Annotated in this window: 57 protein-coding genes and 3 pseudogenes (1 of these 60 cut by a window edge); 32 read left to right on the top strand and 28 right to left on the bottom strand. The window is 60.0% G+C overall.

All coding sequences use genetic code 11. The features are described 5' to 3' along the window. The 6 genes and pseudogenes from C6Y53_RS19275 to C6Y53_RS21325 all read right to left on the bottom strand — a co-directional run. A pseudogene (locus tag C6Y53_RS19275) lies at positions 1 to 78 on the bottom strand (hypothetical protein) (it extends 423 nt beyond the left edge of the window). Positions 79 to 177: 99 nt separating this feature from the next. Further along, positions 178 to 2,346, bottom strand: coding sequence for a ParB/RepB/Spo0J family partition protein (locus C6Y53_RS19270; RefSeq protein ID WP_149615600.1), 2,169 nt, complete (start codon positions 2,344 to 2,346; stop codon positions 178 to 180). Between the two features lie 106 nt (positions 2,347 to 2,452). Beyond that, positions 2,453 to 3,508 carry a plasmid replication protein RepC gene (gene repC, locus C6Y53_RS19265; RefSeq protein WP_149615599.1) on the bottom strand — a complete coding sequence of 352 codons (1,056 nt, stop codon included), beginning with the start codon at positions 3,506 to 3,508 and terminating at the stop codon, positions 2,453 to 2,455. Positions 3,509 to 3,748: 240 nt separating this feature from the next. Beyond that, positions 3,749 to 4,717, bottom strand: a complete 969-nt coding sequence (gene repB, locus C6Y53_RS19260) for a plasmid partitioning protein RepB (protein WP_244615037.1) — start codon at positions 4,715 to 4,717, stop codon at positions 3,749 to 3,751. Then, positions 4,717 to 5,916 (bottom strand): plasmid partitioning protein RepA, encoded by a 1,200-nt coding sequence (repA, locus tag C6Y53_RS19255; protein WP_149615597.1) that lies wholly within the window; start codon positions 5,914 to 5,916, stop codon positions 4,717 to 4,719. The genes repB and repA overlap by 1 nt, the downstream gene beginning before the upstream one ends. Positions 5,917 to 6,282: 366 nt before the next feature. Next, a complete protein-coding gene (locus C6Y53_RS21325) occupies positions 6,283 to 6,819 on the bottom strand; it encodes a recombinase family protein (protein WP_149615687.1) in 537 nt (178 codons plus the stop codon). Positions 6,820 to 6,945: 126 nt separating this feature from the next. On the opposite strand from C6Y53_RS21325, the gene C6Y53_RS19245 reads away from it, so the two are divergent. Continuing rightward, the gene (locus tag C6Y53_RS19245; protein ID WP_149615686.1) at positions 6,946 to 7,203 is read left to right on the top strand and encodes a type II toxin-antitoxin system ParD family antitoxin; all 258 of its coding nucleotides are present in this window, start codon (positions 6,946 to 6,948) and stop codon (positions 7,201 to 7,203) included. Beyond that, positions 7,200 to 7,535, top strand: a complete 336-nt coding sequence (locus C6Y53_RS19240) for a type II toxin-antitoxin system RelE/ParE family toxin (RefSeq protein ID WP_149615596.1) — start codon at positions 7,200 to 7,202, stop codon at positions 7,533 to 7,535. The genes C6Y53_RS19245 and C6Y53_RS19240 overlap by 4 nt, the downstream gene beginning before the upstream one ends. Before the next feature lie 6 nt (positions 7,536 to 7,541). Here C6Y53_RS19240 and C6Y53_RS19235 read toward each other — a convergent pair whose 3' ends face one another. Further along, complete coding sequence (locus tag C6Y53_RS19235) at positions 7,542 to 8,639, bottom strand: tyrosine-type recombinase/integrase (RefSeq protein ID WP_149615595.1); 1,098 nt, start codon at positions 8,637 to 8,639, stop codon at positions 7,542 to 7,544. A gap of 157 nt (positions 8,640 to 8,796) precedes the next feature. Here C6Y53_RS19235 and C6Y53_RS19230 point away from each other — a divergent pair, with 157 nt between their 5' ends. Together C6Y53_RS19230 and scpB are read left to right on the top strand one after the other, a co-directional pair. Next, entirely contained in the window at positions 8,797 to 9,681 is an 885-nt protein-coding gene (locus C6Y53_RS19230; protein ID WP_078523244.1) for a DUF1403 family protein, read from the top strand. A gap of 47 nt (positions 9,682 to 9,728) precedes the next feature. Continuing rightward, positions 9,729 to 10,340 (top strand): SMC-Scp complex subunit ScpB, encoded by a 612-nt coding sequence (gene scpB, locus C6Y53_RS19225; RefSeq protein ID WP_078523268.1) that lies wholly within the window; start codon positions 9,729 to 9,731, stop codon positions 10,338 to 10,340. Between the two features lie 16 nt (positions 10,341 to 10,356). Here scpB and C6Y53_RS21495 read toward each other — a convergent pair whose 3' ends face one another. The 5 genes from C6Y53_RS21495 to C6Y53_RS19200 form a co-directional block, all read right to left on the bottom strand. Then, positions 10,357 to 11,283: a TniQ family protein gene (locus C6Y53_RS21495; protein WP_425300368.1), complete on the bottom strand. Its 927-nt coding sequence runs from the start codon at positions 11,281 to 11,283 to the stop codon at positions 10,357 to 10,359. Positions 11,284 to 11,363: 80 nt separating this feature from the next. Beyond that, a complete protein-coding gene (locus C6Y53_RS19215) occupies positions 11,364 to 12,230 on the bottom strand; it encodes a TniB family NTP-binding protein (RefSeq protein WP_149615593.1) in 867 nt (288 codons plus the stop codon). Positions 12,231 to 12,246: 16 nt separating this feature from the next. Then, positions 12,247 to 12,624 carry a hypothetical protein gene (locus C6Y53_RS19210; protein WP_168175248.1) on the bottom strand — a complete coding sequence of 126 codons (378 nt, stop codon included), beginning with the start codon at positions 12,622 to 12,624 and terminating at the stop codon, positions 12,247 to 12,249. A gap of 12 nt (positions 12,625 to 12,636) precedes the next feature. Continuing rightward, positions 12,637 to 13,988, bottom strand: a protein-coding gene (locus C6Y53_RS19205; protein WP_146681743.1) for an IS3 family transposase whose coding sequence is annotated in 2 segments (ribosomal slippage) — positions 12,637 to 13,652 and positions 13,652 to 13,988 — 1,353 coding nt in all. Because the reading frame shifts where the segments join, the coding sequence is not laid out codon by codon here. Between the two features lie 51 nt (positions 13,989 to 14,039). Beyond that, a complete protein-coding gene (locus C6Y53_RS19200) occupies positions 14,040 to 14,309 on the bottom strand; it encodes a hypothetical protein (protein WP_244615036.1) in 270 nt (89 codons plus the stop codon). 188 nt (positions 14,310 to 14,497) lie between these two features. On the opposite strand from C6Y53_RS19200, the gene C6Y53_RS19195 reads away from it, so the two are divergent. The 7 genes from C6Y53_RS19195 (at position 14,498) to ccmI (ending at position 21,186) form a co-directional block, all read left to right on the top strand. Further along, positions 14,498 to 15,220 carry a response regulator gene (locus C6Y53_RS19195; RefSeq protein ID WP_078523120.1) on the top strand — a complete coding sequence of 241 codons (723 nt, stop codon included), beginning with the start codon at positions 14,498 to 14,500 and terminating at the stop codon, positions 15,218 to 15,220. Then, positions 15,220 to 16,686, top strand: a complete 1,467-nt coding sequence (locus C6Y53_RS19190; RefSeq protein ID WP_149615592.1) for an ATP-binding protein — start codon at positions 15,220 to 15,222, stop codon at positions 16,684 to 16,686. Before C6Y53_RS19195 ends, C6Y53_RS19190 begins: the two co-directional genes overlap by 1 nt. Continuing rightward, on the top strand, positions 16,622 to 16,927 hold the full coding sequence (locus C6Y53_RS21320) for an SHOCT domain-containing protein (RefSeq protein ID WP_222481198.1): 306 nt from the start codon (positions 16,622 to 16,624) through the stop codon (positions 16,925 to 16,927). Before C6Y53_RS19190 ends, C6Y53_RS21320 begins: the two co-directional genes overlap by 65 nt. Before the next feature lie 65 nt (positions 16,928 to 16,992). After that, the gene (locus tag C6Y53_RS19180) at positions 16,993 to 18,993 is read left to right on the top strand and encodes a heme lyase CcmF/NrfE family subunit (RefSeq protein WP_149615591.1); all 2,001 of its coding nucleotides are present in this window, start codon (positions 16,993 to 16,995) and stop codon (positions 18,991 to 18,993) included. Between the two features lie 8 nt (positions 18,994 to 19,001). Further along, complete coding sequence (locus C6Y53_RS19175) at positions 19,002 to 19,568, top strand: DsbE family thiol:disulfide interchange protein (RefSeq protein WP_009807483.1); 567 nt, start codon at positions 19,002 to 19,004, stop codon at positions 19,566 to 19,568. Then, positions 19,565 to 20,038, top strand: a complete 474-nt coding sequence (locus C6Y53_RS19170; RefSeq protein ID WP_009807484.1) for a cytochrome c-type biogenesis protein — start codon at positions 19,565 to 19,567, stop codon at positions 20,036 to 20,038. The genes C6Y53_RS19175 and C6Y53_RS19170 overlap by 4 nt, the downstream gene beginning before the upstream one ends. Further along, complete coding sequence (ccmI, locus tag C6Y53_RS19165; RefSeq protein ID WP_149615590.1) at positions 20,035 to 21,186, top strand: c-type cytochrome biogenesis protein CcmI; 1,152 nt, start codon at positions 20,035 to 20,037, stop codon at positions 21,184 to 21,186. The genes C6Y53_RS19170 and ccmI overlap by 4 nt, the downstream gene beginning before the upstream one ends. Positions 21,187 to 21,214: 28 nt before the next feature. On the opposite strand, the gene C6Y53_RS19160 is transcribed toward ccmI, so the two are convergent. Next, positions 21,215 to 23,344, bottom strand: a complete 2,130-nt coding sequence (locus C6Y53_RS19160; protein ID WP_009807485.1) for a protein-disulfide reductase DsbD family protein — start codon at positions 23,342 to 23,344, stop codon at positions 21,215 to 21,217. Between the two features lie 283 nt (positions 23,345 to 23,627). After that, positions 23,628 to 23,930 (bottom strand): DUF2933 domain-containing protein, encoded by a 303-nt coding sequence (locus C6Y53_RS19155; RefSeq protein ID WP_043754567.1) that lies wholly within the window; start codon positions 23,928 to 23,930, stop codon positions 23,628 to 23,630. Between the two features lie 155 nt (positions 23,931 to 24,085). On the opposite strand from C6Y53_RS19155, the gene C6Y53_RS19150 reads away from it, so the two are divergent. The 7 genes from C6Y53_RS19150 (at position 24,086) to C6Y53_RS19120 (ending at position 29,666) form a co-directional block, all read left to right on the top strand. After that, complete coding sequence (locus tag C6Y53_RS19150) at positions 24,086 to 24,646, top strand: L,D-transpeptidase (protein WP_149615589.1); 561 nt, start codon at positions 24,086 to 24,088, stop codon at positions 24,644 to 24,646. A 28-nt stretch (positions 24,647 to 24,674) separates the two neighbouring features. Beyond that, the gene (locus C6Y53_RS19145; RefSeq protein WP_007803401.1) at positions 24,675 to 25,133 is read left to right on the top strand and encodes a c-type cytochrome; all 459 of its coding nucleotides are present in this window, start codon (positions 24,675 to 24,677) and stop codon (positions 25,131 to 25,133) included. Positions 25,134 to 25,502: 369 nt separating this feature from the next. Beyond that, positions 25,503 to 26,096, top strand: a complete 594-nt coding sequence (locus C6Y53_RS19140) for a c-type cytochrome (RefSeq protein ID WP_007803403.1) — start codon at positions 25,503 to 25,505, stop codon at positions 26,094 to 26,096. Between the two features lie 2 nt (positions 26,097 to 26,098). Then, entirely contained in the window at positions 26,099 to 27,016 is a 918-nt protein-coding gene (locus C6Y53_RS19135; RefSeq protein WP_007803405.1) for a c-type cytochrome, read from the top strand. Positions 27,017 to 27,059: 43 nt separating this feature from the next. Continuing rightward, positions 27,060 to 28,454: a multicopper oxidase family protein gene (locus tag C6Y53_RS19130; RefSeq protein WP_007803406.1), complete on the top strand. Its 1,395-nt coding sequence runs from the start codon at positions 27,060 to 27,062 to the stop codon at positions 28,452 to 28,454. Next, positions 28,451 to 28,933 carry a c-type cytochrome gene (locus C6Y53_RS19125; RefSeq protein WP_149615588.1) on the top strand — a complete coding sequence of 161 codons (483 nt, stop codon included), beginning with the start codon at positions 28,451 to 28,453 and terminating at the stop codon, positions 28,931 to 28,933. The genes C6Y53_RS19130 and C6Y53_RS19125 overlap by 4 nt, the downstream gene beginning before the upstream one ends. A 1-nt stretch (position 28,934) precedes the next feature. Further along, positions 28,935 to 29,666: a DsbA family protein gene (locus tag C6Y53_RS19120; RefSeq protein ID WP_149615587.1), complete on the top strand. Its 732-nt coding sequence runs from the start codon at positions 28,935 to 28,937 to the stop codon at positions 29,664 to 29,666. 42 nt (positions 29,667 to 29,708) lie between these two features. On the opposite strand, the gene C6Y53_RS19115 is transcribed toward C6Y53_RS19120, so the two are convergent. Further along, entirely contained in the window at positions 29,709 to 29,909 is a 201-nt protein-coding gene (locus tag C6Y53_RS19115; RefSeq protein WP_149615586.1) for a heavy-metal-associated domain-containing protein, read from the bottom strand. Between the two features lie 152 nt (positions 29,910 to 30,061). On the opposite strand from C6Y53_RS19115, the pseudogene C6Y53_RS19110 reads away from it, so the two are divergent. The 5 genes and pseudogenes from C6Y53_RS19110 to C6Y53_RS21315 form a co-directional block, all read left to right on the top strand. Further along, a pseudogene (locus C6Y53_RS19110) lies at positions 30,062 to 30,982 on the top strand (heavy-metal-associated domain-containing protein); the annotation flags it as partial. Between the two features lie 247 nt (positions 30,983 to 31,229). After that, positions 31,230 to 32,747: a Mu transposase C-terminal domain-containing protein gene (locus C6Y53_RS19105; RefSeq protein WP_149615585.1), complete on the top strand. Its 1,518-nt coding sequence runs from the start codon at positions 31,230 to 31,232 to the stop codon at positions 32,745 to 32,747. Continuing rightward, positions 32,725 to 33,579, top strand: coding sequence for a TniB family NTP-binding protein (locus C6Y53_RS19100; RefSeq protein ID WP_244615033.1), 855 nt, complete (start codon positions 32,725 to 32,727; stop codon positions 33,577 to 33,579). The genes C6Y53_RS19105 and C6Y53_RS19100 overlap by 23 nt, the downstream gene beginning before the upstream one ends. Further along, positions 33,543 to 34,538, top strand: a complete 996-nt coding sequence (locus C6Y53_RS19095) for a TniQ family protein (RefSeq protein WP_149615583.1) — start codon at positions 33,543 to 33,545, stop codon at positions 34,536 to 34,538. The genes C6Y53_RS19100 and C6Y53_RS19095 overlap by 37 nt, the downstream gene beginning before the upstream one ends. Next, complete coding sequence (locus tag C6Y53_RS21315; protein ID WP_244615035.1) at positions 34,535 to 34,858, top strand: hypothetical protein; 324 nt, start codon at positions 34,535 to 34,537, stop codon at positions 34,856 to 34,858. Before C6Y53_RS19095 ends, C6Y53_RS21315 begins: the two co-directional genes overlap by 4 nt. A gap of 3 nt (positions 34,859 to 34,861) precedes the next feature. On the opposite strand, the pseudogene C6Y53_RS21490 reads toward C6Y53_RS21315, so the two are convergent. The 3 genes and pseudogenes from C6Y53_RS21490 to C6Y53_RS19080 form a co-directional block, all read right to left on the bottom strand. Then, positions 34,862 to 35,260 (bottom strand): annotated as a pseudogene (locus tag C6Y53_RS21490) (E2/UBC family protein); the annotation flags it as partial. Next, a complete protein-coding gene (locus C6Y53_RS19085; protein WP_149615581.1) occupies positions 35,253 to 36,293 on the bottom strand; it encodes a cyclic GMP-AMP synthase DncV-like nucleotidyltransferase in 1,041 nt (346 codons plus the stop codon). The gene C6Y53_RS19085 and the pseudogene C6Y53_RS21490, both read right to left, overlap by 8 nt. Next, positions 36,286 to 37,440 carry a patatin-like phospholipase family protein gene (locus C6Y53_RS19080; RefSeq protein WP_149615580.1) on the bottom strand — a complete coding sequence of 385 codons (1,155 nt, stop codon included), beginning with the start codon at positions 37,438 to 37,440 and terminating at the stop codon, positions 36,286 to 36,288. Before C6Y53_RS19080 ends, C6Y53_RS19085 begins: the two co-directional genes overlap by 8 nt. A 139-nt stretch (positions 37,441 to 37,579) precedes the next feature. Here C6Y53_RS19080 and C6Y53_RS19075 point away from each other — a divergent pair, with 139 nt between their 5' ends. From C6Y53_RS19075 to C6Y53_RS19050, 6 genes are all read left to right on the top strand, one after another. Then, the gene (locus C6Y53_RS19075) at positions 37,580 to 37,891 is read left to right on the top strand and encodes a helix-turn-helix domain-containing protein (RefSeq protein ID WP_211299562.1); all 312 of its coding nucleotides are present in this window, start codon (positions 37,580 to 37,582) and stop codon (positions 37,889 to 37,891) included. After that, positions 37,888 to 38,421: an ImmA/IrrE family metallo-endopeptidase gene (locus C6Y53_RS19070; protein WP_149615578.1), complete on the top strand. Its 534-nt coding sequence runs from the start codon at positions 37,888 to 37,890 to the stop codon at positions 38,419 to 38,421. The genes C6Y53_RS19075 and C6Y53_RS19070 overlap by 4 nt, the downstream gene beginning before the upstream one ends. 117 nt (positions 38,422 to 38,538) lie before the next feature. After that, the gene (locus C6Y53_RS19065) at positions 38,539 to 39,204 is read left to right on the top strand and encodes a DUF6088 family protein (protein ID WP_149615577.1); all 666 of its coding nucleotides are present in this window, start codon (positions 38,539 to 38,541) and stop codon (positions 39,202 to 39,204) included. Continuing rightward, complete coding sequence (locus tag C6Y53_RS19060; RefSeq protein WP_149615576.1) at positions 39,201 to 40,238, top strand: nucleotidyl transferase AbiEii/AbiGii toxin family protein; 1,038 nt, start codon at positions 39,201 to 39,203, stop codon at positions 40,236 to 40,238. Before C6Y53_RS19065 ends, C6Y53_RS19060 begins: the two co-directional genes overlap by 4 nt. 291 nt (positions 40,239 to 40,529) lie before the next feature. Further along, the gene (locus tag C6Y53_RS19055) at positions 40,530 to 41,459 is read left to right on the top strand and encodes an anti-phage phospholipase (protein ID WP_342212784.1); all 930 of its coding nucleotides are present in this window, start codon (positions 40,530 to 40,532) and stop codon (positions 41,457 to 41,459) included. 2 nt (positions 41,460 to 41,461) lie between these two features. Further along, entirely contained in the window at positions 41,462 to 42,361 is a 900-nt protein-coding gene (locus C6Y53_RS19050) for an anti-phage nucleotidyltransferase (protein ID WP_149615574.1), read from the top strand. Positions 42,362 to 42,473: 112 nt separating this feature from the next. On the opposite strand, the gene C6Y53_RS19045 is transcribed toward C6Y53_RS19050, so the two are convergent. Then, positions 42,474 to 42,983, bottom strand: coding sequence for a hypothetical protein (locus C6Y53_RS19045; RefSeq protein WP_149615573.1), 510 nt, complete (start codon positions 42,981 to 42,983; stop codon positions 42,474 to 42,476). Between C6Y53_RS19045 and C6Y53_RS21485 the strand changes: the two genes are divergently transcribed. Together C6Y53_RS21485 and C6Y53_RS19040 are read left to right on the top strand one after the other, a co-directional pair. Beyond that, positions 42,928 to 43,566, top strand: a complete 639-nt coding sequence (locus C6Y53_RS21485) for a Cap15 family cyclic dinucleotide receptor domain-containing protein (protein ID WP_211299561.1) — start codon at positions 42,928 to 42,930, stop codon at positions 43,564 to 43,566. The two genes, C6Y53_RS19045 and C6Y53_RS21485, sit on opposite strands and share 56 nt — an antisense overlap. A gap of 70 nt (positions 43,567 to 43,636) precedes the next feature. After that, complete coding sequence (locus C6Y53_RS19040) at positions 43,637 to 44,314, top strand: IS6 family transposase (RefSeq protein WP_149615572.1); 678 nt, start codon at positions 43,637 to 43,639, stop codon at positions 44,312 to 44,314. Positions 44,315 to 44,446: 132 nt separating this feature from the next. On the opposite strand, the gene C6Y53_RS19035 is transcribed toward C6Y53_RS19040, so the two are convergent. The 9 genes from C6Y53_RS19035 to C6Y53_RS18995 all read right to left on the bottom strand — a co-directional run bounded on the left by C6Y53_RS19035 (position 44,447) and on the right by C6Y53_RS18995 (position 53,743). After that, a complete protein-coding gene (locus C6Y53_RS19035) occupies positions 44,447 to 45,298 on the bottom strand; it encodes a PfkB family carbohydrate kinase (protein WP_244615040.1) in 852 nt (283 codons plus the stop codon). A 2-nt stretch (positions 45,299 to 45,300) separates the two neighbouring features. Next, positions 45,301 to 46,287 (bottom strand): SIS domain-containing protein, encoded by a 987-nt coding sequence (locus tag C6Y53_RS19030; RefSeq protein ID WP_149615570.1) that lies wholly within the window; start codon positions 46,285 to 46,287, stop codon positions 45,301 to 45,303. Between the two features lie 83 nt (positions 46,288 to 46,370). After that, a complete protein-coding gene (locus C6Y53_RS19025) occupies positions 46,371 to 47,183 on the bottom strand; it encodes a PfkB family carbohydrate kinase (RefSeq protein WP_149615569.1) in 813 nt (270 codons plus the stop codon). Then, positions 47,180 to 48,490 carry an NAD(P)/FAD-dependent oxidoreductase gene (locus C6Y53_RS19020; protein WP_149615568.1) on the bottom strand — a complete coding sequence of 437 codons (1,311 nt, stop codon included), beginning with the start codon at positions 48,488 to 48,490 and terminating at the stop codon, positions 47,180 to 47,182. Before C6Y53_RS19020 ends, C6Y53_RS19025 begins: the two co-directional genes overlap by 4 nt. A gap of 8 nt (positions 48,491 to 48,498) precedes the next feature. Continuing rightward, on the bottom strand, positions 48,499 to 49,512 hold the full coding sequence (locus C6Y53_RS19015; RefSeq protein ID WP_149615567.1) for an SIS domain-containing protein: 1,014 nt from the start codon (positions 49,510 to 49,512) through the stop codon (positions 48,499 to 48,501). Between the two features lie 22 nt (positions 49,513 to 49,534). After that, complete coding sequence (locus C6Y53_RS19010; RefSeq protein WP_149615685.1) at positions 49,535 to 50,614, bottom strand: ABC transporter ATP-binding protein; 1,080 nt, start codon at positions 50,612 to 50,614, stop codon at positions 49,535 to 49,537. Between the two features lie 11 nt (positions 50,615 to 50,625). Next, positions 50,626 to 51,501 carry a carbohydrate ABC transporter permease gene (locus C6Y53_RS19005; RefSeq protein WP_149615566.1) on the bottom strand — a complete coding sequence of 292 codons (876 nt, stop codon included), beginning with the start codon at positions 51,499 to 51,501 and terminating at the stop codon, positions 50,626 to 50,628. Position 51,502: 1 nt separating this feature from the next. Further along, entirely contained in the window at positions 51,503 to 52,396 is an 894-nt protein-coding gene (locus C6Y53_RS19000; RefSeq protein ID WP_149615565.1) for a carbohydrate ABC transporter permease, read from the bottom strand. A gap of 81 nt (positions 52,397 to 52,477) precedes the next feature. Continuing rightward, complete coding sequence (locus tag C6Y53_RS18995) at positions 52,478 to 53,743, bottom strand: ABC transporter substrate-binding protein (protein ID WP_211299559.1); 1,266 nt, start codon at positions 53,741 to 53,743, stop codon at positions 52,478 to 52,480. Positions 53,744 to 54,029: 286 nt separating this feature from the next. Here C6Y53_RS18995 and C6Y53_RS18990 point away from each other — a divergent pair, with 286 nt between their 5' ends. After that, the gene (locus C6Y53_RS18990; RefSeq protein ID WP_149615563.1) at positions 54,030 to 54,851 is read left to right on the top strand and encodes a GntR family transcriptional regulator; all 822 of its coding nucleotides are present in this window, start codon (positions 54,030 to 54,032) and stop codon (positions 54,849 to 54,851) included. The last annotated feature ends 14 nt before the right edge of the window (positions 54,852 to 54,865 follow it).

Raw genomic sequence — 54,865 nt, 5'->3', positions numbered from 1 at the left:
GGGCGGTTTCGGACTGTCGTCCGTATAGCGGATGAGCGCCCCCAAGGGCGCAGTGTCAAGAATGGTGGTTGCAGACATGATTCCTCATCCTGAATGCGTCATCTTGCATTCATCTTATTGATATTATTATATTTTATGTGATTTAGGGCGGGTTTCCCCGCCCTCGGATGGCGCGGATCACTCCGCAGCCATCATCGACGCCTCATCACCCGGCAGGTCAGCGGTGAGGAAGGCGGGAAGGTCGATATCTTCGGCCGGCTCGGCGTCGGAAACGGGCGCAGACGCCACCTGCCCTTCCGCACCTTCGAGTGCTGCCAGATCGTGACGGCGAAGAACCTCCGGCAACCAGCCGCTGCCTTTCAGCAGTCGCTCGGCTTCGGTCGCCATCTCGCCCTTCTTCAGGTGATCGAGGAGTTGCGCCGTCCCCTCCCCTTTCGCCTCACGCACGGCCTCGAGGATCCGGGCCTTGGGCACGCGGTTCAGGTAGGTATCGGCCGTCGGCTCCCAGCCCGCCTCGACCATGTCGAGATCGACCGCCTGTGCGACCAGGTCGGACTGGGTCATCCGCGTGGTCAAACCGCTGGCGGAGATACCGGCACCATAGGGGTTCACCTTCTCATGGAGCGCGTTGATCCCGAAGCTGAGGCAATGCGCGAGCAGGGCCAGCCGGCTCGCCTGATCGAGGGAAGCCAGGTAATCCCAGAGAGCGGCATCGTCGCCGAGCGGCAAGTCGGCCTCCCACTCCGCATGACGATCGTCTACCAGCTTGGCCACCACGCTGTCCTTCAAATCGCTCGCCTGCGCGGACATGTAGACGTGACGGACCGAAGCCTCGAGGCAGCTGCCGGCCGAACTGGACGTCCGGAAAGTGTCGTTGACGAGCTTCAGGAGCAGCAACGTCAGGGCGACGTCAGGAGAACGACCGACAGCTTCCCGCAACGCCAGGGTGCGGTGAGCCGTCAGTTCCATGACCAGCCGCTCGGGCAAGGGCTTCAACGCACCATAGGCCTCGTCGTCGGGCACGTTTGCACCAACCGCCTGATCAGCAGAAGTGATCACCGTGCAGTGGCCGATACCATCCACATTGCTCCCCGCTGAAAACTCAGCGCCCTGCCCGTCTGCCTCCTGTTCACCGCTGTGGACGTCAGTGTCTTCCCGAGACTCATCCTCCGGCCGGACAAAGCCGCGATAGACGGCAAGCTCGCCATAGCGATCAAGCGTCACAAAGGCCCCTGCCCGCGCGATCTCCTCCGCGTCGAAGATCAACGGCCGAGCCTCGAGCTTCTCCATCGCGACCTCCAATTCGCCAAGACGCGCGTCGATCTCTTCGGGGAATTCATCCTGGCCCTCGTATTCCTCCTCGAGCGCCCGGTGCTCGGCAAGCAGCTTGGCATGGGCCGCGCCTTCGTCATCCGTCATCGGCGCCGGATCGCCGCTAAGCCGTCGCAGGCCATGGCTGTAGCCATAGGGCAAGTCGAGCGAAACCTCGATCCATTTCCAGCCTTCGGTCGCGATGGCTTCGGCTTCAGCCTGAAGCTTGTCGCTGACCAGACGATCGAGCAAGGCAGGATCTTCCAGCCAGCCGCCATCGTCGCCCTGGAAAAGGTCGTGCAACATGGTGCCGCCAGCAGCCTCATAGGCTTTGAGTCCGACAAAGACGGCACGACGATCGGAGGCCCGCACCGAAGTTTCGGTCAGCATGCGCCGGATCTGATAGGGCTCCTTGTTCCAGGACGACCGGATCGCCTCCCAGACCTGAACCTGGCGCTCATGATCCGGATTGACCGTGAAGGCCATCAGCTGCTCCAGCGTCATTTCATCCTCGGCGTAGAGCTCGAGCAGGGCAGGGGCCACGGCGGCGAGTTTCAGGCGCTGTTTGACCACCTGCGGCGTGACGAAGAAGGCGGCTGCGGTCTCTTCATCGCCCTGACCCTTCTCCCGCAGCGCCACGAAGGCGCGGAACTGATCGAGCGGATGCAGGGCTGCGCGCTGCATGTTCTCAGCGAGCGAGTCATCTTCGGCGAGGATCGTGGACTTGGCATCTCGCACGATGCAGGGGATGGGTGTCGTTTTCGCCAGGCGTTTCTGCTTCACCAGCAGAGACAGGGCCTGGAAGCGCCGACCGCCAGCAGGGATTTCGAACTTACCGGTCTCGGACCCATCATCAGCCAGAACGGGCCGGATGCTCAGGCTCTGTAGCAACCCGCGGCGGGCGATGTCTTCGGCCAGTTCCTCGACCGAGATGCCTGCCTTGATGCGCCGAACGTTGGACTGGCTCAGTACGAGCTTGTCGAAGGGAATGTCCCGGGACGGGGACAGGGTGACTTTCTGGGCAGATTTCGCCATCAGATCTTCTCCACGACGGGCGCCGGAAGCCACTCTCCCGATCTCACTTCCCGTCACCCCTTTCACAACCCCTCTCTGCCTCTCAACATGTCCACCGCGGTGGACGTCATGTAGTAGCTTCTCCAGAACGAGAAAGCCTCTCCAACAAGAGTGATGGATTGAAGTCAGTTTCTTTGCGACCGAGCGTGATGCTGTGGAAGTACGCTCCAAAGTCTCGGATGCGGTTGCTCATTTGGAGAATTATGAAGATAGCGCACGATGCTTTTTGAGCGCCGATCTTTCTTGCAGCGCTTTCGAATGTGCTTTTGTGGATTCCCATCATTGGAGCGAGTGTTCTGGCATGGCTTTCGACATCGTGCCAGTTTCTAAGCGAAGTCGCGGCGAACGATGTGGCTTGGTCGCAAATGGATGTGAGTGTTTGCAGAGGAGGTGTTTCGCTGTCGCGCCCGCTTTCTTTATCTTTTTGTTCTTTTTTAGACTTAGAATGGTGCCGGACTGTTTGTCCGTCATTGGCGGGCAGTTTCATTGTATTCGGTGCGTCCACCGCGGTGGACATCTGCTCGCAATGAACTTCCAGTTTGCTTAGCAAAGCACGATATTCCGTGATCGAAAGCTTCCTTCGAAGAACTCGGCGCACCTGATGAGTGAGTTCGTTCTCGGGGTCAGCTTCGTCGAGATGCGCGAGTCTGGTCAGGATTTGCTTTCGCAAGAATATGCGATCCCGACGTGCGTTTTCCATCTCTTGGGCTGCCGCAAGTAGTTCGCCGGCACGCGCCAGCAACGGAGTTAGCGACAAGCCATAGCTAATGGATTGACCTTCGGACGACTTCACTCGGTATCTTTTGCGATTTGGGCTGTCGTGGCGCTTCATGAAGCCGAGTTCGACAAAGCGATCGATGTGCCTACGGAGGGTTCGTTCATCGATCCCGCCAATTCGGCGGCAGATTTCGTCGTTTGAAGCGAACACTGTATCTCCATGCCCAGGCTTGAGAAAGCTCAGCATCGCTTGGAGCGTTTGAACATGTCCTGGACGGAGACCGAACAGGCTGCGAGTGTCTCTGAGCGCGCGGAAGATTGCCCAGATGTCGGTTTCAGGTGTGGACGTGGCGGGGGAGCCCTTGCCGACGCCCAAGGATTGAACGGAAAGTTTTGTGAATGCCATGTTTGATAAACGATGACCATTGCGGCCCACAACTTCCCCGGCTCTTCACGCCGCTTTTGGCGAGAAAAGGCAACAAAAAGACGTCCACCAAATTGGTGACTCTTGACCGGTATGTCGGAGATTGCTACATCTCAGGTGCTAATCAGATGATGAGGGCTCTCCGGGGGAAACCTTGGGGGGCTCTTTTCTTTCTGGCCGTCGCCTTTCTCCTCTGCTCGTGTTTATAGTTCTGGCCGGGGATCAGGTTCCCGAGCCTCTCTCATTCTGCCATTGTTCAAAAAGCTGTCGCAGCGTGGTTTCCGCGCGCTCTTCGAGCCATTGGCCGAATTCCGGGTTATCCTTGCGGATGATCTTGATAGCGATCGACTTGCTATCGACCGAAAAGGTACCGACAGGGCTACCACTTTTGTCTTTTACCACGGTCGTATGGCCACGGGCGCTTGGGTTCGCCGGACCACGCGCTTTGCTGGAGCAAGCGACAAAGACAGCTTGAAACTTGTCTGAGCTTGGAGTGGTGTCAGGGAGAACGGCAAGCGTCTCACGCGCAATGTCGACAAGCGGTACCTTTTCTGAAAGTGTAGCCAGATCACCCCATTGGCGTCGACCTACGCCATGAGCCGGGCCGATAAGCCGGACAAGCTCGTCGGGCAGCTGTTCGATGACCACACGATGGTTCGACACGCCTTGCCGAGTGAGGCCCAGAGCGTCCTGAATGACGCTTGGCTTGTAGCCTTCCTCTTGCATCTCTTTGATAAAAAGAGATTTTTCAATGAAAGAAGGATCCAGCCGCAGGTTGTTTTCCTGACCTTGCGCGATCAGAGAAGCATCGTCATCGAGGGTTCGAACGATCGCTTTGACGGTTCCGCCAACTCTTCGAATGGCTGCAAGTCTGCGACGGCCGTAGATGATGCGGTATCGATCCGGTTGGTCAGAGGGACGAACCATGATCGGCACTTGCTGACCATGCTTGCGAATGCTTTCGGCGAGATCTTCAATGCTACTATCTTCCAGGATCAGGCGATCCCGGAGACCATCCATATCGATTCGGTCGGGCTCGATGTCTCGGATTGAGTTGGCAGTGATCTCCCGGAGAGAATCCCGTAATCCTCCAACCGAGCCAGGTAGCTTCGTGGACTTGACCGGGGCAGAGGAGGGGGCAGCCGACTCTTTCTCGTCTTTCGGAGGTTGGTTGAAGATATTTCGGGCCATCAGCGGCGCCCCCATGCCATTTGGATTGTCTGCTCCAGCTCATCGGCAACGCTGTTCACGCTGGTCAAAGCCCGATCAATGGTCTTCCGAATGAGCTGGCCCGGGTCTACCTCGTAGATGGTTTGCTGAGTCATGCCAGCGTCAGAAATCGCTGTCGACTTCAGCATCGGCTCAGTCATGACTTGGCCCGCGAGGATTGAACGCAGGTACCCAGCCATTTGCGTTTGTGGTCCGTCCGAGGGCTCGTAGCGTGTGATCAGGAACTTTACGAAGTCCCAGGTGACATGCCGTCCAATCGCCTCCTCGACGGCTTTGACCGTTTCTGAAGCAAGTTTGAGAAACTGGCTCATCGAAGCGATGTCGAGCATGCCAGGAACCACCGTCACGAGCAGGCCCGTGGACGCTGCCAATGCCGTCAATGTCAGGAAGCCTAACTGCGGAGGGCAGTCGATCAGTACGATGTCATAATCGGAATCGACTTCCTCTAACGCCAGAGCAAGACGCTCTGCGAAGATCGGCTGGACCCTGCGCGCAAGGGCATTCGCTGTTTCGGTCTCGTATTCGGACAACATCAAGCCAGCCGGGACCATGTCGAGTTTGTGGAAGTATGTTTTCTGGATGACCTCCGCGAGCGGCACCTGATCCTCGTACCTCAAGGCGTCATAGATCGTACCGCCTTCGGAGAATTCGAGCTCAGGCCGGAAGCCGAAAAAGGTTGTCAAACTGGCTTGCGGGTCGAGATCCAGTACGAGCACACGGTAGCCGCGCAGGGCATATCTGTGTGCCAAATGGATCGTCGTAGTTGTCTTCGAGCTGCCGCCTTTGAAATTTACGACCGAAATAACCTGAAGGCGGTCGCTATCTCGGCGGCCGGGTCGGTACGCGTCAGCGTTTTTGCCCGTCTGTGCCAAAATGTTGCGGAGGTCGTCAACTTCTTCGGCTGTGTAGAACCTATGACCGCGACCGTCAGTGTGAACTTCTGGGAAGCTCCCATCCTTGTGGCGGTTGCGCAGGTTCGAGGTACTAACGCGCAGGAGTTCGGCGACCTCGGTGGAGCTGAAGCGGCGCAAGGATTTGCGTTCTTCTGGCTCGAACGCAACTTTCATCTGCCGGTCAAGAGACTCAGCAAGACTGTCTGCGAATGCTCCGATGTCGGAAGAGCCTATGCCTTGCGCGTAGCCCGTATTTCGATCATCCATGTTCTGCCGCCTCTCATGGCCTTTGCTAAGGCTCTTTATCGTTCTGACGGTCGAAGCCACGTCTGACGCGTTTTGCCGTCAGAATGGAAATGCCACGAACATCTGAGTCCGGCAAGAAGAATCTAAATATAGTGGAAAAGTTATCCACAACACCAATAAGCGGACACGCCGCGTCTTTCTTCTAACTTGCTGATTATGAATGAAAAAGACTGAGATCGGCGAGGTTGGGTCTCTGGAGAGGTTTATCTGATCGCGTGAACTAACCCTCAGCCTGGATTGGATATTTCGGAGACTTTAGGCGCCTTTGGCGCGATGATTCTGGGAGCTGATGGTTGAGCAGTACGAAAGGGTTCTTGTCACGGGCTTCTACAAGAGTCCCATATGCTCGGCCCGCTCCAGCGGCATCTTTGCAGAGGACGGCTGCCAGCTGGTTCGCCCACGAGGGGTGCGCACTCGCATCGCCTCCAACCGTTCGCAGATTGCCTGCAGCGTGATATCTGGATCCTTGCACCTGATGGCAGCGACAATCACGGGCAGGCGGTCCTCAATTTCGCAACGTCCAGCGCGTCCAAGCGCTTCACGGGGCAGAAACCCGTCCCGCACATATGCCTTCACTGCACGCAAAAGGCGGGTTTGGGTCCAGCGCCGATCATGGGGCAGGGGGTTATGTATGATCTTCAGAACGTCTTCACAGACTATCTCAGGCCGAAGGCGGCGGAAATGTGGCTGCCAATCCTGCGCAGTCTCGTTCAGGCGCTCCACGTAGCCGTCCTGCCGTACACGATTGCCGCCAGAAGCGTGCTTTTCAAAGATATCAACGCATCCCGCACATCGCGGGGCTTCCGACTGGGGCAGGGGGGCCTGATCCTCTGTGGAGACGCGCGCATAGCCTATGAGGGGTATGGAAAAGGGCCGTTTGCAAATTCATATACCGCCAATAGACGACCCTTAAGAAACGGCGATGCGAGCCTCCACCACATTGACCGAAACTTTGCATTGGCATATATTGCCAATAAGGAGATTTGTTCCATGGTGACACGCAACGTTGTCCTGACTGAAACCCAAGACCAATTGGTTCAGGCATTGGTGGCATCCGGTCGATACCAGAATGTAAGCGAGGCCATGCGGGCGGGTTTGAGACTGCTTGAGCAGGAAGAGGCGCAGCTCGCCGGCATTCGGGGCAGCCTTTTGGAAGGTCTTCAGCAGGCGGAACGTGGCGATTTGGCCGAAGGAGGTGGGGCGGATGCGGTTCGTCGGGCTTTTGCGAGGGCGCGGACCACATCATGAGCCGATCTTTTCGGCTAACCCGCAGGGCAGAAGAAAGCCTCGTTGAGATCGCCCGCTGGACCATCGAAACCTTCGGACCGCGTCAGGCAGATATCTACGAGGCGGAACTTCTTTCGCGTTGTGACGCCATTGTGAGTGGCCAGGCACATAGCAGAAGTTGCTCCATATTGGTCGATGAGACCGCGGACCTGCGGTATCTCAGGGCAGGGGAGCATTTTGTGGTGTCTATTGATAGGCCTGAGGAAGTCATCATCGTCGACATCCTTCAGTCGCGCAGCGATCTGCCACGTCACATTGCAACACTAAAAGCACTCACGAGGAACGACGGCTAGACGGATTCAAAGACCAGCGGCCTTGGTCAGGTTCACGCGAAACCGGTCGCGGCGACGCTGGTAGCGGCGGGTCATTTCAGCTGAAGCATGTCCGAGTTGTTTCTGGACATAGCGTTCGTCGACCTCGGCCGAGCTGGCGAGACCGGCACGCAGACTATGCCCGGAAAACAAAGCCAGGCGTTCCTTCTCCGATAGGTTCGATCGAATGCCGCTCCTGAGCACGGTTTGTTTGACGAGCCGGGCGACGTGCTTGTCCGAGAGGCGAGCCTCAAGGGCGCGTGTTCCGTCCCGCGAGGTGCGCACAAAGACCGGTCCGAAGTCGATCCGTCCGAAGTGCAGCCATTGTTCCAATGCGTGCACCGGACAGGTTTGATCGCTGGAACCGCGCCCGATCTCGATTTCGCGCCAACCGGTCTTGGCATTCAGCGTCACCAGCGCGCCTTTGTCGAGGACCTCGATCCAACCGCCGCTATCCGGGGTGTCGTCCTTGTGTACGTCGAGGCTGACGATCTCGGAGCGGCGCAGACCGCCGGCGTAGCCCAGCAGCAGAATGGATCGATCCCTGAGCCCGCGCAGGTCGTGGGGCAGGGTGGCCACCATGGCGAGGATGTCCTCGGGAAGAATGGCCTCCTTCTGGACCGGTGGTCGCGCGTGCTGCCGTTTGATCCCGGCCAGCACGGTCGCGATGTGGCGGTCCTTGCGATCGAGCGTGTAACCGCGCTGCGCAAAGTTCCAGGCGAGGCCCGAGAGGCGACGATCAATCGTCGAAACCGATAGGGCAGGGGAGGGGTCTGAACCGGATGCCAGGTCCGCGAGATAGAGCCCGATCATTTCCGGTGACGGGGGGAGGGGATCCGTTCCTTTCAGCCGGCACCAGCGGCTGAAGTGCTTCCAATCTGCCGCGTATGCCTTGTTGGTGTTCTCGGCCGTCGCGGCTCTGGCGTAGTCCCGGGCCGTGTCGACCAACCGATCAAGGGTTCCGGAACCAGCAACATGGGCGGGCAGGGCGATCGACTCGGATTTCGCTTGATCTCTCTCGCGGATGGGAACATCATCAGACGTGCCAGAGGACGTTGATCTCGATTTCTCGCTGTCTGACGGCATCTATCCCCTGAAAATTCGCGTGTTTTGGAGCTGAATTCTAGCCTAGCCTTCAATGTCCGATAAGGCAAACTTATTGGACATTAGAGCAAGAGATAGTGTGAGGCGGTTTCTACGCTATTTGCTGGCAGAAAGCGCCGTCTTGGGATAGCGTCCCGGCATGACGTTTGCTCGCGACATCCGCACCAGCGACCCTGAAACGATACCCCGGATGCCAGCCTGGGTTATCGCCACACGGGTTGAAACCCTTGAAGATGTGGCGTTTTTGTCAGGTGCAGCGCTTACTCACCTGTATCATGTGTTTGCACGAGACGATGTCCCCCAAGCATTGTTGCGGGACCGGCTGGCCCTGCACGCCGCAGAGGCATGCGTGGCGCTTTCCGGTCGGATGGAGAGGGCGGGGGAATTGCGCGACGCGGTGCACCTCCTGCGTCCCGGCGACCTTCCCGGTCCGGCAGGCGAAACCTACCTTGCCTGGCGTCGCGCGGTGGAACGGTCGGTGTCGGTCAAGGCTTTGAGCCGAGCTTTACCGACCATCGAGTCTTGCCAGATCGCCACGTGGCTGGATGCGGGAAATGGGGCACCGCTGACCCGTACCGCGGTGGTGCTGGATGCTGTCCTGACGGAGGCACCCCGTGCCGAAGTCCCGGCCTTAATCCTCGCGGACGCCGCCCTCGCCCAGGCGCTTGGTTGGGATCATGTCGTGCCGCTGCTGGCCGCGGGTTTGAAACGCACAGACCTGCGCAAGCGGGGCCACGATTTGCGCCTAGCCTGTCATCGCGCTGTGACCGCATCCGCGGTCGAGGCCACGCGTCTGGCTGTCGACCTCTCGCGTCGGGCTGCGCTTTTGAAAGGGGTTGCGCCAAAGCTTCGAGCCAAAGGGGCCGGGGAGGCGGTTGAGATCTTCCTGACACAGGATGCGGTGGCCCCCGCGGCCTTGCCTTTGCCGGATCGCGCCGCGCGGCGACTCTGCGACCGGCTGGTCGATCTTGGCGCCATCCGCGAATTGACCGGCCGCGACACCTTCCGGCTGTACGGGGTGTAGGCATGAGCATGGATAGCGAAAATGGGAACCGGTTCCACGGGTCGGACATGCGACCAGAAAAGAAGTCGAAGGACCGCCCCGAACCCCAGATTGACCGCGAATTGGCCAACCTGCCGCCGGAATTGCGCTGGCGGGAATGGATGCGCCGGATCGAGGCGGTGCTGTTTGCCTCTGCCTCGCCTGTACCGCGCGAAGATCTGGCGCGCATAGTGGGGCAGGCGGCCTCGGTTGATCTGCTGGTCGAGGATCTGGCCGCCGATCTGGAGGGGCGGGCGTTTGAGATTGCCATGGTCGCAGGGGCGTGGATGTTCCGGACACGGACCGCTTACGCGCCTGCGATCCGCGCCGCTGCTGATGTGAGCGACCAACTGCTGGACCTGAACGAGTTCGACGTCGCGATTTTGGCGGCGATCGCCTACCACCAGCCGATCACCCGCGACGGGCTGAAGGATATCTTTGGCAAAGAGATCAGCCGGGATCTGATCGGGCGGCTGCATGCACACGGTCTGATTGGAACTGGGCCGCGCGCGCCGCGTCGTGGTGCCCCCTATACCTTCGTGACCACAGACGCGTTCCTCTCAGCTTTCGGGATGGAGAGCTTGCGCGACCTGCCAGACGCTGAACAGCTGAATGACGCTGGGCTGGCCGCGCGCCCTTGAAACCTGCTTCAGACCATCAGGGCACCTGCCGCTGCTGATGGAGCCGCGCGGCCGCCTGAACGAGATCCGCCAAATGCGGGCCAGCGGTGGTAGAGCAAGGCCCAGCTTTGGGCCGAGGCAGGACGGCATCGCTGAAGGATGTGACCAGTCCGCTCCAAGCTGGCGCAGCCTGAGCGACGCGTTTCCAATAAGAGATCGCGGGACTTCTTCGCGTTCCGAAAGGCGTCGACCGCCCTTCCGTCAATTGCCGAAGCAGATGATAGCGATCTCGATGAGGGAGGCGCGCGATGGACATGCGCTGATTACCAAATTGAAAGCAGGCTGATCCAAGAAGGTCCGGGAGTGATCGCCCCTCTGCCATTCGATGCCCTGCTGCATGCAAACGAAGCAGATCGTCGATCAGGCGCTCCAGACGCCGAACTCCGTTGGCGGCGGGACGGGTGCGTTTGCAGAGGGCCGTGCTGCACCAGGCGCAGATCTGATGCGGCACAAGACGCTTCTGGCTGAACGGAGCCAATCCTTGTCCGCAAGACGGGCACTTGTCTCGAAGCCGACAACCGTGACGAAAGCAAGAAACGCGTGTCGCCAGGCTCCAGCCTCGGCGAAAATAGGGCGTTTCGTCTTCCGCCAGACAGGCCGGGCAGAATTGCAGCCAGGTCGCCTGCGTCTTTGGTGCGCAACTCTGCTGAGGCGATGCCCGCAGGGGCAAACGCAACCGGGCCAAGGAGTCAGGAGCAATGGTCAGAGCCGCGATGTCTTCCAAGGGTATGTGGGTATGTTCTCCCAGAAACTGCAGAATGCGATCTGGCATCGCTCGATCAAGACGTGCCGACCAGTTCTGACCTGGCGCTCCGAGAAGCGCACCAAAATAGTGCGGAGGTATGCCGTTTGCGTAAGCGAGGCGGTGCAGCCAGCTCGACAGAAGTTCACCTGGTGCGGGCATAATGCTCATGGGCCAACGGTTTCCCGCCGCGCCTTCATACCGCTCTGCAGGCGTCACGGAGATCCCGGTCGGCCCAAACCTCATGTCATCTCGTGACGCAAAGCGGAATTGCGGCGCCTCGAGAGAGGCACATAGCCAAGGTCCGACAGGGTTGCGCCCGTGATCCGGTCCTCACCGCGCGAGATTGCCGCAACTGCCGCCCTGGTGACTATCTCGATAACCTCGCCGATCAGCCCCTCTGACAGATCGTGGATGATCTTTGCCAAGGGTTCGCGCGACAGATCGGAGGCATTGGCTAGCGGCAGACTTACCTCAAGACTGTCCAGAAGTGTCGCGAAATCCTCGTCATACGCCCAGCGTGGAATGAGGATCGTATCGAAGCGTGAGCCCATTTCGTCCGTGTCATGCACCGCATCGTAGATCGCGATTTCGCCGACAAGGACGGGTGAGATGTCATGCACTCGTGCGATCCGCCGCAAGAACGAGAAGATGGCCTTCACATCCTCGCGCCGCCCGCGCAACGCGCTGTGGAACTCGTCGAAGATCAAAAGGCGCGGCTTCAGGCGCTCCAGAAGATGATCGACCTGATCGCCGGCGCGGGCCAGGCTGCGCCAGCCAGCGGCTTGTGGCGCGCGCAATCCGGACAGGATGCTGGCATAGAAATGCGACAGCCCTGCACCTTCCCGGGTCTGAATCACCCACACCTTTTGCTGCTCGGCAACACGCAGATGTTCGACGGCGAAGCGTTCGGCGATCATGGTCTTGCCGTTATGGTAGGGACCGGCAAGCAGCAAACCGCGTGGGCGCAGGGATGGCGGTCGCTCAAGCAGCAGTCGCATCGCGTCATGCGCCGCGCCGGCCGCCGGATGGCTGACCCAGCGCGGCGCGCGCACATGGGCGATCCGCACTGCGTCATCGGCCTGCAAGAGTGGGACGGTGGCGGACATGAGGTGGTCCGGCACCTTACCAATCCTCGATTGGGAAGACCCGCCGCGGACGATCCGGGTCGAGCTTTGCCTGGGCCGAGGCGGAAGGCGTAGCGAAGTCGGCATAAGGCTTCTTTGCCTCGGTGGCATGCCGGGCGCGGGTCATCTCCTTCAAACGGCTTTTGGGGGTTTTGGCGGCGGCAACAGTTGCGGCGATTTCGCGTCGGATCGCTGATGCCTCCTGCACAGGGCGCCGCTGGATTTCGCGCCGCCGCTGTCGATCCGCCTGGTGCTGCCAGAGCGTGATCGGCTCGGCCAGTCCGTCCCGTCGCCTGACCGGCCGCCAAGCCTGGGTGTGCGTCGTCAGATAATTTGGGACATTTGAGCGGTTTTCCGTTTGGAGGCTCTGGCTCATCCTTGATTGAGTTTATGCGGTTTCAGTTTCGTGGCGCAAGCGCCGGGTGAGCATGGTTTTTCGTTTGATCTCCTCTCGCTGTTTCAGGATCTGCTCTGCGCGCCCGTAATAGACGTCAGCGGGCGTCAGGTTCCCAAGGCTCTCATGGTAGCGTTGGTTGTTGTAGTATTCGACGAAGGCCCCGATCTGGCGCTCGAGATCACCGGGCAGAAAGTAATGCTCCAGCAGGACACGGTTCTTCATGGTCTGGTGCCACCGTTCGATCTTGCCTTGGGTCTGTGGGTGGTAGGGTGCGCCGCGGATATGATCCATGCCCTTTTCGTCGAGGTAATCCGCCAAGTCCCCCGCGATGTAAGAGGCACCGTTGTCGCTGAGAAGTCTTGGCTTGGCGACCACGGTTGCGCAGTCACATCCCGAGGCCTCCAGCGCAAGGTCGAGCGTGTCGGTCACGTCTTCGGCTTTCATCGTGGTGCAGAGCTTCCAGGCGATGATGTGACGGCTGTAATCGTCCAGGATGGTGCTGAGATAGAACCAGCCCCAGCCCAAAACCTTCAGATAGGTGAAGTCAGTTTGCCACAGCTCGTTGGGGCGCGTGGTTTTATCCCGGAACTCATTGGCCGCCTTCATCACGATATGCGCCGGTGCCGTCACCAGATCTTCCGCCTTCAGGATGCGGTAAACTGACGATTCCGAGACAAAATACTGCTTCTCATCGGTGTACTTCACCGCCAGCTCAAGGGGCGTCAGATCCTCATGTTCGAGTGCAAACTCGATAATGTCCGCCCGGGTCTCATCCGGGAGGCGGTTCCACACAGACCCCGGATGGGACGGCGTGTCCTCAAGCGCGTCAAGCCCACCCTCGGACCAGCGGTCATACCAGCGGTAATAGGTCGTGCGTGGAATGCCGAGCATGGCCAGCGTCTGACGGGCGGGCAGATGCGAGGCTTCGACGGTGCGGATGATCTCCAGCTTTTCCGATGCAGGATACCTCATGCCTCGTACTCCCCATCCCCGATCATGCTTTTTTTGAGCAGACGGTTTTCCAGAGTCAGATCAGCAACGGCTTCCTTGAGCGCGGCCGATTCCGAGCGCAGCTCCTTGACCTCAGGCGATGTCGCCTGGCGGGCAGTATCCCCGGCCAGGCGTTGCTTGCCCGCTTCGAGGAATTCCTTCGACCAAGTGTAATACAGGCTCTCGCTGATGCCTTCCCGGCGACACAGCGCGGCGATACTCTCCTCGCCGCGCATACCCGCCAGCACGATCCTGATCTTCTCTTCAGCAGAATAATGCTTGCGCGTCTTGCGCTTGATCCCTTTGACCAGCTTGTCGGCCGCGTCCTTCGATGTTCCGGATTTCTTGTTCATCTTCGCCTCTTGATAGCTGCGATGAACCAGAAATCCTCCGTTACGAAAACCTCAAATCTGTCCCATAGGCGCTGACGTCAGACACGGAAAACCGGACGCGTGCATGCTTATCGGCCATACACCAGCACCTACGCCGGTTTCTTGCCACTCTTTGTGCGTTCTGACATCGATGATCCGCGCCGTATCCGATAGAAGCGCGTCAAAGGCATTCTCTGCCGACCAGACAGATCGGCTCTGCGCCAACAGCGGTGACGCCGCGACGGTCAGCACCGTCATATGAGCACCCAGAACGAAACGGCGCCGGTTCAAATCAAGAGCCATATTCGAAAACCTCATCCTTTGATCGGTTGCGATCCCAAAGGTCACATAACATACGCGCGACGCTACCCGGGAGCACGACACGGTGCAGGCACAGATTTGTATCCATCTGTAGCAAGGGACTGACCTGATACAAACGGCTACAATTCTGCCCATGAAACAGAATGCAACGATGATCTAGGAAGGACGCCATGGGACCGCCACCTCATATCCTTATCGTGGACGACCACGCTCAGATACGCGAAAGCGTCGCGCGCTTCCTGGAGAAGAACGGAATGCGCACGACCGTCGCCAGGGATGCCGTGGAGATGGATGCCAAGCTGGCCACTGGTCACTTCGACCTCCTCGTGCTCGATGTCATGATGCCGGGCGAGGACGGTTTGTCGGTTTGCCGCAGACTTGCGCCAGAGGGTGATCTTCCGATCATCATGCTGACGGCGCTTGGTGAGGAAACGGATCGGATCGTGGGTCTGGAAATCGGTGCGGACGATTATCTCGCCAAGCCGTTCAATCCACGAGAACTGCTCGCCCGCATCAAGTCGGTTCTTCGGAGAAGCAACCGCGACGAACCTGTGGCCGGAAGCCTCGCTGGGAGGAAAGTCTCTTTTGCGCACTGGATACTGGATACCGACCGGCAGGTGCTGATTGACGAGTCCACCACCGAGACCCCATTGACGACCTCCGAGTTCAAATTGCTGACGGTCCTGCTGGAACGCGCGAGGATGGTGCTCAGCCGTGACCAGTTGCTTGACCTGACCGCTGGTCGGACGGCAGGCCCGATGGATCGCACCATCGACAATCAGATCAGCCGTCTCCGCCGCAAAATCGAGCCGGATGTACTTAGGCCCAGTGTCATCAAAACGGTGCGGAACGGCGGATACTGTCTGGCTGCCGATGTCGAGGATGCGCCGTGATGCGCCGTGCGATGAGATCTCTGAGCGGCCAATTGATCCTGCTTGTGGTCGCGGCACTTGTCGTGGCCCAGGTGATCAGCCTGTTCCTGTTCGCCGACGAGCGCAGCCTTGCGATTCGTGCAGCTTTAGGATTCGAGGCCGCGGGTCGCGCAGCGAATGTCGCGCGGTTGATCGAAGAGGCCCCGCTGGATCTGCAGGACTCGATCCTTCGCGCGGCAAATTCGCCTCTGATCCGGTTCGATCTGTCGGACGCTCCGATCGTGGATCACACCGGTCATTCGGACGGCGGCATCGTGGAAGCGCGCATACGCGCCCTGATGGATGACAGCTACAGCCGGGATATTCGCGTTGAATTGCACGAGGTCGAGGGCGAGTTGCGGCCTCTTCCCAATCTCTCGGACGAGATGACAGAAATGCATCTCGCGATGATGCGCGGAGAGTTGACAGCGGTTGAAATGAACCTGTCCATCGCCATCAAGGGAGCGCGTTGGCTGAATGTCGGAACGCGGTTCGAGCGACCGCCGATCCAATGGCCTTTCTATTCGATGCTGACCTTCGGGATTTCCGCCGGACTGCTTCTGGTGGCGATCTTCTGGTTTGTAATGACGCGCCTGACGCGTCCTTTGCGGCACCTGTCGAAGGCCGCGGACCATCTTGGCCGGGGCGAAGATGTGGGCGAATTGGCGGTCACAGGGCCGACCGAGGTCAGAGATCTGACCGTCGCATTCAACCGCATGCAACGACGGCTGAGCCGGTTTGTCAGTGATCGTACACGTATGCTCGCAGCCCTTGGCCACGATTTACGCTCGCCGTTGACTGCCATGCGTGTCCGCGCGGAGCTGGTTGACGAAGAAGAGACGCGGGACAGCCTCATCGCATCGGTCGAAGAGATGCAGAGTATGGTCGAAGCGACGCTCACCTTTGCACGCGGCCTTACCGGATCCGAAGGTGCCGAAGTGGTCGATCTGCGCAATTTTCTGGACAGCTTGTGCAGCGATATGGCGGCACACTGCACCTTTGCCCCGAGTGATGATGTTGCCGTGCGGCTTCGACCCAACGCGTTCCGAAGGGCACTGAGGAACTTGCTTGAGAACGCCGTTCGCTACGGTGGTGCCGCAAAAGTCAGCTGGGCGACCCACGGTTCGAACCTCGTACTCAACATCGATGACAATGGGCCCGGCATTCCCGTCGACCAGTTGGAAAAGGTCTTCGATCCGTTCTATCGCCTCGAGCAATCGAGGTCTCTGGAAACGGGCGGTTATGGGCTTGGGCTCTCAATCGCGAGGACAATCGTCCAATCCCATGGCGGCGATATCCAGCTGGTCAATCAGAACAGCGCGGGTTTGCGCGCTGTTGTCACCATCCCGTTGGATGAAACCGAACTGATCGAAGGAGAAACAGATGAAACTGAACGCGTTGATCCTGCCGTTGCTGGCCAGCTTGCCCGCCAGCATGGCGCAGGCTGATGGACCAGGCTCCTGGACGGGGCACATGTGGGGCAGTGGCTATGGCTTTATGGGCGGCTTCATGATGCTCGCCTTCTGGGGTGCGCTGATCGCATTGGTGGTGTTTCTGGTGTTCAGGCTGCGGGACAATGGCACCCGTCCCCCGGACTCGGACGCGCAGGAAGCGCTCAGGCGCCGCTTTGCAAATGGGGAAATCGACGAAGAAGAGTTCCGTCGCCGCAAAGCAACGCTCGACGAATAGACCCCGCCGCGGACGCCAAAGCCGTCCGACGCGACGCCCACCGACGCTGAATAGGAAAGAACGCCATGGTCCCGGAAATTGGTCACTTCGCACTGGCCCTCGCACTGGCGCTTGCGCTTGTTCAGAGTGTTCTACCGATTGCAGGTGCGTCGCGTAGAAATGCCGTCTGGATGAAATCCGCCCAGGCGACGGCAATAGGACAAGTGCTGTTTGTGGCCATCGCCTTCGCAGCGCTGATGCAGGCTTTCATCGTCAGCGATTTTACCGTCAGGAACGTCGTCGAGAACTCCCATTCGCTCAAGCCAATGCTCTACAAGGTGGCCGGGACCTGGGGCAGCCATGAGGGTTCGCTGCTGCTCTGGATCCTGATACTCGCGGTGTTCGGCGCGGGCGTCGCCTGGTTCGGATCGAACATCCCCGCCGAGACCAAGGCGCGCACCTTGTCGGTGCAGGCGTGGATCAGCGTCGGCTTCCTGTCCTTCCTGCTGCTGACGTCGAACCCCTTCGAGCGGGTGTTTCCGCCGCCGCTCGACGGCAATGACCTCAACCCGTTGCTTCAGGACATGGGTCTCGCCATGCACCCGCCGCTCTTGTATTTCGGGTATGTCGGCTTCTCCATCGTGTTTTCCTTTGCCGTTGCGGCTCTTCTGGAAGGGCGCGTCGATCCGGCCTGGGCCAGATGGGTCCGCCCGTGGACATTGGCCGCGTGGGTCAGCCTTACGGCAGGTATCGCTCTTGGATCGTGGTGGGCCTATTATGAACTGGGCTGGGGCGGCTGGTGGTTCTGGGACCCGGTCGAGAACGTGAGCTTCATGCCCTGGCTTCTGGGCACGGCGCTGCTGCATTCCGCCATCGTCACCGAAAAGCGCGACGCGTTCAAAAGCTGGACCATCCTACTTGCCATCCTGACTTTCTCGCTTTCGCTGCTCGGGACGTTCATCGTCCGGTCAGGCCTGCTTACATCCGTGCATGCCTTCGCCGTCGATCCAGAGCGCGGGCTTTACATTCTGGGTCTGCTGGCCGTGTCCATCGGTGGGTCGCTGGCGCTCTACGCCTGGCGGGCGCCCGAAATGGAGCCGGGTGGTCTGTTTCGCCCGATCAGCCGCGAGGCCGGGCTGCTCGTGAACAACCTCATTCTGGCCGCCGCTACGGGAACGGTCCTGTTCGGGACGCTTTATCCACTGATCCTGGAGGCTGTCACCGGGGACAAGATCTCGGTCGGTCCACCTTTCTTCAACGCGGCCTTCATTCCGATGATGCTGGCACTGGTCGTGTTCATGGGTCTTGGTCCATTCCTGTCGTGGAAGCGGGCTGATATCGCCGGTTTGCTCGATCGCATCCAATTCGTGGCCGTGCTGGCGGTCATTGCAGCCTCGGCCGCATGGTATCTTCTGAACGGTGGGCCGATCATGGCCTATCTTGCCATCCTCGGCGCAGCGTGGCTGCTTTTTGCGACCCTGCGGGAATGGGCGCTACGCATCCGTCTGTTCGAGGTTTCCCTTGCAGAGAGCGCGAGACGCGTGCGCAACCTGCCACGCGCCTCTCACGGTATGACGCTTGCCCATGCCGGCGTCGCTGTGTTGATGATGGGGATGATCGGCTCGACCGGATGGAAGAGTGAGGAGATCGTCTTTGCCGCCCCCGGGACCGAAGTCACGATCGCCGGGTTCGACATCACCTTCGAAGGGGCCGCAAAGGTTCAAGGGCCGAACTACATCGCGGATCGCGGCACCCTTGTGGTGCGTCGGGATGGCGAATTGGTCACGACACTTTTCCCGGAACGGCGGTATTACCCGGTCGCGGAAAGCCAGACGACGGAGTCGGCCATCCGCTCCACATTGGCGGGTGATCTCTATACGTCGATTGCAACGCCAGCCTCCGATCAAGTGAACAACGCCGGAGCATGGACCCTTCGGATCCTCTATGAACCGCTCGTCAACCTGATCTGGATCGGCTCGATCCTGCTGGTGATCGGTGGCTGTTTGTCCTTGTCGGATCGCCGTTTGAGGGTCGGGGCGCCGCGCCGTGCCAAACAGCCAGCCACCGATGCCGTTCCTGCCGAGTAGGAGAGAAGATGAAACGTCTCATTGCCGGGCTGCCGTTTATTGCGGCGGTCATATTCGGTGGGTTTTTTCTCTGGGGGCTCAATCCCGACCGGGATCCCAACGAGATCCCTTCCGTCCTGATCTCGCAACCGGCCCCGGCGTTCGACCTCGATCCCGTGCCGGGGTTGGAGACACCCGGCCTGGCCCGAAGCGATCTTGTCGGCAACGAACGACCGGTCGTGGTCAATGTCTTTGCGTCCTGGTGCGTGCCCTGCCGCGCGGAACATGCCGTGTTGACAAGATTTGTCGAACGAGACGGCATGCGGTTGTTCGGAATAAACTACAAAGACAAACCTGAGGATGCCGTGAAGTGGCTCAATGACCTCGGCAATCCCTACGAGCGGATCGGGTCCGACCTGTCGGGCCGGACCGGGATCGAATGGGGCCTGTCGGGCGTGCCGGAAACCTTCATCGTCGATAGCGATGGCACCGTTTTGTTTCGCTATGTCGGGCCGGTCGTGGGTCCGGACGCCGTCGAACGGTTCACGCAAGCCCTGAAGCAGGCAGGCGCACTGCCAAATGGAGCAGGTTCATGAGACAGTTGATTTTCGCGTTTTGCATCGGGCTCCTTCCCTTTGCCGCCAATGCGGTGGAACCGGACGAAATGCTGACCGACCCGGTATTGGAACAGCGTGCGCGGGAGATTTCCAAGGATCTACGATGCGTCGTCTGTCAGAACCAGGACATCGACAGTTCGAACGCGGGTGTGGCGCGGGACTTGCGTCTGCTCGTACGCGAGCGCCTGGTCGTTGGAGACAGCGACGCGGAGGTGATCGAATACATACGGGCGCGGTACGGGGATTACGTGCTGCTGAAACCGCCTCTGGAGCCTGCGACCTACGCGCTTTGGTTCGCTCCGATCGCTTTCGTTCTGATCGGGGTTTTCGTTGGTGGCGGGCTACTGATGAGTCGGCGAAAGCAAGAGGCATTTGAAGACTTGGGCTCGGAGGATGAGAACACCGTGTCCGAAATTCTCAGGCAAAACGAAGCGGGGGATGCGTCATGATCTGGGGTATTTTCGTTCTTTTGACGCTGGTCGCAATCGGAATTGTCCTCTACCCGCTGCTGCTGTCCAAATCGAACACTCTCACCAGAGGGGATGCGGTACCGGCGATCCTCGCCGATCAGATGCGGGAAATCCAACGAGACATGGACCGCGGTTTGATTTCTGAACAGGAAGCTCAAGCGGCCAGACTCGAGATCAAGAAACGGATCCTCGCGACGACCCGCAATTCGGAAGAAAAAGCCGGATCATCCCGTAATGGTGGCAGAGTCACTCTCGTTGTCGCGGCGGTCCTCGCGCCGGTTATTGCCGCGGGCTACTATCTGACGATGGGATCGCCGGAGGTTCCTTCAATGGCCTTCTCTGCCCGTGCAGAGGAGCGGGCACAGACTGATGAAGTGACGGCGCTGGCAATACAACTTCGCGAAAGGCTTGTATCCGATCCGACCGGCGGCCCTAGCGAAGGGTGGATGCTGTTGGGCCAGACCTATCAGCGCATGGGCAGAGCAGCCGATGCCGTCGAAGCCTTCGAAGTCGTTGCCGAACGGGAGGATGCCACCTCCGCGACATTCTCCATGCTGGCAGAGGCTGTCGCGGTTGCCAATGACGGCGTTGTTATTCCACGGGCGAAATTGGCCATTGATAGCGCTTTGGACCTTGACCCATCCAATCCTGCGGCAACCTACTTCGAGTCTCTGTATTACTTTCAGCAAGAAGAGACGCGTAAGGCCTACGATCTGCTTGTTTCACGACTGAATCAGGAAGAGGCTTACGTTCCCTGGATGGAGACCTATGCAGCGCAGATCAACCGGATTGCAGCGGCAGCTGACCTTCCGGTCGTCAATCTACCCAGCGGGCCGACGTCGCAACCAGGCCCGAGTGCCGCAGATGTCGCGGCGGCGTCGGAGATGAATGACGCGGATCGCGCGGAGTTCATCCGATCGATGGTCTCGCGGCTGGCCGAGCGTCTTGAGGATGAACCGGACGATCTGGATGGTTGGATGCGGCTGGCAAATGCCTATACCGTCCTTCAGGAGCCCGATCGCGCCGTTGAGGCCTACCGCAAGGCTGAAGCGCTGTTGGAGCAGCAGCCCGCCAGTGATCCTCGGCGTGCGGCGGTCCGTGCCGCGCTTGAGCGGCTCGGCGGCTGACTACTGCTCGGTGTCCCGGTCGAGCAGGTCACTCCTGTCCGGCAACCTTTGCGGAAACATCCCGACCACTGGCTTGCGCCAAGGCGTTCATCACGTCCTCGGTTTTTAGCAATTCGGACAGCACAATGCCGTTCGGTGCCGATGGTCCGTAGACGGCATTGAAGGGGATGCCGTATCTGCCGAAACTCTCAAGGTAGCGGGAAATGCGCGTGTCCGGGCGTGTCCAATCTGCCTGCATCGCCGTGACTCCAGGCGCTTCAAGCGCGCTCCGGACTGGCTCCCGATCGATGATAAGTGTCTTGTTCGCTTTGCAAGTCAGACACCAGTCAGCGGTCACATCGACAAAAACGACCTCTCCTGCGGACACGCGTTTCGCTATTTCCGAACGATCAAATGCGATCCAAGCCATTGCCAACTGCGGCGTCGAACGCGCAGGTGCTGATTGCTGCAAGAGAGGACCTGCGGCAATGGCCAGGACAAGGCTGGCTATGGCAATAGACCACCTGAATTGGGACTGCACATTCGGGAGAGATAGTATCAGAACGGCGAGACCGGACAACGCCGCGACCGCGATGACAGACGCAAGCCCGGCGACACCGTCGAGCACCCAGAACAGCCACACGGCGGTTGCAAGCAACAAAACCCCCATGACGCTTTTGATGATCAGCATCCATCGACCAGGCTTGGGCATGAATGCGACCAGACGCGGGAACGCGGCGATGACGAGATAGGGCAGGGCGAGGCCGAGCCCGAGGCTCGTAAAGACGATGAGGATGTCCACGCCACGCCCGGCCAAAGCAAAGGCCACCGCGGTGCCGAGGAACGGTGCCGAACAAGGCGTCGCCATGACGGCACCGAACATGCCAGTGAAAAAGTCGGCGGAATACCCGTTGCGTCCTCCGGCCCCTGCAAGCCGCGTCTGCATGCCGTGTGGAAGGGCGAACTCGAACGCTCCGAACAGATTTGCCGAAAAGACGAGCAGGACAGCGATCATCGCCGCAAGAAACAGCGGGCTTTGAAACTGCAAACCCCACCCGACGCTGAGGCCTGCCGTCTGGAGCGCCCAGAGGACGAGCGCCAGACCCCACATGAACGTCATGATGCCGGCGCTGGCAGCGACGAAACCGAACCGGACACGGGTTGTGTCGTGATCGGTGTGTTTGAGCACAGACGACACCTTGATGGACAGCACCGGCAGCACGCAGGGCATCACATTCAGGATCAATCCGCCCAGCAGCGCGATCGCGGCAATCCAGATCAGTTCCATCATGTCCGGTGTCGTGGCGGCCAGTTCAAAGGGTGGTGCTATTCCTTGCGCCACGCGATCCGCGATGATCGTGAAGGCCCGGTTCTCGCCGTCGGTGACGGTAATCGACGGAGCCACTGTCACATCCGTATTCGACGAGAGGATCGGCAAGCGCGCCCAAAGCAAACGATCCTCTTCTCCCAAACGGATATCGGGTTTGCCAAGCGCAACACCCATACCCAGTTCGGGAAACACATCCGGCGACTGGAGTGGTTCATCGACGCGAAGGCTGACGATCAACTCCGTGAGGTCTTCGTCGATGAAGGCATTTGCCTCGCTGACGCCGCTCGTCTTGGCCCCTTCGGGGACGCGCTCGGAAAACGTACCGATCAGCCCAGCCGAAGTGCTGTCGATGACGTTGCCCCGTCCGAGGCGAAGTGACAGGTCAAACTCTTCCGGGACACAGACATTGGAGCACACCAGCAGTTTGACCTGCGCGGAAAGAGTCACAGGTGCGCCGGGATCTTTGAGCGTTATGCGCAGCGGAAAGACGACTTCACCCGCATAACCAAAATTTTCGATGCCGAAGGCGGTGAAGCGCGTCGGGGCGGGCCACATGAATTCGACATCTGCGACGTTTTCGGAACCGCTCCATTCGACCGAAGGCGGTATTCCCACCTCGCCCGCCGACCGCCAATAGGTCTTCCAGTTTTCGTTCAGTTGAAGGTGAAGCCCGGCTGACAGAGTCTGTGTGTTCTCGGGAACGCCGTCCTGTACACTAATGAGATGCGCGGTGAGTGGCGCGCTCTGGTATTCAGCAGAGGTTGCTGCCGCGACACTTCCAGAGACAACGGCCAGGAGCACGAAGGGAATAAGCAAAACCCGTCGCAGGATCAAAAGGCAATCGATCAAGATACCTACTTCCTTCCCATATTTTCCGCAGATTTCGCCAGGACGGCGGAAATTGCGTCAAAGTCCACCTGTGGCAAAACCCTGACGACCGTCCACACAGACAATTCGCGCAACGCCAGTCGCAGAAGATGAAAGGGTTCGACACCCATCCGGCAGAAGGTCTGACGCTTGCTTCGTGGACACGATAGCGCCGCGATCCGAGCAGTCTTCAAGACTTCCTGCACATCCCCCAAGCATGAAACCCGACAACAGCAACGCGCCTACGCGTACCTTCCCGCGCACATCACGGCCTGTCGCGGACCACGACTGGAATCGCGGAGGTTATGGGCTCGGTCGTTTCCTCGATAGTATCCTTTGCCTTGTCGGAATGGCACGATTTTCCCATGAACTTGTGCATCACGAGATGCGCCCCAACGCACAGCAGGAGCGGGGCGAAAGCCGCTGCATTGCCCCACATGCCCGCCAATGTGCCGCCGGCAAGAAAAAACCCCGCAACGGGCAGCAGCATGACGACGCAACACGCCATCATACCATAATGCATGAGCCTGTCCGTGATCGGCTTTTTTCTGTGGCTGTGGTGGTCCATGACACCCTCTTTGTCTCGTTCCCGGCGTCATTTGCGACCCTCCAGCAGGGTAAGGTCAAGGATACAAATGGATACACTTCTCGCGGCCTTGTCAGGTTGCCTGATGCCGGGTCTCCCGTAAAAGACATGTACAAACCGTAGGCTAGGAGTGTGTCATGACGACATCGCGAAACAACAAGATCAATCGACGAAGCCTGTTGGGGTATGCGGCTGTCGCTTTGGTTGCACCAAGCGTGGTTCGAGCCGAAACCATTCGCCGCAACATTTCTTCTTTCCGAGTTCATGACTGGCAAGATCACTTCGACGCACTCGGAAAGGGGATCATCATCTCCGATACCGTGACGAAGGCGCTCCAGCATTGGACATCAGATGGCGAAATGCGGATCTACCCAACGTCCGTTCCGCTGACCGACGAACTCACCAAACGCGGTTACACTGAAGTGGTGGAAAAACGCAAAAACCCCAGTTGGGCGCCGACGCCCTCCATGCGGGAACGCAATCCGGAATGGCCGGCACGTATCGAGGGGGGTGATCCGGACAACCCCTTGGGTACTCGCGCACTGTACCTGTCGTGGCAGTACTACCGTATTCACGGGACACAGGACACGCGCAAGATCGGCCGCCGGTCGTCAAACGGCTGCATCGGTTTGTTCAACGAACAGATCGAGGAAGTCTACGAGCGAGCGCCTGTCGGCACTCAAGTCAAACTCATCTGACCCAACGGGCAAGGCGGAAGATACAGGCATGGACAAATTAACTGCGCTGATTGGTGCCGTTTTTGTTATCGGCGGGGGTTTTGCCGTTTGGCAGTTCGTTGGAGCCGAAGATTTAGCGGTTGGCCACTCCATGACGCCACCTGACACAAGCGAGATTGCCGAAGGCGATCCGATCGTCCAGGTCCAGCTGCCTGACGCACTCTCGCAGCAGGCGGCGCTTGGGAAGAACATATTCGAGGCAAAATGTTCCGAGTGTCACGGCGAAAATGCCGCCGGTCGCAACGGTGTTGCGCCGCCTCTCGTGCACAAGATCTACGAACCGAGCCACCATTCGGACATGGCTTTTGTTCTGGCAGCTCAAAACGGCGTCCGTGCACATCACTGGAATTTCGGTAATATGCCTAAGATCGAGGGATTGACCCAAGGAGACGTCAAGATGGTGGCCGCCTATGTCCGCGAATTGCAGCGGGCCAACGGGATCAACTGATGCGTTGGTCGAAGACGAACCGATGGATTCTGTCGGCCGTTTTCGGCCTTTTCCTTGTAGTTCTCGGGGTGCCAGAGGCGCCGGTATATCATGGTGAAACGTCGTTGGGGCAGGAATACCATGGTCACGAAGACGCAGGGCCATCGACCGAGGCCTCTGGCCACTGCCATCCAGGCCTCGATTGTTCTGTCCCGGCAGCGTTATTGCTTCAGCCGAACATGGCGTACGAGCCTTCTTTTCTGAAAGCCGTCATGCAAGACGGCGCGATCCAACGAACCGAATTGCGCCCGATCAGCGATCCTCCACCGCCCCGACGGTGGGTCTGATTTCACATCGCTCGAAAAGCAGACCCAAAGAAGGATCGAAGACATGAAAAAGACGACTATCGTAGCGGCAGTGTTGATTGCAGGTACTGCGGTCACGGCATTCGCGCATAGCGGTGCCACCGGCATCGTGAAAGAGCGCATGGATGCCATGCTTGCAATGGGGAAGGCGGTCAAGACCGTGGCCCCGATGATGCGGGGCGAAACGGCCTATGACGCAGAAACAGTGCGCGATGCCGCGCGCCTGTTCCAGCAGCACGCCGGTGAGAGCATGACAAAGCTGTTCCCAGAGGGCACAGGGGGCATGCCCTCGGAAGCCAAGGACGAGGTGTGGACCGACTGGGAGCGCTTCGCGGCATTGGCAAGTCAGCTGGAAGAATACTCTGAGGGCCTGGAACGCGCAGCCGACAATGGATTGGGCGGCATGAGCGGCAATACCTCCATGGATGGCGCCTCGATGATGGGCGGCGGGTCAATGATGGGAGGCGATACAACCATGATGGGCGGGAGCACGATGATGGGCCGAGGCGACATGATGGATGCGGCCGCCATTGCCGAAATGCCCGCCGACGCAGCATTCGCGATGACGACCCAGGTCTGTTCCGCATGCCATGAACGCTTCCGGGCGGAAGAAGACTGACCATGCGCCGGTTCTTGACACTCGTCAGCGGGGCCGCCGTGCTGGGCGCGGCCAGCCTCGGCGTCGTGATTGCATGGCCTGTCGGCAGTGCAGTGACTCCGATTGCAATAGAGGGCAATGTCGACCGGGGCGCATATCTGGCGCGCGCCAGTGGGTGCATTGCCTGTCATACCAATTTTGAAGCGGGCGGCGCACCACTTGCCGGAGGGGCGCCGCTCGAAACCCCGTTCGGAACGTTCTACCCGCCCAACCTGACGACAGACCCGGAACATGGCATGGGCGAATGGACGGCAGAACAGTTCGCAAAAGCCGTGCGGCAAGGCATCGGCCCCGATGGAACGCCGTACTATCCGTCTTTCCCGTACACCTTCTATGCGGATTTTTCTGATCAGGATATCGCTGACCTCTGGGCGGCGTTTCAAACCGTGCCGCCCGTGGACGAGCCTGCACCAGAAAATGATGTCAGCTTCCCATTCGACCAACGATGGGGGCTGAAGCTCTGGCGAGCGGCGTTCTTCTACGATCCGGATACCGAACCGATTGAAGGGCGAAGCGACGCATGGAATCGAGGACGGGAATTGGTGCGCGGTGCGGCACATTGCGGAGCCTGCCATACGCCGCGCAATCTTGCGGGAGGCCGCGATATCGGTGCTTCCTTTGCAGGCAACGCCCAGCTTCCCGGTGGCAGCAAGGCCCCCGCGATACGGCCAAAAGACCTGGTCAAAAATGACTGGACGGTTTCAAACCTCGCTTATGCGCTCCAGACCGGCATCACCCCTTCGGGCGATGCTTTCGGCGGCAGCATGGCGGAAGTGGTTCGCGAGGGAACTCGGTTTCTGACACCTGCCGATCGCGAAGCGATGGCGCTTTTCCTGCTGAACAAGGACACGGTCGAGGCGGAGAACCCCGCGTCGAACTAACACCACGCGGGGGCAACACGCCCCCGCTTTCTCGAGGATCGAAATGAGACAAACACGTCGGGATTTCTTGCGCCATGCAACACTGGCGGCCTGCGCGGCGGCCATCCCGCAGTCGGCTTTTGCCGCGACCCCGTTCGAGGACCTGATTGCCAAGGTTGCACGTCGACAGCTTCTTCCGGACACCTACCCGGAAACAGAGATCTGGGGCTATGACGGCCTCGTTCCGGCCCCGGAAATCAGGGTCACACAAGGCGATCGGGTGCGTCGCAGGTTTCGCAACGAGGTACCCGATCCCAGTTCGGTTCACTGGCACGGAATCCGGATCGACAACGCGATGGATGGCGTTTCAGGGCTGACCCAAGAGGCCGTAGCGCCGGGTGGAACCTTTGACTACGACTTCGTCGTACCGGACGCGGGCACCTATTGGTATCACGCGCATAATCGCTCATACGAGCAAGTCGCGCGTGGTCTGCGCGGTGCCTTGATCGTCGAAGAGGTCGATGGACCGGACATCGACCGCGAGGAAGTCATCGTTCTGGAGGACTGGTTGCTCGACCCTGAGAGCGGGCAGCTGTTCGACAATTTCGAACAGCCCATGATGATGAGCCACGGTGGACGTACCGGCAACTTTATCACGACCAACGGGCGCTATGACCTGACCTTGCCCGCGCAGCGCAACGAGCGCATTCGCTTGCGGATCATCAACGCAGCAAGCGCTCGAATTTTCCCGCTGAGGCTCTCTGGATTCAGTGGCTGGACGGTGGCCGTGGATGGAATGCCAACCGGCCAACCCCAGTCGGTTGACGGCGAGTTGATCCTCGGCCCGGCACAGCGCGTCGACTTAATTGTGGATGTGACCGAAGACGAAGGCGGCACCGCCCAATTGCTTCGCATCGGCGATGATGATCAACTGACCCCGTTGGTGAGTTTTCTGGTCAACGGCACAGCCAGTTCAGTACCAAGAGGCAAGCCACTGCCGTTGCCGCCGAACCCCGCGGCACACGCCCCGGACCTTGCCGATGCGCGTGATTTGCGACTGGTCATGTCCGGCGGGGCAATGGGGCGAATGCAGTCCGCATTGCTTGGCGGGGAACGTCTTGGATTCCGTCAGCTTGCCCAAGCGGGCAAATTCTGGGCCCTGAATGATGTCGCCGAAATGACCTACACGCCACTGGCCGATCTATCCCTGAACGAGCCGGTGCGCCTGAAGATCGAGAACCAGACCGTTTTCCCACATGCGATGCACCTGCACGGGATGCATTTCCGCGAGCTGCGCCCCGACGGCGCGTTCGGGCCGATGCGGGACACGATCCTGTTGGCCGGCAACGAGTCCCGGGAGATCGCCTTTACGGCAGACAATCCCGGCAAGTGGCTGTTCCATTGCCACATGCTCAGCCACGCCGCATCTGGCATGACAACCTGGATACGGGTCACATGAGATATCTCGTTTGGTCCCTTCCGATCACTGTCGCAGCAGCCGCCTTCACGTATTGGCTCTCGACCAGTGCATCCTCGGATGTCGGCAGCGCGTCCAGGGCGGAGAGCTACGACATCGAAGAAGGCGCGTTGCTCTACGCAGAAAACTGTGCGTCTTGTCATGGCGCGGGTCTGGAAGGCCAGCCGGAATGGCGAACGCCCGGCGCGGATGGGCGCCTGCCAGCACCACCACATGATGAGACGGGTCACACCTGGCATCATCCTGACAGCCTGCTCTTCGATTACACAAAACTGGGGGGTGCGGCGCTTCTGGCGCGTCAGGGCGTCGAATTCGACAGTGGCATGCCCGGTTTCGCAGACGTGCTGACCGACCAGCGAATTCACAACATCCTGGCCTTCATCCGGTCCACCTGGCCAGATCGCATCCGCGAAGTCCAGGCCGCGCGGACAGAAGCCGACGAACAACGGGGAGAGAACTAAAATGCGTTTCAGACAAGCCTTCACGACGGTCGCGATAGCTGCCTTGCTTCCGCTACCGGCACTCGCCGACGAACTGTCAGAGTCCCGGGTCAAGGAACTTGTGCTGGAAGCAATCCGCGAGAACCCGGAGATTGTCATGGAGGCCGTCGCCATCCTTGAACAAAGGCAGGCGCAAGCGCAGGAGCTCAGTCAGGCCCAAGTTCTGAATGACCAGCGCGATCTGATCGAGAACGATCCGAATGCGCCGGTTCTCGGCAACGCGGAAGGGGACGTCACCGTTGTGGAATTTTTCGACTACAACTGTCCTTATTGTCGGCGGGTCAAACCCGAGGTGCGGGCTTTGATCGAAGACGATCCAAACATTCGCCTCGTCTATCGTGAATGGCCCATTCTCGGAGACGGATCGGTGTTCGCCGCGAAAGCGGCCTTGGCAGCGCGCAAGCAGGACAAATACGAAGAGTTTCACTGGGCGATGATGGGGCTGGAAGGCCGCGCGGAAGAGGCCTCCGTGCTGCGCGTTGCCGAGGAGATCGGCCTGGATATCGCACAGTTGCGCAAGGACATGGAGGCCCCCGAGGTCGAAGAGCACATTGCGACCTCCATGCAACTGACCCAAGCTCTGGGCTTTAACGGCACGCCGTCTTTCGTGATCGGGGATGCGCTGGTCCCGGGCTTCGTCGAAAAGGCGCAGCTTGCCGACTTGGTCGAGGAAGCCCGCAAAGTCGAAGACTGAAATTCTGTGCCCGGACCACCCTTGGGTGGTCCAGGCACTGCATCAAGCGGCCGCAGGTTCCACGTTGTAGCCCGCATCCCGAATGATCGCTTGGACCTGATCGGCTGGTAACACGCTGGCGACACGCACATGTCGGGCAGAAAGGTCACATTCTACGCCTGCATTCGGATCTGCGCTCTTCACCGCGCTTTCGATTGCTGCGGTGCAATGTCCACAGCTCATGTCCGGAACGCTGAACTTCATCGGAACCACTCCTTGATCTGATTTCTATCGGTGACATGGGGCTTCCCCCCGCTGGAAGGTCAAGTGAAGAAATTTATTTGGCGCCCTCCCATTGACCCTCCAGTAACTGGAAGCCTCATATTCCACTTCGAATGGAAAAACAGGTGACACATATGCCCGAACCCAAACAGATCAGCCTGCCGATCGAAGGCATGTCATGCGCGTCCTGCGTTGGCAGGGTCGATCGCGCATTGAATGCAATCGACGGCGTAGAGGATGTGTCGGTGAACCTTGCCTCGGAAACTGCTCGCATGAGCGTGGACGCGCTCAAGCGCATTCCCGACATCATCGAATCCCTTCGCGAGCTGGGCTACCCCGCGCGGAAGGCCAGGGCCGAACTCACGATTGCAGCGATGTCCTGTGCCTCTTGCGTCGGGCGGGTCGATAAGGCGCTTGCCGCGGTGCCCGGGGTGGTCGAGGTGAACGTCAACCTCGCCTCAGAGACGGCGACGGTCGTTTACGTCGAAGGTCTTGTCACGACATCCGATCTGATCGAATCAAGCGGCGCGGCAGGGTATCCAGCAACCGTGGCAACGGCCCAGGCCGGTGACGACAGAGTTGCGCGCAAGGAGGAAGAGGCTCAGGCGCTTGCCAAACGGGTCACCTTTGCGGCCATCCTCGCCTTGCCGGTCTTCCTGATCGAAATGGGTGGCCACGTCATTCCGGCCGTTCATATGCTGATCGAGACCACGATTGGCCAGCAGACGAGTTGGCTTCTTCAGTTCGTGCTGACGACAATCGTTCTCTTCGGCCCGGGCCGGACGTTTTACACCAAGGGTTTCCCGGCCTTGTTCCGGGGTGCCCCCGACATGAACAGCCTCGTCGCGGTCGGCACCGGGGCGGCTTACCTTTATTCCGTGGTTGCGACATTCGTACCGTCGGTCCTGCCTGACACGCTGCGCACCGTCTATTTCGAGGCGGCAGCGGTCATCGTCGTTCTGATCCTTCTGGGGCGGTTTCTTGAAGCGCGCGCCAAGGGGAGAACGGGCGCGGCCATCCAGAAGCTATTAGGGTGTCATGGTCACGTAATTCGTGAGACTCACGGTTGATTTTCTCGTTTGTTTTCAGCGGCGACTTGGTAAGGTTAACTTTAGGATGGTAAAGTTATTTATGAGATGGTAACTTTAACCGTGAGACAGTTTCCACTGTGGATAACTTTAGATTGTGACGGAAGAAGCAAGTGACGAAGCGCTAGAAAGGGCAGAGGCGCTAAGACCACTGTTATCACCGCTTGCTCGGGGTCAAAGTATCGGGCGGGCGGTGGAGGCGGCGGCGGCCGAGTTGAACATATCGCGCAGTACAGCTTGGCGTATTTTGAGCATGTTGCGCGAGAACGATGGCCGGGCAAGTTCGCTTCTTCCCAAACGCAGCGGCCCCAAGCCCGGCTCCCTCCGTCTGCCAGCGCAAGTTGAAAGCATGATTGCCCGGGTCTTGCGTGAGCGATATCTGGTTCCGGAACGCCCGAGCTTTCGCAGGATTGTGGGCGAGATCCGCGCCGAGTGCGTTGCCAGAGGTTTTCAACCGCCAGCACGGCAAACGATCAAGGCTCGCCTTGATGCCATGGATCAGCGCGAGGTGTTACGGAAGCGGAAAGGGGCGAAGGCCGCAAAACAAGTTTTCGAAGCGAGGGCAGGGAAGTTGGAGGTGGAACGGCCACTGGAAGTCGTCCAGATCGATCACACGTTGGCGGATATTATCCTAGTTGATCAGGTTGAGCGCAAACCTCTAGCACGACCATGGCTGACACTCGCGATCGACGTCGCGACCCGTGTGGTACTGGGTGCCTATGTCACTTTCGACGCGCCATCGGTCTTGTCCATTTGCCTTTGCCTTGACCACTGTGTGCGGCCGAAGTCCGTCCGGACACCGAGTTCGCTTAAGCAACTCTATTGGCCGACAGCCGGGATCCCACAGGCCATCCATGTCGATAACGGGCGGGACTTTCGCAGTGATGCCTTCCGGTCGGCTTGCGCGGAATGGGGCATCGCGATCAAGTACCGGCCGCCGGGCCGTGTGCATATTGGTGGGCATATCGAGCGGCTGATCGGCACGACGATGGGTGCCGTGCATGTATTGCCGGGAACGACGCAATCCTCGCCAAAAGACAAAGGCGAGTATGATAGCGCTGCCAAGGCCTCAATGACGCTGGACGAGTTCGAGGACTGGCTGCAGCTGGAGATTTGTCGGTATCATAATACACGCCACAGCGGATTGAAGCGGACCCCGCTGGCCGCCTGGGCCGATCTTGGGGGCGACGATGCCGGCCGACAGGTCGTGGATACAGATGCCTTCCGGATCAGTTTCCTTCCTTCCGAACGCCGCCAACTTGGCAGGACCGGGATCAACCTGTTTTCCATCGGTTATTGGAGCGACGCCTTCGCGCCCATGATCGGTCGCGGGGCAGGGAAGGTTACGGTCAAGTACGACCCGCGAGATATGTCCCGGATATGGGTAGTAACCGACGATGGTCGAACAATTGCCGCGCGCTACAAGGATCTTTCTCGCCCCAAAGTTTCCCTTTGGGAGTCGAGGCGCGCCAGTGCAATTTTCCATGAGCGTCACGGCGGTAGGATATCGGAGGCAATTCTTTTCGGGATCATCGAAGAACAGCGGCGTATCGCCCACGCGGCGCGGCAACGAACGCTTGCGACGCGCCTGGACGAAGAACGCAAAGCACGCCAGCCAAACGACAAACCGAAGCGTGATCCGTCCCGTGAGATGTTTGCGATTGATACCAGTAACCCCAATCTCCCAACTTACCCGATAGATGATTTTGATGGACCTCGACGAAAGACTTGATCTCATTCGCAGCGATCGTTGGATCGCCTTTGATCGCGCAACCATTGTTCTCAACAGATTGATATCCCTGATGGAAATGCCTCGGCAGTCCAGAATGCCGGGCCTCATGGTTTATGGCAGCTCTGGCATCGGCAAGACCATGATCGCCAAGCGGATGGAGAGCCTCTACCCGAGCAACTATCGCTCAGACCTCGGGGTGACGCGCACGCCGATCCTACTCCTTCAGGCGCCACCCGCACCAGACGAGCGGCGGTTCTATCAACATATCCTGGCGTCGATCGGCGCGCCCATGTGGGGCCGTCACACCATCTCCGAACTGGAGGTGCGGGCTCTCAGCCATTTGCGCGGAATGGACTTGAAGATGATCATGATCGATGAGGTCCATAACCTCCTTGCCGGAAGCTATCGGGAGCAACGCCGGTTCCTGAACATGCTGCGCTTCCTTTCCAACGATCTGTGCGCATCACTTGTCGTCTTTGGTGTCAATGAAGCTGCTGAGGCGGTTCGCGGTGACGAGCAACTTGCGCGACGGCTGGACGAACATTTTCTGCCACTCTGGGATGACGATGTTGAGTTTTCCCGGCTGGTCCAGACTCTGATTGCTGCCATGCAGTTGGAGCGCGGATCTGGTCTGAGCGTCCAGTCTCTACGTACCATTCTCGGTATTACAGGCGGCGTCACATCGCGTGTGTTCACGATGATAAAGGCTCTTGCCATCGACGCCATTGAGACTGGCGAAGAGCGGATAACTGACGAGGCCGTCCAATCCTGGCAGCCTATCTGGGCCAAACATAGTTGGACCGTTCGGAACCAACCACAGCCGGCATTTTAGTGATCCACAAACCTCTGCCGAGGCGTCCGGCACCTTATCAGGACGAACTGCTGTCAAGCTGGATCGCCCGTCTGGCAGACGCTAACTATTGTTCACTACCAGAGCTCTGCCGATATCTGGGGCTTGGTCAAGAACGTCCGCCGGAAACGCAATCAGATTTGGCTGGCGTGAACCTCGACAGGTTCTGCACATTGTTACGTCTGCCTTCTGCGGAGCTCGGTCGCATGTTGCTCAGGCGACGGGCTGAATTCCCGATTGAATGCATTTCGTGGTCGGATTTTCAGCACTGTCCCGCGTGCACTCACAAGGTACCCGGGGTATCTTTGCGCCATTGGCGCTACGCGTGGTCGTTGCAATGCGAAGTCTGCGGATCCGAGTTGTCGCCATTGGGCCGTGATCCAGCGGCACATGTGAACCTGCCCACCCGGCTCCGCACCCGCGCCAAAGAGGGCGCGAAGCAGCTGATGCTCGCCAATCGACGCGGGGACCGCCATGCTGGTCGACGCATGGATTTGACGCTGCAAGTCGCTGGCGTGCTCGCGCCAGAACCCCGTCACGGTGCGCTCTTTTCCCAGAACCGAATAGATCGCTTCAAAACCCTCGCCGCCATCAATCTCGGAATGACCCGACCTTTGCTCGCAGCCGCGTTGACGATGAAAAGCGATAGGGTTGGCGAGACCAAGCTTCGGATTGCCTTCCCGCACAAGCGGAAAGTTGTGGATCGCCTTTCACGACTTGCTGAAAGCTTACCACGGCAGAGGCCTCGAGAGGGCGGGGGACCCAAAAATCAATCGCCTACGAACTACGCGGGTACGACCCAAGCACCAAGGCAGGAATATCTTCAGGCGGCGCGGAAGGCGATTGATCAGCTTGGGGAAAACGCAGAATGGTCCGATTTGCTCAATTGCGCGGCGAAGCTCCTCGAAAGTGCATGCCAATCCCATATGGATATCTCATGAATAGCCTTACCAAATATCGAAAATGGATGGCCATTACGAAAGAGTCTCAAGAATACCGTGACCATGACAACTGGCTTGGTGCGGTTCAGGAGGCGGCGGCCAGCTTTTTCCCCGAACCTATTGCTGATCCAGCGCACCAGGTCGTCGTCATCTCGGCCGACATAAGTCACACCATCATGAGTACAGGATCTCACTATGCAGGACGATCGAGGCGGATCGAACAAGGTGACCACATCTCTCACCGAGGAGCTGGCACCGTAAAACCAGTACGTCAAAAACTCTTCGCGGAAATCACGTTCCACGATCTTTCCTTCGACTAGTTCTTCCACCAAGCGAACAGCGCGATTCACGATATTCAGCGCGACGGCGCCTGGATTGTTGGGGTCAACTTCGCTGAGGTTGTTCAGGAGGCATAGAATCCCGTCGTGCTCGATGTGGGGCCACGTTAGGTAATCCGGGCGGTCTACAAGGGCAGCTCTCGGTGGAATAGAAGGGAAGACCTCCGAGACGACCAATTCGATCCTTCGAGTTTTGCCATCCGTGAAGGCGACAGAAAACCGCCAGCCATCAGAATAGTGACGGTCGGGATACGTTGATCGAATATCGGCGTATTCGAGACGAGCCAGTGACGGCCCGACGTGCTCGCGAAGGGCGCGTTCAACCGCAAGCAACGCATGTCTTCGGTTTGTGTCGCGCCCGTCGCTGAACTCTGTTTCAGGCATGGCGGCCGCCGCCCGTATCGCTGACAGCTGCGGCCGCGGCGGCGGTGCTTCCAAGAAGCGCGCCAGCGGCGATCCCTGGCGCAGAAAGCGCCGACTTCTTCTCGAGTTCCGGCTGGTAGCGCTCGCTGAAGAATGTAGTGTTGAACACCTTGTCCCAACACTTCAGGGCCGTTTCTCGATCACAATCATCGTCGAACAAAGGATCGAGGTAGGCGATCGCATCAGATAGCCGGTCCCGGAAGAATGTGGCTGCCGGGTCCGGATCGCTCGATGTGATCGATTCGCCGGGTGTCACAGGATGATCGATTACCGTGCTGAATTTGAGGCGATTGCGAATGGCGACCATCGTGTTGTAGAGCGCCCGATCCTCGCGATCGCCGTCGGCACGGAATTGCTCCGCAACCAGGACGGAGATCCCAAAACCGCTCAAGTTACGGCTCTTCCAACTCTCGCGGCTTTTCGCGTGTTTCTTCAGGTGTCGATTGACGCGCCGGAACTGGATGGGATCGTCGCTGTCGGCTCGTTCATTTTCATACCAGTCTGAAACGTCACGGGCATCGGAGCGCTTCCATCCTGAGCTCGCTGCCAGCTCATACCAAATCTCGCCATTTACCTCGACGCGCCTGTAAACCGGCACGTCCACATGGTAGCCGGCGCTGTAGTACACGCGGACGCAGTTGTTTCTGACCTTGGGCGGTGTTTTGAAACCCCCATCGTCCATTGCGTCGCATACCATTTGGCGTGCCTGAAGCGACGTCATGTACGCACCGCGCTCTCCGACCAAGGCGCCTTTTTCGAAGTAGGCCCCATCATCGATGTCATAGTCGTTGTTCGGATCGCGCAGCATGGTCTTCATCTGGTAGCTGCCTTGGGAGACATGTTCGTAAGGGACCGGTTTGTCGTCCTTTTCGAGATTTCCGTCCAGTCGAACGCGGTTGCTGTTGCGCCGACTGCGCATTTTATTGCGCTCGGATTCCGGTAGCGTGACCTCCTGATTGTGAAACGCACGAACATCTGCACTGCAATCATACATGCTGCTCACCTCCTTCATCTGTTGTTGTGGTTGCCTCGCACGAGACGAGTGTTCTGGACGGATCCAAAGCCGGCAGGGACTCGAGCAAAGCCTTGATCCTGCTGCCTGACGGGTCCCTTGGATCATCACGCGCGCTCATTGTCAGATCGGCGTCCGTGTGGGCCTGGGCCGTCAGCCGATCCATCGCCTCCGCCCGAGTGTCGTCCAAAGCCAGATATGTCATCATGCTTGCCGGGACGGCCTTCCGAGGGAAGCGGATCGTGGTGACCTCCCTTCCGGACTTGCCGAGTTCTATCGCGATGAGACGCGCCATGTTGTCATACGCGAACTCTTGAGCGCTAATCGCCAATGGGACTACGTCTGCCCCAAGCCTCCAACCCAATAGAGATCGATGGATGCCGTCTCCCGTGATGTGTTCGCCCTCGGGTCGAGGGCAGGTTCCGAGTGAGTAAATCTCGATCGGCTGTTCGTGATCAGCGATTGTCAAGGCATCTGTCAGCGCGACCATGACCGGGTTATTTGCCCAAAGCCCTCCATCCGCAAAGACCTGCTTCACGCCGGCGTTCTGGCCGGGAACATCCACGGCAGCCAAAGATCGATAGATCGGAGCCGCGCTGGTCGCCATGCAAATGTCGACGAGGCTGTAATCTTCATCCCGCGCTCCGCTGACGGGGGTCTTCTTGAAAACCCATGAGCGGTGGTCCGAGAGTAAAACTGTCGGAATGCTCATGGAAATTCCGCGCTTCTCGTAGACTTGGGCCAGGGTCGTGCTTTCTAGGACGTGTTCAAGTGCAGCTCTAAGTGCCGCATCACCTCGCCGGACGAAGCTTCGCCCGCGACCGGCCCGATAAAGGGCGCTGATGGTTCCCTTTATGCGATGGGGGAAGATCTTCGGGCCGTGGTTTCGATAGAGGGCGACCACCTTGCTCATTGGACATCCGACTGCGGCGGCGCAACCGACGATCGCTCCGGTACTCGTCCCAACGATCAGGTCAAATCCAAGGCCGAGATCAAGGCGATCTACTCCGGCCCTTTTGGCCTGCTGCTCACAAACACGGTCAAGGAACGCGGCAGTATAGATGCCGCGCATTCCGCCACCATCAAGGCTCAACACCCGAAAGGGTCGGTTTACATCGGCTTCAGCCATGAGTGCCAGTTAAGTTAGATGTCAACATGATTGACCGTTAACGAATCTGACCGCCTGTGTCAATGTCAATATGGTTGACATGTGCAGGCGCTGCAAGTATCCTAGAAAAAAGACCGGTCGGCCAAAAAGGGAGGAAGGTTTGAGCGATGCTCTCTACAAGGCCCTTGGCGAAGCCATCCGGAGCCGCCGTGAATCATTGGGGGTATCCCAATCTTCTTTGGCAAGACGCATCGGGTCGGCCAGAACTACTGTCACCAATATCGAGGCTGGAGGGCAAAGCATCATGATCCATCAACTGGTGGACATTGCCAGGGCTCTCAGAATGCCGGTGACGGAGTTTCTTAACGAGATCGAAGGGTTTGAGAACGAGCATCAAGAAGAACTCATCGATCCAAAAATGGAGACTTTGCTGATGAAACTTACATCGCCAGTGAAGGCGAAACGGACATGAGTGCCCCGAGACGTGCCCGTTACACTAAGATCGAGAAATTGGTCGAGGGGCTCTTAGACCAACACGACGTAACCCAAGTGCCTGTTCCCGTAGAAAGCATTGTTTCAAGCTACGGGATCCATCTCAGAAAAGGTGATCTGGAAGACGTATCGGGTCTGATCGTTCGCGATGGTTCCTCTGTCACGATCGGTGTGAACGCAAAACAAAGTCGAACGCGTCAGCGCTTCACAATTGCGCACGAATTCGGGCACTTCTTGCTGCATGACGGAATGTCGAGCCACGTCGATCATGACTATCGTGTAAACTTTCGATCTGAAACTTCGTCGTTGGCGGTTGATGTAGAAGAGATCGAAGCGAACTTTTTTGCTGCCAGCTTGCTTATGCCAAAGCAATTTCTGGACGAGGCTGATGCAATAGAGGCGCTAGACAGCGATACCGCTGTTGGTCATTTGGCAAAATCATTCAATGTGAGCAGGCATGCTATGAGCCTCAGGCTTGGCAATGTCTACAGGGAGTACTCTCCGTTCTGAGTGTAACGTGCGCTGCTGTCGTACTGAAGCCTATGCCTTAGGGTATCGGCTGCTTGTCCGAAATATGTAGCAAACTTCGGACTCGCACTTGTCCGAAATATGCAGTAATCTTCGGACATGACGGAAACTAGATCACCTGTGACCTTGCCCACTCAAATCCTTGATCGGATCAGCGCCGAACCCACCAAGGTTTGGACGCCAGGAGATTTCGCGGATGCCGGTTCGCGTGAAGCTGTCGACAAGGCCCTCCAGCGGTTGGCCAAGTCCGGCGAGCTCCGCCGTATCGAGCGCGGCCTCTACGATAAGCCGCGAGTCAACCAGCTCACCGGGAAGCCATCGGCACCGGACTATCGCGCTGTCATCGAAGCTGTCGCGCGGCGCGACAAGGCGCGCTTTGTCGTGGACGGCATGACCGCAGCCAACACTCTCGGACTGACAAACGCCGTCCCTGCTAAGATCGAGGTCCTGGTCGACGCTCGCCTCAAACCCATTGAGCTGGGCAACCAAAAGATCGTCTTCAAGCATGCTGCACCCAGTCGTCTCTACTGGGCGGGACGTCCTGGTATGTATCTTGTTCAGGCACTGCACTGGGTCCACGATGCCATGCAAGGTGAGACCGAGCGCTCGAAAGTCGATCGGACCATTCGAAAGCTCCTGACCGATAGTGATGAGGGGCCAAAACTCACCGAGGACCTTCGCATCGGTCTCTCGGCCATGCCGATCTGGATGCAGGATATCCTGCGCAAACCGATCATGTCGGTAGGTGCGGAGCGAAGCGCATGACGACGGAGGCGTTCTTGGATGTCATCCGCGCAGAGCCTGCCGACCGCGCGGATCTATTCCTCACGACCGCTCGGCGGCTGGGCGCGCCCCTGATCAACATCGAGAAGGACTTCTGGGTGTGCTGGACGCTCAACACCCTCTACCATCGGCTGCCAAAAGGCGGCCCGCGTCTACTCTTCAAAGGCGGCACATCTCTGTCAAAAGCCTATGGTCTGATCAACCGGTTCTCGGAAGACATTGACGTCACCGTCTTCAGGGATGACCTTGGGCACCCTGGGAGCACAGCTGAAATCGCCGCGCTTTCCAACAAGAAGCGGAAGGCCGCCCTTGACGCGATTGCAGCGGACTGCAGCCGATATATCACCACAGAGCTACTTGAGGCTGTCTCTGAAATCCTGGCGGCCGACACGAATGGGACGGGTCGCGTCGAGGTAGACGATAGCGATCCAAGTTCTCAGACCTTGCTGGTTTGGTATCCGCGGGTGGATGCATCTGAGACCGGATATGTGCAGGCCGCAGTCAAGATCGAGTCAGGCGCAAAATCCGCACTCGATCCGAACCGTCCTGTTACCATTGCGCCCTATATCAATGCTGATCTCGAAGCTTTGGATCTTAGGGTGCCCGGTGTCACGACGATCCATGCCGAGCGAACCTTCTGGGACAAGATCGTGATTGTTCACGGTTTGCGCAGCTGGTTCGAGCGGCGCGGTGAGCTTCGCCAGGACGGTCAGCGGATTTCCCGACACTACTACGATCTGCATTCGCTCCTGCACTCAGATGTTGGCGCCTTGGCTGTCGCTGACCTGGCACTCGGCGCGGATTGCATAGAGCATGCCCGAACGTTCTTCAGTAGACCGGACTACGACCTCGCGGCCGCTGCACCCGGTACGTTCGCCCTTCGGCCCGTAGGCGACATGATTGATCGACTGGCACGGGACTACCACAACACAAGGGCGATGATTTTTGGCGATGCTCCCGACTTCGGAGATATCCTGTCGTCGATCGGCGAGATCGAGGACCGGCTGAACGATTGACGGTTGTTGCTGTCCATGTCGGTCGCTCAGACTTCAGGCCGATTCTGCGCCTGCGGAAATGATAACCACGTTGGCTCGAACTTCCGTAGGCAGTCCATTCACAGCCAGCTGCGCGAGCCACGGTATCCGTGCTTCACTCGTAGAACGCACTCCCCTTGCTGGCCGAAAGTAGAATTCGGTTCCCGGATGCTTTCCACCAACATGGATAGGGAATTCAGCGAGTGGTGCACCACCTCTTGCATATCGCAAAACCCATTCGCACTATATTTGCTAGTTGGGGGTCGGATGGTGATGAGCGGTGACATGTGCCGAATTCTGAGTTTGGACGGCGGAGGAGCGAAAGGCTTCTATCCGCTCGGTATCCTGCGCGAAGTTGAGGCCTTCTTGCCTCGGCCAATCCACGAGACTTTCGACCTGATTTTCGGCACCAGCACAGGTTCAATCATTGCCGCACTTCTGGCGACCGGTCGTTCCGTCGATGAAATCCATGAGCTGTACAAAACGCACGTCCCGCCGATCATGCGGGCTTCTGGCAAAGCGGCTAAGTCAGAAAAACTGCGTGAGACCGGAGAGGCGGTATTCGGTGACGCAGGCTTCGACAGGGTTCTGACCGGCCTCGGCGTCGTTTCCACAAAATGGCAGCTCGAGACGCCGATGATATTCAAAAGCCAGGTGACCCAAGCGCACGGACGAAGAGCGACGTTCATCCCCGGGTTCGGATGCAAGCTCTCAGATGCGATCGAGGCGTCATGTTCGGCATACCCATTCTTTGAAATCAAGACCATCAAAACGGCTTCCGGGGACGTCGTTGAATTGTTCGATGGCGGCTATTGTGCCAATAACCCAGCACTCTATGCACTTGCCGATGCGACAGTTGCGCTTGGTCATGCCCCTGAAAACTGTCGGTTACTATCTTTGGGTTGCGGCCAGTATCCGGAGCCCAAGCGTGGCTTCATCGCACGCCAGATCAACAGCTTCCTTCCGGTCCAGTTGCTCCAGAAGACGCTTGAGGTAAACACCGCGTCGATGGATCAGCTCAGGCGGTTGCTATACGCGAACGTGCCGACGGTTAGGATCAGCGACACCTTCGACAAGCCAGAAATGGCGACGGACATGTTCGAGCATGATCCCAAAAAACTGAATCTCCTCCGCCAGCAAGGTGTGGAGTCATTTGCGCGCCGCGAACAGGAAGTCCGCCAACTGCTTTTGAATGAGGGATAGAAATGACGATTTCGGAAAACCAACTTGAAACTTGGTCTCATGTCGGAGCCCAACAGCAGTCTGCTGCTACTTATCAGGTGATACGGTCTGTTCTGGAGCACCGGGACGCGCCGTATGCTGGTCGGGGTTTTGAGATGTTTCTGCAAGGTTCTTACGGGAACGACACTAACGTTCGCGGTTCGGAGAGTGACGTGGACGTGGTGATCTGCCTGACCGACGTGTTCAATAGCGACATTTCCGGCCTCGATCCAGCGGATAAGCAAGCCTACGAAGCGAACCGCTCTGCCGCGAAATACGGCTACAAGGAATTCAGGGCTGAAGTTGTCGCTTGGCTGAAGGCGAATTTCGGCGACGGCGTAACGCCTGGCCGGAAAGCTATCGCCGTTCCGGGAGAAGGAAACCGCCGCGACGCAGACGTATTGGCCTGCATCGAACACCATCGCTACACCTCTTACCGGTCACCGTCGGACAACCGGCATCATGTGGGAATTTCCTTCATCACCCTTGATGGCGACCGGATCATCAACTTCCCGAAGCAGCACAAGCAAAACTGCACCACTAAGCATCAGGCCACCAACAACCGCTTCAAGTCGCACGTGCGAGTGGTGAAGAACATGCGAAACGCTATGGTCATCGAGGGCTTTCTCAAGAAAGGCATTGCGCCCTCCTACTTCTTGGAAGGGATGCTTTGGAGCGTACCGAACCAGAATTTCGTGGCGGACTACCAGCAAAGTTTCGAGAACTACCTGTACTGGCTCGAACGCTGCAACGCCAACGAACTGTCCTGTGCGAATGATCTCCACTGGCTGATTCGAGCGAATTCGCACATCTGCTGGAACATGCAAAGCTTTCGTACTTTCCTCGTGGCGGCACGGCAGTATTGGAATAGCTCCGGGCGCTGACCTCTGAAAGTCAAATGCTTTTTAGAAACTCTGCTACCTATTCCCAAGGCTTGCAATTCATTCCGAACAATTAGCACGATACTTTCGGCACGAACGTTCGAAACTGCTAAGTCTATCGGGGCTCGGTTGGATCTAGAATTGCTGCTTGTCCATTTACGAAGAAAACAGCTTTAGTTTGCGAAAGAATGCAGCAAGCGTCGACAGCTGCGGCCATTGATAGCGAAAGCGTGCTGTTGTGTGCGGAACCCAGGTTCGGCTCAGAAGACAACGGCGTGTGTCGGCTCACAATTCGCATCGACCATGCTGACAGATGGTAGCTTTCGTCCTGCAGCCTTCTCTGAAATAGTATTGCGCCATCATGAATGCTTGGGTTCACCTTTAAGGCGTCTTCATAGTCATGGGCAAAGGTAGCGCTGAAGCGCTGCCCCACTTCGGGTATCGGCTCTCTCGGCATCGGTATGCAGTCCAGTTCGGAGACGCGACCGGTAGCGAAGACGAGGATAACTGGGTGGAACGGTTTGCGGCTTTGATGTATCTGGAGCAACGTTTGTTTCATATTCTCGATCATGGGTAAGGCATTGCTCAACAAGACGTCGGTTTCAATACTTCTTATCATCGCCATCGCTGTATGGGGAGGGTTCCTGTGGGTGCTGGGGATCGAGCTGACGTGGGAACATGCCCAGCCCTACTCTCTGACGCTGGCAGCAATCACGTCATGTCTATGGCTCTTTGATCGGTACATCTGGAGAATTTGGCCAATACAGAAGGTGATTCGGCGTCCGGACTTGAACGGAACCTGGCGAGTTTCCCTCCAGTCTACCTACAAGCATCCAGGTTCAGCGGAGCCTGTTGACCCGGTAAGCGGCTTTGCAGTCGTTCGACAGACATTTAGCTCCATTTCGATCAGGCTAATGACTGAACAAGCCGAGTCGTTTCTGGTTGCGTCGAGCTTTGACATCCAGACTGACGGGACCACCTACCTCTACGGCGCATATCAAAGTGATCCAAGTATCCACTTAAGATCCGGAATTAGTGAAATTCATTACGGAAGTTTCAGGTATAAATTGATTGGCAGACCGCCTAACCAGATTAGCGGTCACTATTGGACAGACCGTAACACGAATGGTTCAATTTCACTGATAGAGCGCAAGAATGCGTTTTTCGATAGTTACATCGAAGCACAACACTCATCGGACGCCAGCTGATGCCGGCTCTGTCGCAAAGTTTGGCGTGATGGTCTATCAGTCCGCGTGATTTGTCGATGAGGTCGGGCGGATGGTGTCGTTCAAAGGTGCGCAATTCCCGCAGGATGTTATCCTGCACGCGGTCTTTTTCTATGTCCGCTACGCCGTGTCCTATCGCGACCTCGAGGAGATCCTAGCGGAGCGCGGCATCCGCGTCGATCACGCAACTCTGAACCGTTGGGTCGTGAAATATGCATCGGCCCTGGCGGCGGTCGCGCAGCGACGCAAAACGGCTACGGCTCCGTCCTGGCGTCTCGATGAGACTTACGTGAAGGTCCGCGGGGATTGGTGCTACCTCTATCGTGCAGTGGATCGGAACGGGCAAACCCTTGATTTCATGCTTTCCGAACAACGAAACGAAGCAGCAGCGTTGCGATTTCTGGCCAAGGCAGTCACTGCGAACGGGCTACCCCGATCCTGCGCCATCGACAAGAGCGGCGCTAATACGGCTGGACTCGCAGGGATGAACGAAGCGCTTCGGAAGGTGGGCTCAGACCGGAGAATTGCAGTTTATCGGTCCAAGTACCTCAACAACATCGTGGAGCAGGACCACCGGGCGGTCAAACGGAGGATCAGGCCGATGATGGGCTTCAAGGCGCTAAGCTCAGCGACAGCAACTTTAGACGGTATCGAAACCGCGCACATGATCAGGAAAGGACAACTCGGCGAAAGCTGCCCGTTCGCAATCTATGCCAGCCTTGCGGCCTGAGCGACAACCAAGTGGAACGAATTTCCGCTGGATGCGAACTTTGCGACGGAACCCATAAACATCCATACATGTAGGAGGTCGCGCGCCCCGGGCTGGTGGTAATCGGCCCGGCGATCAGGGTTCGGGTCCGGCTCAGGCCCCCACGGTGACCGCTTTCGCTGGGTGGCCCCAGGCGCCGGCCCATCCGCAGCATTCGGCCGCGCAGTCGGCGGCCCGGGCCAGTGCCGCCCGGGTGTCGGCCCCGCCGATGCTGGCGCAGAGAAACCCGGCGATGAAGGCGTCGCCGGCGCCCATCGTGTCCACGACCCTGGCCGCGCTGACCGGCTGCGGTATCCGCACGTCGCCATCCGCCCAGACCGCCCCGCGCTCGCCCAGCGTCACGCAGGCCCGCGCCGCGCCGGCCGCCTGCACCTCGGCGATCAACGCGGCGACGCCGGTATCGTCCAGCCCCTGGCCGGAAAGGAACGCGATGTCCAAATGCGGGCAGACCTGCCGCAGGTAGGACGGGTCGCGCTCGGTCGAGAAATCGAAGCTCAGCCGTTCCGCCGCCGCCGCGATGCGGGGCAGTTCCGGCTCGATATAGCTGAAACAGCTGGAATGAACGTGGCCCAGCCGCGCGATCAGAGTGAAATCCTCGTCATCCATCCGAAGCATTACCTTGCGCCGGATGCCGCCGTTGTTGCTGCCGGCAAAGATGCGCTCCCCGTCGGCGTTGTGGTCGACCTGCGCCTTGCCGTTCTGTCCATCGGCGACTCGCAGCCAAGCATCCGACAGCCCCTCGGCCATTAGGCTCCTGCGCACATGCGCGCCCTCGGCGTCGCTGCCCAGGATGCCGACATACTGCGTCTCGGCCAGCCCGAAGCGCCGGGCCAGAACCGCTACGTTCAAGGCGTTGCCGCCGGGATAGTAAACGCACCGGTCGCGGTAGAGATCGACGACATTGTCGCCAATCCCCACCAGCCCGGAGCCGTTGCCCAGGGCCACGCTCAATACTCCATCTGCCACATGTAGCGGCGGACGGTCAGCGGGTGGCCGCGCGAAAACGCCAGCTTGTCGGAATAGACCCGCAGGAGGGTGCTGAAGGCCATGTGCTCGATATATTCCACCACCTCGGCGTCGATGGCGCCCAGACCCAGTTCCTTCGAATCCAGCACTGTCACCTTGTCCGAGTATGTCTGCACGAAGGCCAGCGCGCGCTCGTCCATCGGCCGCGAGGCGCCAAGGCCCATCAGCAAAATGAAGGGCACGTCGTAATCGGTGATCTCGAACGGCCCGTGGAAATACTCGCCCGAATGGATCGCGGCGGAGTGGATCCACTGCATCTCTTGGAAGATGCAGATCGCGTAGGAATAGGCGGTGGCATAATTGGTGCCCGACGCCATGGTGTAGATCACCTCTTCGCGCTTGTGCGAGTCGGCGAATGTCGCGATCCGGTCGCCATGCGCCTCGACCGCCGCGTCCATGATCGGCGGCAGCGCCTTCAGCGCCGCTTCGACCTTTGCGGCCTTGGCGTTGCCCTCGCGCGCATTGAGGATGCCGAAGGACAGCCGCGCCAGCACGGCGGGCGAGTGGTTCGGGCTGATCTTCTTGGGCTCGTGCTCGTAGTAGACGACGTATTCCGATGCCTCATCCAGCGGGCTGCCCGGATCGTTGGTCAGCGCGATGGTCAGCGCGCCGGCAGCACGGGCGATCTTCGCCGCTTCGACCGTTTCGGGCGTGTTGCCGCTGTGCGAGCACAGGATTACGACAGAGTTCTCGCCCAGCCGCTTCGGCGCGCGGGCTTTGAATTCGGCGGCGTTCAGCGCGTGGCCGGCGATGCTCGTGGCCTCGCGGTCCATCACGTACTGGTTCGGCAGCATCAGCGCGTAGGACCCGCCGCAGGCGACATAGTAGATGTCGTTGACGGTATCGCGCGCTTTCGCCGCCGCGATGGCCGAGGCGACCTGTTCGTCGGTGGTTAGCGTGTCTTTCATGGTATCCTCTTCTTGCTTCAGGGTAGGGAAAACCGGTCCCGAGCCGGAGCGGCTCGGGTTGGTCGGGCGTCAAGTCTTTGGAATTACTGCGGGAAACCTCCGGGATGGGTGCAGGTTCGGGCGGCGCGAGCATGGCCGGCCGCCATCGCTTCGGTGATGTCCGCGCCGGTCAGGCGCGCGGCGAGGAAGCCGGCGATATAGCTGTCGCCAGCGCCCGTCGTGTCGGTGGCCTCCACGGGGTCGGCCTTGGCGCGGTGCATTCTGCCGTCCACCAGCGCGAGCGATCCGCCGCGGCCCAGCGTGACTACGGCGGCGGTCGCGCCGCCCGCGACCAGTTCGGCGACGCGGGCCTCGGCCAAGTCGGCGTGAGCCTCGGACAGCGAGGCGAAGGCGAGGGTCAGGCCGTCGGCCGCGATATCGCGCGGGGTCAACGCGTTGACGCTGACATCCTGCGACACCGGCACGCCGGCGGCCGCCAGCGCGCGCCGCGTGGCGCCGCCGTCGTTCAGCCAGCCGATATGGACGTGCCGCGCGGCCTCCAGTCTGGTCATGCCGCGGGGGCAGGGGCCCCAGCCCTCGCAGGCGCCAAACGCCTCAGCCACGATGTGCCGGTCGCCGTCGTCGTCCACCCGCAATTCGGTGACGGAGGTCGGGCGGTCGTCACGTTCCACGCAGCCCACGTCGACCCCGTTCGCGATCAACGCCGCGATCACCCGGTCGCCGTCGGCTTCATCCACGGGCCCCACCGCGCCGGCATAGGCCGTGCGCAACCCCGCCAGCGCGCCCTGCACCGCGACGTTCACCGCGTTGCCGCCGACCAGATCCGCCTGCATCCGCCCTGTCAGCCGGTCGATGCAGTTGTCGCCCACCGCGATGAGGTCGAAGCGCCCGCTCATCCGATGGTCGCCCCGCGCGAAGGCAGCCGGTCCTTCAGGTCGTGCCAGGCCAGCACCGGGCGGCGGTACCACGTCTGCCCGTTAAAGAGCGGCCGCGTCTCGAACTTCACTTGGTCGAGCCCGGTCTCGCCGCCCGGCTGGCCCAGCATCCTGCGGGCCAGCGCCCGACCCAGATAGGCGGACATCGCCACGCCGGTGCCGTTATAGCCGATGGTATAGCCCATCCGACCGCGCAGACCGACTTGCGGCAGGTGGTTGAAGGTCGCCCCGACCCAGCCCGACCACACATGCTCCAGCGCCACGTTCTCCAACTGCGGGAAAACCCGCAGCATGTTGCCCCGCGCGCGCGGATAGCAATCGGCCATGCGGTCGTGATCAACCGGCACCACGGTGCCCATCACCACCCGATCGCCATCGGGCGAGGCGCGGTGGTAGCTGACATTCATCCGCGTGTCGTAGATCATCGAGTTGCGCGGATAAAGCGCCGCGACCTCGTCCTTCGGCATAGCCCTCGTCGCCATCACGACCGAGGCGAGCGACACGATCCGCCGCCGCATCCATTTCGAAGCGCCATCGGTGTAGCCGTCGGTCCCCATCACCACGTTCTCGGCGCAGATCGCCTTGCCGTTCGCGGTCAGGGACATGTGATCGCCGTGATCCTCGATGTGGTCGGCACGGCACTTCGGCACGATCCGCACCCCCTCAGCCAGACAGAGCCTGACCAGCTCGGCCACCAGCCGCCCGGGATGCACGCTCGACCAGTCCGGCAGATGCAGCCCGCCGTGGAAGTGCGGGCTGTCGATGTAGTTGCCGACCCGCGCCTTCGGCACGATCTCGGCCTCGGTCCCGATCTTGCGCTGCAGCGCGCCGAACGCCTCCAGCCCCGCCATCCGGTCCAGCCGGTGCGCGCCGATGAAATGGCCGCAGACGTTGTAGTCGCAGGCGATCCCTTCCGCGCGCACGAACTCCCGCAGGTAGCGGTGGGCGTCCAGCCCGGTGCGAAGGACGCGCATCGCGCCCGCCGCCCCGTACGTTCTGGTCAGCCCTTCCAGGTCCGGCTTGATTTCTGACGACACCTGCCCGCCGTTCCGCGTCGAACAGCCGTGCCCCACCTCGCCCGCGTCGATCACCACGACCGACCGGTCGCCGCGCGCCAGATGCAGCGCCGTGTGCAGCCCCGAAAAGCCCGAGCCCACGACGACCACGTCCTCGCGCGGTTCGATCTGCGCCGCCGGGATCTCCGGCAGCGTCATCTCGGCCCGCCACAGCGGCCGATCGGTGATTTTCGCGAACGGATCGAAAGCCATGGCGCGCCTCAATACGCGACGCGGCGGTAGTACCGGCGCGTCTCCAGCGGGTGGTCGCGCAGATGCTCCAGATGCGCCGAAAGCCGTTCCAGCATCGTCGCCAGCATCGCCGGCGCCATCAGCGCGCGGAATGCGGGCGACAGCCCCGTCGTCTCCATCTCGCGCGTATCCAGCACGATCAGCCGGTCGGTATGCTCCCGCGCGAAGCTCACCACGCGGTCGGCCAGGGGCCGGGTCTCGTCCTCGCCCATGAAGACCAAGACGCTGACGCCGTTTTCCACCAGCTCCAGCGTGCCGTGGAAGAAGTCCGATGCATGCACGGGCCGGGTCCGGATCCACTGCATCTCTTCCAGGATGCACATCCCGTAGTAATACGCCTCGGGCCAGACCGGCCCGGCGCCGGTGATGATGTGGTAGGTGTCCGACTGGATCTCCTCGGCCAGCGCCTTGGCGCGCGGCTCGAACTGCTCCTTAATCTTCAGAAGCTCGCCCGGGAAGGCCGCCAGCTGCTCGGCCATCTCGTCGAAATCGTCGCGCTCGCCGCGCGCCTGCATCGCGCCAAACGCGGCGGCCAGCGACGCCATGTAGAACATCTCGCACGAGGTGTCGTCCTGCGCGAAGTTCACGAAGCAGTGGTCGGCCTTCTCGGCCAGCGGCGTCTCGGCATGGCCCACGATGGTGATCACCCTGGCGCCCTGCGCCTGCGCGAAGTCCAGCGCCGCGATGCTCTCCTTCGTGGTGCCCGACAGCGACGGCATCACCACGATGGAGCCCTTGCCGAGCGCCTTGTGCCCGGTCACCACGACCTCGGCACACAGCACGTTGAAGCAGGGCAGGGCGCTTTCCCGCGCCAGCAGGTCGGCGGCGGGCTGCATCAGGATGCCGGCCCCGCCGGCGCCCATGTAGAACAGGCTGTCGGCACCGTCGGCGACTAGGTCGCGGACCAGGGTTCCCAGCTGGCGAGCGGTGTCAGCGGCACCGCTCTCGATCCGCAGAAAGCGGTCGGGATCGAAGTTGAACATTCGTTTCTCTTCCTTTTTCGTCTCAGTAACGGGCGCCGGTTTCGGCGTTGAACAGATGCGCCTCGCCGGGTCTGGCGCGGCAGGACAGGCGGTCGCCCGCCGTGGTCGGCAGGTTGCCGTCAAGCTGCAGGGTCAGGTCCTGCCCGTCGGGCATCCGGGTCAGGGCAAAGCTCACCCCGCCCAGCCGCTCGCAGGCCAGAACATCCAGCATCGTGTCGCCTGCGGCGGGCTCCAGCACCGGCTCCAGGTGCTCGGGCCGCAGGCCCAGCGTCACCTCGGTGCCCACGGCGGGCGGCGCGTCGACCTCCACCTCCGTGTCGATCCCGCAGGCATCGACCGTGACGCGGCGCCCCTCGGCCGCGGTCACCCGCGCCTTCAGAAGGTTCATGCTGGGGCTGCCGATGAAGCCCGCGACAAAGGCGTTGACGGGGTTGCGATAGATGTCCAGCGGCGCGCCGGTCTGCTCGATCACGCCATCGCGCATCACCACGATCTTGTCGGCCAGCGTCATCGCCTCGACCTGATCGTGAGTCACGTAGACCATCGTCGCCTGCAGCTCCTTGTGCAGGCGGGCCAGCTCCACCCGCATCTGCAGCCGCAGGCTGGCGTCGAGGTTCGACAGCGGCTCGTCGAACAGGAACACCTTGGGCTCGCGCACGATGGCCCGGCCGATGGCGACGCGCTGGCGCTGGCCGCCCGACAACTCGCGCGGCGTGCGGTCCAGAAGCGGCGTGATCTGCAGGATCTCGGCCGCGTCGGCGATGCGCTTCTGGCGCTCCTCCTTCGGCTGGCGCGCGACCTTCAGGCCGAACTCCATGTTCTGCCGCACCGTCTTGTGCGGGTAGAGCGCGTAGGACTGGAACACCATCGAGATGCCGCGCTTCGACGCCTTCACGTCGTTCATCCGCTCGCCGTCGATCACCAGGTCGCCGGCGTCGATGTCCTCCAGCCCCGCGATCATCCGCAGGAGGGTGGACTTGCCGCAGCCCGAGGGGCCCAGCAGCACCACGAATTCCCGCTTGGCGATGTCGATGTCGATGCCGCGCAGCGCCTCGAAGGTGCCAAAGGTCTTCCGGATGCCGGAGATCTGCATGTAGCTCACTGTTGTATCTCTCATTTCACGGCTCCCTGGGTGAGGCCGCCGATGAACTGGCGCTGAAGGACCAGGAAGGTGGCGAGGATCGGGATGATCGACAGGGCAAGGCCGGCCATCATCACGCCGTAGTCGGCCCGCAGCGCGACGGCGAAGCTCATCACCCCGATGGTCACGGTCTTGACGCTTTCGCTTTCCACGAAGGTCAGGGCGAAGATGAATTCGTTCCAGACATGCATCGCCGCGATCAGTCCGGCAGAGGCCAGGACCGGCTTGCACAAGGGCAGGTAGATCGAGCGATAGACCAACCCCTCGCTCGCCCCGTCCATCAGCGCGGCCTCGCGCAGGTCGGGCGGGATGCCGACCATGTAGGCGCGGATCAGGAAGGTGGTGAACGGCAGGCCGAAGGCCACGTTGGGCAGGATCAGCGCGAGGTAGGTGTTGTAGATGTCCGTGACGGCCATCACCTTGAATAGCGGGAACAGGCTGACCTCTGGCGGCAGGATCATACCGCCCAGGATCCCCATGTAGATCGCGACCTTCGCCTTGAAGTTCATCACGACCAGCGCATAGGCCGCCATAGAGGCCAGGATTAGCTGGATGGCCACCGTCGCCACCGCGACGATCACCGAGTTCAGAAGGTAGCGCGAGATGCCGTAGCCCCAGGCTGTGGTGAAGTTCTCGTACCGCCAGGTCTCGGGTAGGGCCCAGGACGCCTGGAACAGCTCGTTGGTGGACTTGAAGGCGTTCAGGAACAGCCAGATCATCGGGTAGACGCAGACCACCGACAGGATCAGGAAGGCCGTCCACAGGACGATGCGGTTCAGAAGGGCCACCGCCGTCTCGCCGGACTGGCGCGGCGGCGACACGGGGGCGGTCATCGTGACGTCGGCCATGTCAGTGATCCTTCTGCAGCTTGATCTGGACCACGCCGATGGTCAGCGCGATGAAGAAGATGACGGTCGCGATGGTGGACGAATATCCGATCATGTCGTCGCGGAACGCGGCGCGGTACATCAGCGTGCCCAGCACTTCGGACGAATGGTTCGGGCCGCCCGATGTCATCACCCAGACGATGTCGAACACCTTGAGCGAGCCGAGGATGGTGATGATCGTGACGATCAGAATCGTCTCGCGCGCTGCCGGCACGGTCAGGTGGAAAAAGATGCGGGGGCCCGAGGCGCCCTCCAGTTCCATCGCCTGGTACAGGTCGCGCGGGATCGCCCGGATCGCCACCATGAACAGCGCCATGATGTACCCGGTCCACTGCCACTGCGAGACCATGATGACCGTGAAGATCGCCGTGTCCGGATCGCCCAGCCACGCGCGCGACCAGTCGCCGAGGCCCAGCTCCCACAGCGCCTGATCCACAAGGCCCAGCGACGGGGCCAGAAGCAGCTGCCAGATCAGGCCCACCACCACGACAGGCAGGATCGAGGGCAGGAACAGCATGGTGCGGAAACTGTTGGCGGCGAAGCGCGGGAAGACCTTGGATTCCAGCACCGCCGCCAGCGTCAGCGCGAACGCCACCTGGAAGATGACCGAGATCAGCGCGTAGGCGATGTTGTTGGCCAGCCCCCGCAGGAACAGCGGGTCGGCGAACAGGCGGGCATAGTTCGACAGGCCGACGAAATCCATCTCCTGCGACATCGCCGAGAACGAGAACAGGCTGTAGCGGATGTTGGCAAGCGCCGGGCCGTAGACGAACAGCACCAGGAACAGAAGCGTCGGCGCGACCCAGAGCCATCCGGGCAGGCTCTGTCGCAGCGAGGCGGGGGTGCGGCGGGACATGAGCGGGTCCTTGCAGGAAAAACGTTGAAGCCGCGGCCGGGGAGAGGGAGAGGAGGGCCCCCGGCCGCGACAGGGTGGCCCTTAGCGCGTAGCCTGGACTTCCAGCGCGGTCTCGCGCACGTCCGCCATCACCTCTTCGGGCGTCACGTCACCCGACAGAAGCGCCTGGCCGGCCGCGAGGATCACGTTTGCCGACTGGGTGTCCATGTCGGTGTCGAGCCACAGCGCCATGCCGTCGGCCCGTTCCAGTCGTTCGAGCCCGGCTATCACCTCTTCGCTCGCTGTCTCCTCGGTGACCGAGCCGATCACGGCCGAGGTCATGCCAGTCGTCTTCACGTAGTCCTTCGCCATGTTCGGCGCGGTGATGAATTTGATGAAGTCCAGCGCTTCCTCGGCCACCTCGGTATCGGCCGAGATCAGGAAGCCCTCGGGCGCACCGGTCAGCAGGTTCTGGTTGCCCTCGGCGCCCTCGACGGGAGGCAGCGCGAAAAAGTCCCAGCCGGCCTCTTCCAGCCCCGAGCCCGGGACCATGTAGAACTCGACCAGCTCAATATACATCATCGCCGTCCGCCCCGCGAAGAACGACCCGCGCGCCGCCGCGTGCGGCAGGGCGTTGGCTCCGCGGTTGAAGTACTCGCCCAGGTCCGCGTATTGCTGCAGCGCCTCGATGTAGCCCGGATGGGTGTACAGCTCGTCCGGCTCGGCCAGCAGCTGGTAGTCGGCGGTCCGCACGTCGTTCGGCACGTACTTGGCGAAGAAGTCACCGATATAGTGCGTCGCGGCCCAGGGCACCTGGTTGCCGTAGGCGATCGGCGTGACGTTGTTTTCCTTCAGCGTATCGAGGATCGAGATGAATTCCCCGAACGTTTCCGGCTCGTCCAGCCCGTACTCCTCGAAGATCGAGGCGTTGTAGACCATGTACTTGGCGTTGACGTTAGTCGGGATGCCGAACTGCCGGCCCTCGAATCGCAGCGGGTCCAGCGCGGCCTCGGAGAACCGGCCTTCCCAGTCCTCACCTTCCAGCGCCTCGGTCAGGTCGAGCGTGCGGCCGTCCCGCGCGAACTTGCGGCCAAACTCGCCCGACCACGAAAAGAAGATATCCGGCACCTGGTCCGAGGCCATCAGCACGCGGATCTTGTCCTTGTAGGGATCGTCGGCGACCGCCTCCATCACGACGTCGATGTCCGGGTTGGCTTCCTCGTAGGCGGCCACCGCCTTCTCAAAGAACGCCATGCTCTCCGGCTCGGGATACTTGTGAATGAAGCTGATGGTCGTCTTGTCCTGCGCGAAGGCCGCGCTTGCGGTCAGCGTGGCGCAGAGCGCGGTTCCGGTAAGCAGTCTGATCATGGTGATCTCCCTATTGGTTTGGTAGCTGGTTGTAAATGTATACCACTTGGGCCAGCATTTGGTTGTATTGGTATAATTGGTAGATGACCAGCATCGCTCTCGCAACAAAAATTTGGACTGTTCCGGCAAGAAATGTCTTTGTAGGCTTGGTTTGTTTTGGTGGAAGCGCCGGGATCGGTTGCTATTATGGTCAGATTGGTATAGCTGCTCGGTCAGGCGAATGCCAAAAAACATTGTGCGGCCAAGCCCGTTCGGCAGACCGGCTTGAACAGAGAGTATACCAAGGATGCCCGAGACGACCGACCTCAGCGGCCGCCACCGCGGCGTGGTGGAAAAACGCGCCGAGGCGCTGTTGCGCGGGCTGATCAGCGACATGGGCATGTCGCCGGGCGACCGCATCCCGTCCGAACGTGTGCTGGCGGAGCGATTCGACATCTCGCGCATGACCGTCCGCAAGGCGGTGCAGCGGATGGTCGACCAGGGGCAATTGGAACGGCGCGGCACGGCCGGCACCTACCTCCCCGAGGTCGCAGTGGTCCGGCCGTTGTCCAAGCGCGTCTCCACCGCCATCTCAGAGGTGGTCGGCCGACGCGGCAAGCGCCCGGGCGCGCGGCTTCTGTTCTTCGAACAGGCGGTGGCCGACGCCAACGTGGCGCGCCGGTTGCGGCTGGAAGAAGGCGCCCCGGTCATCGCCATCAAGCGGCTGCGCCTGTCGGACGGCACGCCGTTCTGCGTCGAGACCTCGTATCTGCCCTCCGACATGGTGCCGGGGCTGGTCGCGGCCGACCTGATGGACGCGCCCTCGCTTTATGGCCTGCTGCGGGAACGCTACGGTCTGACTTTCGGCAAGTCCGATTTCCACGTCTCGGTCGCCAACGTGCCCGAGGGCGAGGCGGGGCTGCTGGACCTGCCGTCCAGCGAGCCGTGCCTATTAATGCGCTCGGTGGTCTACGACGTGAACGAGCGGCCGGTGGAAAGCTTGGTGTCGTGGAACCATCCCGACCGGGTGGCCTTCGAGTCGCTACAGGCGGACGGGAATGCGCTGGAAAGCGTGTATACGGACTGGGCGCGTTCGCCGCAGGGGACTGCACCGGACGGGCGAAACTGAACCGCCGGTCGGGC

Origin of the sequence: Pukyongiella litopenaei (assembly GCF_003008555.2) — a bacterium.
GTDB classification, from domain to species: Bacteria; Pseudomonadota; Alphaproteobacteria; order Rhodobacterales; family Rhodobacteraceae; genus Pukyongiella; species Pukyongiella litopenaei.
The sequence above is the reverse complement of the archived record's forward strand: the minus strand, read 5'-3'. Positions and strand labels throughout refer to the sequence as shown.

What these genes read in the sequence shown, in the direction of transcription:
- C6Y53_RS19270 (WP_149615600.1), bottom strand. Translation starts at nt 2,346, where the DNA reads ATGGCGAAATCTGCCCAGAAAGTCACCCTGTCCCCGTCCCGGGACATT.
- repC (WP_149615599.1), bottom strand. Translation starts at nt 3,508, where the DNA reads ATGGCATTCACAAAACTTTCCGTTCAATCCTTGGGCGTCGGCAAGGGC.
- repB (WP_244615037.1), bottom strand. Translation starts at nt 4,717, where the DNA reads ATGGCCCGAAATATCTTCAACCAACCTCCGAAAGACGAGAAAGAGTCG.
- repA (WP_149615597.1), bottom strand. Translation starts at nt 5,916, where the DNA reads ATGGATGATCGAAATACGGGCTACGCGCAAGGCATAGGCTCTTCCGAC.
- C6Y53_RS19245 (WP_149615686.1), top strand. Translation starts at nt 6,946, where the DNA reads ATGGTGACACGCAACGTTGTCCTGACTGAAACCCAAGACCAATTGGTT.
- C6Y53_RS19240 (WP_149615596.1), top strand. Translation starts at nt 7,200, where the DNA reads ATGAGCCGATCTTTTCGGCTAACCCGCAGGGCAGAAGAAAGCCTCGTT.
- C6Y53_RS19235 (WP_149615595.1), bottom strand. Translation starts at nt 8,639, where the DNA reads ATGCCGTCAGACAGCGAGAAATCGAGATCAACGTCCTCTGGCACGTCT.
- C6Y53_RS19230 (WP_078523244.1), top strand. Translation starts at nt 8,797, where the DNA reads ATGACGTTTGCTCGCGACATCCGCACCAGCGACCCTGAAACGATACCC.
- scpB (WP_078523268.1), top strand. Translation starts at nt 9,729, where the DNA reads ATGCGACCAGAAAAGAAGTCGAAGGACCGCCCCGAACCCCAGATTGAC.
- C6Y53_RS21495 (WP_425300368.1), bottom strand. Translation starts at nt 11,283, where the DNA reads ATGCCCGCACCAGGTGAACTTCTGTCGAGCTGGCTGCACCGCCTCGCT.
- C6Y53_RS19215 (WP_149615593.1), bottom strand. Translation starts at nt 12,230, where the DNA reads ATGTCCGCCACCGTCCCACTCTTGCAGGCCGATGACGCAGTGCGGATC.
- C6Y53_RS19210 (WP_168175248.1), bottom strand. Translation starts at nt 12,624, where the DNA reads ATGAGCCAGAGCCTCCAAACGGAAAACCGCTCAAATGTCCCAAATTAT.
- C6Y53_RS19200 (WP_244615036.1), bottom strand. Translation starts at nt 14,309, where the DNA reads ATGGCTCTTGATTTGAACCGGCGCCGTTTCGTTCTGGGTGCTCATATG.
- C6Y53_RS19195 (WP_078523120.1), top strand. Translation starts at nt 14,498, where the DNA reads ATGGGACCGCCACCTCATATCCTTATCGTGGACGACCACGCTCAGATA.
- C6Y53_RS19190 (WP_149615592.1), top strand. Translation starts at nt 15,220, where the DNA reads ATGCGCCGTGCGATGAGATCTCTGAGCGGCCAATTGATCCTGCTTGTG.
- C6Y53_RS21320 (WP_222481198.1), top strand. Translation starts at nt 16,622, where the DNA reads ATGAAACTGAACGCGTTGATCCTGCCGTTGCTGGCCAGCTTGCCCGCC.
- C6Y53_RS19180 (WP_149615591.1), top strand. Translation starts at nt 16,993, where the DNA reads ATGGTCCCGGAAATTGGTCACTTCGCACTGGCCCTCGCACTGGCGCTT.
- C6Y53_RS19175 (WP_009807483.1), top strand. Translation starts at nt 19,002, where the DNA reads ATGAAACGTCTCATTGCCGGGCTGCCGTTTATTGCGGCGGTCATATTC.
- C6Y53_RS19170 (WP_009807484.1), top strand. Translation starts at nt 19,565, where the DNA reads ATGAGACAGTTGATTTTCGCGTTTTGCATCGGGCTCCTTCCCTTTGCC.
- ccmI (WP_149615590.1), top strand. Translation starts at nt 20,035, where the DNA reads ATGATCTGGGGTATTTTCGTTCTTTTGACGCTGGTCGCAATCGGAATT.
- C6Y53_RS19155 (WP_043754567.1), bottom strand. Translation starts at nt 23,930, where the DNA reads ATGGACCACCACAGCCACAGAAAAAAGCCGATCACGGACAGGCTCATG.
- C6Y53_RS19150 (WP_149615589.1), top strand. Translation starts at nt 24,086, where the DNA reads ATGACGACATCGCGAAACAACAAGATCAATCGACGAAGCCTGTTGGGG.
- C6Y53_RS19145 (WP_007803401.1), top strand. Translation starts at nt 24,675, where the DNA reads ATGGACAAATTAACTGCGCTGATTGGTGCCGTTTTTGTTATCGGCGGG.
- C6Y53_RS19140 (WP_007803403.1), top strand. Translation starts at nt 25,503, where the DNA reads ATGAAAAAGACGACTATCGTAGCGGCAGTGTTGATTGCAGGTACTGCG.
- C6Y53_RS19135 (WP_007803405.1), top strand. Translation starts at nt 26,099, where the DNA reads ATGCGCCGGTTCTTGACACTCGTCAGCGGGGCCGCCGTGCTGGGCGCG.
- C6Y53_RS19130 (WP_007803406.1), top strand. Translation starts at nt 27,060, where the DNA reads ATGAGACAAACACGTCGGGATTTCTTGCGCCATGCAACACTGGCGGCC.
- C6Y53_RS19125 (WP_149615588.1), top strand. Translation starts at nt 28,451, where the DNA reads ATGAGATATCTCGTTTGGTCCCTTCCGATCACTGTCGCAGCAGCCGCC.
- C6Y53_RS19120 (WP_149615587.1), top strand. Translation starts at nt 28,935, where the DNA reads ATGCGTTTCAGACAAGCCTTCACGACGGTCGCGATAGCTGCCTTGCTT.
- C6Y53_RS19115 (WP_149615586.1), bottom strand. Translation starts at nt 29,909, where the DNA reads ATGAAGTTCAGCGTTCCGGACATGAGCTGTGGACATTGCACCGCAGCA.
- C6Y53_RS19100 (WP_244615033.1), top strand. Translation starts at nt 32,725, where the DNA reads ATGGACCTCGACGAAAGACTTGATCTCATTCGCAGCGATCGTTGGATC.
- C6Y53_RS21315 (WP_244615035.1), top strand. Translation starts at nt 34,535, where the DNA reads ATGAATAGCCTTACCAAATATCGAAAATGGATGGCCATTACGAAAGAG.
- C6Y53_RS19085 (WP_149615581.1), bottom strand. Translation starts at nt 36,293, where the DNA reads ATGTATGATTGCAGTGCAGATGTTCGTGCGTTTCACAATCAGGAGGTC.
- C6Y53_RS19080 (WP_149615580.1), bottom strand. Translation starts at nt 37,440, where the DNA reads ATGGCTGAAGCCGATGTAAACCGACCCTTTCGGGTGTTGAGCCTTGAT.
- C6Y53_RS19070 (WP_149615578.1), top strand. Translation starts at nt 37,888, where the DNA reads ATGAGTGCCCCGAGACGTGCCCGTTACACTAAGATCGAGAAATTGGTC.
- C6Y53_RS19065 (WP_149615577.1), top strand. Translation starts at nt 38,539, where the DNA reads ATGACGGAAACTAGATCACCTGTGACCTTGCCCACTCAAATCCTTGAT.
- C6Y53_RS19060 (WP_149615576.1), top strand. Translation starts at nt 39,201, where the DNA reads ATGACGACGGAGGCGTTCTTGGATGTCATCCGCGCAGAGCCTGCCGAC.
- C6Y53_RS19055 (WP_342212784.1), top strand. Translation starts at nt 40,530, where the DNA reads ATGAGCGGTGACATGTGCCGAATTCTGAGTTTGGACGGCGGAGGAGCG.
- C6Y53_RS19050 (WP_149615574.1), top strand. Translation starts at nt 41,462, where the DNA reads ATGACGATTTCGGAAAACCAACTTGAAACTTGGTCTCATGTCGGAGCC.
- C6Y53_RS21485 (WP_211299561.1), top strand. Translation starts at nt 42,928, where the DNA reads ATGGGTAAGGCATTGCTCAACAAGACGTCGGTTTCAATACTTCTTATC.
- C6Y53_RS19045 (WP_149615573.1), bottom strand. Translation starts at nt 42,983, where the DNA reads ATGGCGATGATAAGAAGTATTGAAACCGACGTCTTGTTGAGCAATGCC.
- C6Y53_RS19040 (WP_149615572.1), top strand. Translation starts at nt 43,637, where the DNA reads ATGGTGTCGTTCAAAGGTGCGCAATTCCCGCAGGATGTTATCCTGCAC.
- C6Y53_RS19030 (WP_149615570.1), bottom strand. Translation starts at nt 46,287, where the DNA reads ATGAAAGACACGCTAACCACCGACGAACAGGTCGCCTCGGCCATCGCG.
- C6Y53_RS19025 (WP_149615569.1), bottom strand. Translation starts at nt 47,183, where the DNA reads ATGAGCGGGCGCTTCGACCTCATCGCGGTGGGCGACAACTGCATCGAC.
- C6Y53_RS19020 (WP_149615568.1), bottom strand. Translation starts at nt 48,490, where the DNA reads ATGGCTTTCGATCCGTTCGCGAAAATCACCGATCGGCCGCTGTGGCGG.
- C6Y53_RS19015 (WP_149615567.1), bottom strand. Translation starts at nt 49,512, where the DNA reads ATGTTCAACTTCGATCCCGACCGCTTTCTGCGGATCGAGAGCGGTGCC.
- C6Y53_RS19005 (WP_149615566.1), bottom strand. Translation starts at nt 51,501, where the DNA reads ATGGCCGACGTCACGATGACCGCCCCCGTGTCGCCGCCGCGCCAGTCC.
- C6Y53_RS19000 (WP_149615565.1), bottom strand. Translation starts at nt 52,396, where the DNA reads ATGTCCCGCCGCACCCCCGCCTCGCTGCGACAGAGCCTGCCCGGATGG.
- C6Y53_RS18995 (WP_211299559.1), bottom strand. Translation starts at nt 53,743, where the DNA reads ATGATCAGACTGCTTACCGGAACCGCGCTCTGCGCCACGCTGACCGCA.
- C6Y53_RS18990 (WP_149615563.1), top strand. Translation starts at nt 54,030, where the DNA reads ATGCCCGAGACGACCGACCTCAGCGGCCGCCACCGCGGCGTGGTGGAA.